Origin of the sequence: Chryseobacterium oleae, from assembly GCF_900115055.1 — a bacterium.
GTDB classification, from domain to species: Bacteria; Bacteroidota; Bacteroidia; order Flavobacteriales; family Weeksellaceae; genus Chryseobacterium; species Chryseobacterium oleae.
Genome location: NZ_FOVD01000005.1, coordinates 288,358 through 346,028, shown reverse-complemented (window position 1 = coordinate 346,028; position 57,671 = coordinate 288,358). Strand labels below are relative to the sequence as shown.

The 57,671-nt window shown below is 38.7% G+C and carries 48 protein-coding genes (2 of these 48 only partly in view); 21 read left to right on the top strand and 27 right to left on the bottom strand.

Going from position 1 to position 57,671, the window contains the following annotated elements; genetic code table 11:
• Window positions 1-366, bottom strand: partial view of an SDR family oxidoreductase gene (locus BM143_RS17180; protein WP_090025804.1) — the 5' portion only. Its footprint begins 423 nt before the window's first position; 366 of the gene's 789 nt are visible here — the first part of the coding sequence; it begins with the start codon at window positions 364-366; its stop codon lies off the left edge, out of view.
• A gap of 361 nt (window positions 367-727) precedes the next feature.
• On the opposite strand from BM143_RS17180, the gene BM143_RS17175 reads away from it, so the two are divergent.
• Window positions 728-2,560, top strand: a complete 1,833-nt coding sequence (locus BM143_RS17175) for an alkaline phosphatase (RefSeq protein WP_228430872.1) — start codon at window positions 728-730, stop codon at window positions 2,558-2,560.
• Between the two features lie 102 nt (window positions 2,561-2,662).
• Here the strand turns inward: BM143_RS17175 and BM143_RS17170 are convergent, their stop codons facing one another.
• The 5 genes from BM143_RS17170 to BM143_RS17150 all read right to left on the bottom strand — a co-directional run bounded on the left by BM143_RS17170 (window position 2,663) and on the right by BM143_RS17150 (window position 6,950).
• A complete protein-coding gene (locus BM143_RS17170) occupies window positions 2,663-3,337 on the bottom strand; it encodes a hypothetical protein (protein ID WP_090025802.1) in 675 nt (224 codons plus the stop codon).
• Between the two features lie 15 nt (window positions 3,338-3,352).
• Window positions 3,353-3,838 (bottom strand): hypothetical protein, encoded by a 486-nt coding sequence (locus BM143_RS17165; protein ID WP_090025800.1) that lies wholly within the window; start codon window positions 3,836-3,838, stop codon window positions 3,353-3,355.
• A gap of 60 nt (window positions 3,839-3,898) precedes the next feature.
• Window positions 3,899-5,122, bottom strand: coding sequence for a 3-phosphoshikimate 1-carboxyvinyltransferase (locus BM143_RS17160; protein WP_090025798.1), 1,224 nt, complete (start codon window positions 5,120-5,122; stop codon window positions 3,899-3,901).
• Between the two features lie 92 nt (window positions 5,123-5,214).
• On the bottom strand, window positions 5,215-5,541 hold the full coding sequence (locus tag BM143_RS17155; protein WP_034731670.1) for a nucleotide pyrophosphohydrolase: 327 nt from the start codon (window positions 5,539-5,541) through the stop codon (window positions 5,215-5,217).
• Complete coding sequence (locus BM143_RS17150) at window positions 5,541-6,950, bottom strand: hypothetical protein (protein WP_090025796.1); 1,410 nt, start codon at window positions 6,948-6,950, stop codon at window positions 5,541-5,543. Before BM143_RS17150 ends, BM143_RS17155 begins: the two co-directional genes overlap by 1 nt.
• A gap of 180 nt (window positions 6,951-7,130) precedes the next feature.
• On the opposite strand from BM143_RS17150, the gene BM143_RS17145 reads away from it, so the two are divergent.
• The 9 genes from BM143_RS17145 (at window position 7,131) to BM143_RS17105 (ending at window position 17,121) form a co-directional block, all read left to right on the top strand.
• Window positions 7,131-7,382: a type B 50S ribosomal protein L31 gene (locus tag BM143_RS17145; protein WP_034731665.1), complete on the top strand. Its 252-nt coding sequence runs from the start codon at window positions 7,131-7,133 to the stop codon at window positions 7,380-7,382.
• A 332-nt stretch (window positions 7,383-7,714) separates the two neighbouring features.
• Window positions 7,715-8,875, top strand: coding sequence for a GlmU family protein (locus tag BM143_RS17140; protein WP_090025793.1), 1,161 nt, complete (start codon window positions 7,715-7,717; stop codon window positions 8,873-8,875).
• Window positions 8,876-9,496: 621 nt separating this feature from the next.
• Window positions 9,497-10,006 carry an RNA polymerase sigma factor gene (locus tag BM143_RS17135; protein WP_034731659.1) on the top strand — a complete coding sequence of 170 codons (510 nt, stop codon included), beginning with the start codon at window positions 9,497-9,499 and terminating at the stop codon, window positions 10,004-10,006.
• Entirely contained in the window at window positions 9,981-10,655 is a 675-nt protein-coding gene (locus tag BM143_RS17130) for a hypothetical protein (RefSeq protein ID WP_185116553.1), read from the top strand. The genes BM143_RS17135 and BM143_RS17130 overlap by 26 nt, the downstream gene beginning before the upstream one ends.
• A 66-nt stretch (window positions 10,656-10,721) precedes the next feature.
• Window positions 10,722-12,008: a DUF4252 domain-containing protein gene (locus tag BM143_RS17125; protein ID WP_090025791.1), complete on the top strand. Its 1,287-nt coding sequence runs from the start codon at window positions 10,722-10,724 to the stop codon at window positions 12,006-12,008.
• A gap of 12 nt (window positions 12,009-12,020) precedes the next feature.
• Window positions 12,021-12,521, top strand: a complete 501-nt coding sequence (locus BM143_RS17120; protein WP_090025789.1) for a DUF4252 domain-containing protein — start codon at window positions 12,021-12,023, stop codon at window positions 12,519-12,521.
• 14 nt (window positions 12,522-12,535) lie between these two features.
• The gene (locus BM143_RS17115) at window positions 12,536-13,240 is read left to right on the top strand and encodes a hypothetical protein (RefSeq protein ID WP_090025787.1); all 705 of its coding nucleotides are present in this window, start codon (window positions 12,536-12,538) and stop codon (window positions 13,238-13,240) included.
• A 187-nt stretch (window positions 13,241-13,427) separates the two neighbouring features.
• A complete protein-coding gene (gene guaB, locus BM143_RS17110) occupies window positions 13,428-14,888 on the top strand; it encodes an IMP dehydrogenase (RefSeq protein ID WP_034731645.1) in 1,461 nt (486 codons plus the stop codon).
• A 349-nt stretch (window positions 14,889-15,237) separates the two neighbouring features.
• Entirely contained in the window at window positions 15,238-17,121 is a 1,884-nt protein-coding gene (locus BM143_RS17105) for a GEVED domain-containing protein (RefSeq protein WP_090025785.1), read from the top strand.
• Between the two features lie 63 nt (window positions 17,122-17,184).
• On the opposite strand, the gene BM143_RS17100 is transcribed toward BM143_RS17105, so the two are convergent.
• The 5 genes from BM143_RS17100 to BM143_RS17080 all read right to left on the bottom strand — a co-directional run bounded on the left by BM143_RS17100 (window position 17,185) and on the right by BM143_RS17080 (window position 21,842).
• Window positions 17,185-17,382, bottom strand: a complete 198-nt coding sequence (locus tag BM143_RS17100) for a KTSC domain-containing protein (protein ID WP_090025783.1) — start codon at window positions 17,380-17,382, stop codon at window positions 17,185-17,187.
• A 99-nt stretch (window positions 17,383-17,481) separates the two neighbouring features.
• Entirely contained in the window at window positions 17,482-18,165 is a 684-nt protein-coding gene (locus BM143_RS17095) for a T9SS type A sorting domain-containing protein (protein WP_090025781.1), read from the bottom strand.
• Between the two features lie 6 nt (window positions 18,166-18,171).
• Entirely contained in the window at window positions 18,172-18,762 is a 591-nt protein-coding gene (locus tag BM143_RS17090; RefSeq protein ID WP_090025779.1) for a phage tail protein, read from the bottom strand.
• A gap of 132 nt (window positions 18,763-18,894) precedes the next feature.
• Window positions 18,895-20,757: an AAA family ATPase gene (locus BM143_RS17085; RefSeq protein ID WP_090025777.1), complete on the bottom strand. Its 1,863-nt coding sequence runs from the start codon at window positions 20,755-20,757 to the stop codon at window positions 18,895-18,897.
• A gap of 14 nt (window positions 20,758-20,771) precedes the next feature.
• Complete coding sequence (locus BM143_RS17080; RefSeq protein ID WP_090025775.1) at window positions 20,772-21,842, bottom strand: DUF4407 domain-containing protein; 1,071 nt, start codon at window positions 21,840-21,842, stop codon at window positions 20,772-20,774.
• A 224-nt stretch (window positions 21,843-22,066) separates the two neighbouring features.
• Here BM143_RS17080 and BM143_RS17075 point away from each other — a divergent pair, with 224 nt between their 5' ends.
• Complete coding sequence (locus BM143_RS17075; RefSeq protein ID WP_090025773.1) at window positions 22,067-23,962, top strand: zinc-dependent metalloprotease; 1,896 nt, start codon at window positions 22,067-22,069, stop codon at window positions 23,960-23,962.
• 52 nt (window positions 23,963-24,014) lie between these two features.
• Here the strand turns inward: BM143_RS17075 and ruvC are convergent, their stop codons facing one another.
• Window positions 24,015-24,569: a crossover junction endodeoxyribonuclease RuvC gene (gene ruvC, locus BM143_RS17070; RefSeq protein ID WP_047453055.1), complete on the bottom strand. Its 555-nt coding sequence runs from the start codon at window positions 24,567-24,569 to the stop codon at window positions 24,015-24,017.
• 692 nt (window positions 24,570-25,261) lie between these two features.
• Between ruvC and BM143_RS17065 the strand changes: the two genes are divergently transcribed.
• Window positions 25,262-25,753: a hypothetical protein gene (locus BM143_RS17065; protein ID WP_139222064.1), complete on the top strand. Its 492-nt coding sequence runs from the start codon at window positions 25,262-25,264 to the stop codon at window positions 25,751-25,753.
• A 2-nt stretch (window positions 25,754-25,755) separates the two neighbouring features.
• Window positions 25,756-27,120: a T9SS type A sorting domain-containing protein gene (locus tag BM143_RS17060; RefSeq protein WP_090025769.1), complete on the top strand. Its 1,365-nt coding sequence runs from the start codon at window positions 25,756-25,758 to the stop codon at window positions 27,118-27,120.
• 121 nt (window positions 27,121-27,241) lie between these two features.
• Here BM143_RS17060 and BM143_RS17055 read toward each other — a convergent pair whose 3' ends face one another.
• Complete coding sequence (locus tag BM143_RS17055; protein WP_090025767.1) at window positions 27,242-27,781, bottom strand: 2'-5' RNA ligase family protein; 540 nt, start codon at window positions 27,779-27,781, stop codon at window positions 27,242-27,244.
• Between the two features lie 47 nt (window positions 27,782-27,828).
• Here BM143_RS17055 and BM143_RS17050 point away from each other — a divergent pair, with 47 nt between their 5' ends.
• From BM143_RS17050 to BM143_RS17040, 3 genes are read left to right on the top strand one after another with little or no spacing between them, the layout of a single operon-like run.
• Window positions 27,829-28,185, top strand: coding sequence for a PadR family transcriptional regulator (locus BM143_RS17050; protein WP_185116552.1), 357 nt, complete (start codon window positions 27,829-27,831; stop codon window positions 28,183-28,185).
• On the top strand, window positions 28,182-28,904 hold the full coding sequence (locus tag BM143_RS17045) for a hypothetical protein (protein WP_090025765.1): 723 nt from the start codon (window positions 28,182-28,184) through the stop codon (window positions 28,902-28,904). The genes BM143_RS17050 and BM143_RS17045 overlap by 4 nt, the downstream gene beginning before the upstream one ends.
• A 34-nt stretch (window positions 28,905-28,938) precedes the next feature.
• Window positions 28,939-29,553, top strand: coding sequence for a hypothetical protein (locus BM143_RS17040; protein ID WP_090025763.1), 615 nt, complete (start codon window positions 28,939-28,941; stop codon window positions 29,551-29,553).
• Here BM143_RS17040 and BM143_RS17035 read toward each other — a convergent pair.
• The 4 genes from BM143_RS17035 to BM143_RS17020 all read right to left on the bottom strand — a co-directional run bounded on the left by BM143_RS17035 (window position 29,537) and on the right by BM143_RS17020 (window position 35,923).
• Window positions 29,537-30,646 carry a serine hydrolase domain-containing protein gene (locus BM143_RS17035; protein WP_090025761.1) on the bottom strand — a complete coding sequence of 370 codons (1,110 nt, stop codon included), beginning with the start codon at window positions 30,644-30,646 and terminating at the stop codon, window positions 29,537-29,539. The genes BM143_RS17040 and BM143_RS17035 overlap by 17 nt on opposite strands.
• Window positions 30,647-30,942: 296 nt before the next feature.
• The gene (locus tag BM143_RS17030) at window positions 30,943-31,653 is read right to left on the bottom strand and encodes a Dph6-related ATP pyrophosphatase (protein ID WP_090025759.1); all 711 of its coding nucleotides are present in this window, start codon (window positions 31,651-31,653) and stop codon (window positions 30,943-30,945) included.
• Window positions 31,654-31,706: 53 nt separating this feature from the next.
• Window positions 31,707-32,486, bottom strand: a complete 780-nt coding sequence (locus tag BM143_RS17025) for a hypothetical protein (protein WP_090025757.1) — start codon at window positions 32,484-32,486, stop codon at window positions 31,707-31,709.
• A gap of 89 nt (window positions 32,487-32,575) precedes the next feature.
• Entirely contained in the window at window positions 32,576-35,923 is a 3,348-nt protein-coding gene (locus BM143_RS17020) for a methylmalonyl-CoA mutase family protein (protein ID WP_072921228.1), read from the bottom strand.
• Between the two features lie 184 nt (window positions 35,924-36,107).
• Here BM143_RS17020 and BM143_RS17015 point away from each other — a divergent pair, with 184 nt between their 5' ends.
• Window positions 36,108-36,440: a hypothetical protein gene (locus BM143_RS17015; RefSeq protein WP_034723174.1), complete on the top strand. Its 333-nt coding sequence runs from the start codon at window positions 36,108-36,110 to the stop codon at window positions 36,438-36,440.
• On the opposite strand, the gene BM143_RS17010 is transcribed toward BM143_RS17015, so the two are convergent.
• Window positions 36,437-37,549 (bottom strand): DUF3667 domain-containing protein, encoded by a 1,113-nt coding sequence (locus BM143_RS17010; RefSeq protein ID WP_090025755.1) that lies wholly within the window; start codon window positions 37,547-37,549, stop codon window positions 36,437-36,439. The genes BM143_RS17015 and BM143_RS17010 overlap by 4 nt on opposite strands.
• Window positions 37,550-37,905: 356 nt before the next feature.
• Between BM143_RS17010 and rplM the strand changes: the two genes are divergently transcribed.
• The 3 genes from rplM (at window position 37,906) to rpsB (ending at window position 39,723) form a co-directional block, all read left to right on the top strand.
• Window positions 37,906-38,361: a 50S ribosomal protein L13 gene (gene rplM / locus BM143_RS17005; RefSeq protein ID WP_034706094.1), complete on the top strand. Its 456-nt coding sequence runs from the start codon at window positions 37,906-37,908 to the stop codon at window positions 38,359-38,361.
• Window positions 38,362-38,367: 6 nt separating this feature from the next.
• Complete coding sequence (gene rpsI / locus BM143_RS17000; RefSeq protein WP_034706090.1) at window positions 38,368-38,754, top strand: 30S ribosomal protein S9; 387 nt, start codon at window positions 38,368-38,370, stop codon at window positions 38,752-38,754.
• A gap of 207 nt (window positions 38,755-38,961) precedes the next feature.
• Window positions 38,962-39,723 (top strand): 30S ribosomal protein S2, encoded by a 762-nt coding sequence (gene rpsB / locus BM143_RS16995; RefSeq protein ID WP_034723189.1) that lies wholly within the window; start codon window positions 38,962-38,964, stop codon window positions 39,721-39,723.
• A 319-nt stretch (window positions 39,724-40,042) separates the two neighbouring features.
• Here the strand turns inward: rpsB and BM143_RS16990 are convergent, their stop codons facing one another.
• Entirely contained in the window at window positions 40,043-40,480 is a 438-nt protein-coding gene (locus BM143_RS16990; protein WP_090025753.1) for a DUF6759 domain-containing protein, read from the bottom strand.
• 245 nt (window positions 40,481-40,725) lie between these two features.
• Here BM143_RS16990 and BM143_RS16985 point away from each other — a divergent pair, with 245 nt between their 5' ends.
• Entirely contained in the window at window positions 40,726-41,628 is a 903-nt protein-coding gene (locus tag BM143_RS16985; RefSeq protein ID WP_090025751.1) for a hypothetical protein, read from the top strand.
• A gap of 244 nt (window positions 41,629-41,872) precedes the next feature.
• On the opposite strand, the gene trmB is transcribed toward BM143_RS16985, so the two are convergent.
• The 8 genes from trmB to tsf all read right to left on the bottom strand — a co-directional run.
• Window positions 41,873-42,550 (bottom strand): tRNA (guanosine(46)-N7)-methyltransferase TrmB, encoded by a 678-nt coding sequence (gene trmB / locus BM143_RS16980; RefSeq protein ID WP_090025749.1) that lies wholly within the window; start codon window positions 42,548-42,550, stop codon window positions 41,873-41,875.
• Between the two features lie 98 nt (window positions 42,551-42,648).
• Window positions 42,649-43,422 carry a DUF6759 domain-containing protein gene (locus BM143_RS16975; protein WP_090025747.1) on the bottom strand — a complete coding sequence of 258 codons (774 nt, stop codon included), beginning with the start codon at window positions 43,420-43,422 and terminating at the stop codon, window positions 42,649-42,651.
• A gap of 202 nt (window positions 43,423-43,624) precedes the next feature.
• Complete coding sequence (locus BM143_RS16970; protein ID WP_090025745.1) at window positions 43,625-44,413, bottom strand: hypothetical protein; 789 nt, start codon at window positions 44,411-44,413, stop codon at window positions 43,625-43,627.
• 308 nt (window positions 44,414-44,721) lie between these two features.
• Entirely contained in the window at window positions 44,722-48,120 is a 3,399-nt protein-coding gene (locus BM143_RS16965) for a T9SS type B sorting domain-containing protein (RefSeq protein WP_167375306.1), read from the bottom strand.
• A 113-nt stretch (window positions 48,121-48,233) separates the two neighbouring features.
• Window positions 48,234-51,074 (bottom strand): T9SS type B sorting domain-containing protein, encoded by a 2,841-nt coding sequence (locus tag BM143_RS16960; RefSeq protein WP_090025741.1) that lies wholly within the window; start codon window positions 51,072-51,074, stop codon window positions 48,234-48,236.
• 139 nt (window positions 51,075-51,213) lie between these two features.
• The gene (locus tag BM143_RS16955; protein WP_090025739.1) at window positions 51,214-54,039 is read right to left on the bottom strand and encodes a T9SS type B sorting domain-containing protein; all 2,826 of its coding nucleotides are present in this window, start codon (window positions 54,037-54,039) and stop codon (window positions 51,214-51,216) included.
• Window positions 54,040-54,118: 79 nt separating this feature from the next.
• On the bottom strand, window positions 54,119-57,469 hold the full coding sequence (locus BM143_RS16950; RefSeq protein ID WP_228430870.1) for a T9SS type B sorting domain-containing protein: 3,351 nt from the start codon (window positions 57,467-57,469) through the stop codon (window positions 54,119-54,121).
• A 193-nt stretch (window positions 57,470-57,662) separates the two neighbouring features.
• Window positions 57,663-57,671: the end of a translation elongation factor Ts gene (gene tsf, locus BM143_RS16945; RefSeq protein ID WP_090025737.1), read on the bottom strand. 819 nt of this gene lie beyond the right edge of the window; only the last 9 of its 828 coding nucleotides appear in the window; its start codon lies off the right edge, out of view — the gene reads right to left on this strand; it ends in the stop codon at window positions 57,663-57,665.

The following is a 57,671-nucleotide window of genomic DNA, read 5'->3' as shown; positions in this document are numbered from 1 at the left end:
ATTGATGATTTTTCCAAATTTGTTTTCACGCATTTTCGGAAGAACGGCACTCATCATCTGGACAGAACCTACAAGATTCAGGTTGAAAAGCTTTAAAATATCTTCCTTGGTAGAATCTTCCACAGCGCCCACCATTCCCATTCCGGCATTGTTGATCAGAACATCAATCCTCGATTCCGTTTTTAAAACTTCTGCGATGGCATTCTGAACGGCAACGTTGTCGGTAACATCCGTCGGGATAGACCTGAAATACTGGCTTTCTGTATGTTTTCGGCTTAAACCGTATACTTTATGGCCTTTCTTTCCAAAATATTCTGCCAGTACAAAACCTATTCCTGATGAGGTTCCAGTGATGATGATCGTCATTGAATTGTTTATAATTTTTTAGACTTTTTACTTTTTGTTCCGGCTGCCGGTAAACCATTTTATCAGGTGTCACAACGTAAACCGTATTTCCAGCAAATGTAAAAAAAGAAAAGTGAACTCTCTTATTTATTTACAGCTTAAAATCAGTCCGTGTGAATATTATAGAATATGAATTATAAAATGGGCATGATAAAGGAGTAATTATTTAAACTAAATTTTTAGTTTTATGATGATCGGTCTTAAAATCAGATGATTATATTTTACATTTATTAAATGCAGATTACGATACTGTTTTTTAATAAAAAGATAAGAAAACCTTAATGAAGCGGGCTGAGGAGCTTTCCTAATTTTGCCCGAACATATGATTACATTATCAAAAAAAATAGCAGCGTTACTGGCTTTTGGTCTGTTTACCCAAAACCAGGCTCAGAATTATCTGAAGTATACCGTAGAAAATGCCCATTCACATAATGATTATCAGCAGGAGATTCCCTTTTGGCAGGCTTATTATGCCAATTTTGGGTCTGTTGAGGCGGATGTTTTCCTCGTAAAAGGGAAGTTGTGGGTAGCACATACCGAAAAAGAATTGTTACCAGAGCGAACATTGGAAAGTCTGTACCTTGATCCGATATCGAAACAGATCAAGCTGAATAAAGGGAGTATTTATTCTGACGCTAATAAAAAGCTGCAGCTGCTCATCGATATCAAACAGGATTATAAAACGTCTCTGAATGCCCTGGTGAGTGTTTTGAAGAAATATCCTGAAATTACAGGCTGTGCGGGAGTTAAAATTATGATCACTGGCGGAAGACCTCAGCCGGGTGATTTTAAAAACTATCCAAATTATCTCTCTTTTGACGGGAATCTTGATACAAACTATACCGCAGATCAGTTGAAAAGAGTCGGATTGTTCAGTGCAGACTTTCAGGAACTGGTTCAATGGAACGGAAAAGGGATTCCAAGAGATGAAGAAACAGAAAAGATCAGACAGTCCGTATCAAAAGCCCATGCTCAGCAAAAGCCTGTCCGATTCTACGGAGCCCCTGATTTTAAGAATGCATGGGTGAATCTGATGGATCTTGATGTGGATTATATCAATACAGACCATATTCCTGATCTGAAAAAGTTCATCAATACCATTCCTAAGAATTTTTATAAGAATACAAAGGAGTATGAGGTCTACCAACCAACGTACAAAACAGATAAAACCGATAAGAAGGTTAAAAACATTATTCTTCTGATTCCGGACGGAACTTCTCTTCCTCAATACTATGCTGCATTTACAGCTAATAAAGGAAAGCTGAATGTTTTTAATATGAAATCCACCGGATTATCCAAAACCAATTCTTCGAATGCCTACATTACAGATTCTGCGCCGGGATCAACCGCATTTGCTACGGGCGTTAAAACCAAAAATACATTTGTAGGGGTAGATGATCATGGAAAAGCTCTGGCTCAGATTCCGGATATTATTGCTGCTAAAGGAATGGTTTCGGGATTGATTTCCACAGGAGATGTTACGGATGCGACCCCTGCTGATTTCTATGCCCATTCAGACAACAGGAACAGCTCGGAGCCAATTCTGAAAGATTTTGTCAGCTCTAAAACGAAAATTTTAATCGGAGGACCTACAAACGGTTTGAGTCGGGAGAATGTGCAAAAGATCAAAGATGCCAAGATTGATTTCTACCAGGATCTGAAATCAGTCAAAACAATAAATAACCGAACATTGATCATTGATCCTTTGGCTTCACAAAGAATAAGTAATGGAAGAGGAAACTGGCTCGCTGATGCTTTTGATCTTACGTTAAATAATTTAAAGGAAAACAAAAAAGGCTTCTTTATGATGATAGAAGCTTCCCAGACAGATGGCGGTGGGCACAGCAACAATCTGGAACAGCTGGTGACTGAATTACTGGATTTTGATCATGTGGTAGGAAAAGCCATGAAATTTGCGGATGAGAATAAAGAAACATTGGTTATCGTCGTAGGAGACCATGAAACCGGAGGTCTGACGCTTTTGGACGGAAGTCTTAAAGAAGGCTGGGTTTTCGGGAATTTCAGTACGAATGATCATACGTCAATTCCATCCAGTGTATTTGCTTACGGTCCGCATTCTCAGGAATTCACTGGGCTGTTTGAAAATACAGAGATCTTTCATAAAATACTGGAAGCCTACGGAATCCGTAAGTAAAAAGATATTCACAAATTGTGGATAACTCTGTGGATAAGTAGGTGGATAACGTAAAAAAGAAATGAGCAGGATTTTTGTCCTGCTCATTTATGTTATTGATAATCAATAGTAAATTTCTCTTTTTAAACCTGGGATTTTAAATTTGTTTTCCCCAATCGTGAAATTGTTCATTTTGATCAGAGTCTTAAAAGGATGGATCAGTTCTTTGTGAATATCTTTGGGGATAATTCTTTCATCCTCATCGCAGGAACCGTGTTCTTCATCAATAATCACTTTTCCTGTTGAGAAATTGATTTCGTTCAGATTATTAAAATCACAGGTGTCTTCAAATCTGTCGGATGAACCGATGAGGTAAAAATCACCGTTCTGAAATCTGAAGGTATGTTTATACGTCTGGGTATGTCTCGAATTCGTATTGAATATTTGGGTAATAGAAAGACTGTTATTCTTAATGGATATTTCAGGAGCAGCATTGCTCTCCGGATAAAATCCCATTCCACTGGAAAAAAGAACTGAGTTGTTTTCTTTCCATATTTTCAGCTGGCCGTCTATATCTTTTAAGATGAAAAATGATCTCAGGAAATCATCGCGGTCATCCAGATTAGTTTTTTTATCTGTATTGAAAATAATGACGGTTTCATCTTTTCCGTCTTTATCCAGGTCTCCTTTCGCTTCTGCAATTTTTTGATAACCGTTCGGAACTGAAAAGTCTTTCAGATTCTGGGCATGAAATCCTACGACTAACAAAAAAGTGGCGAGAGAGAAAAGCTGTTTCATTTTAAAAGGATTAAATTATGAACCAAAATCTTCTTTCTTTACCTCTGTGTCTTCCAGATTACACAAGCATCCTTTGATGGTTTTATAGACTCCTGTAACATCAGTTTCTTTTCCCTTGCTGTCTGTAACGGTAATTCCTGTGGAAAATGATTCATCTTCCGCGGAATACGTTCTGAACAGTTGATATTTATAGTTATTATTGATAAAGGTCAGATAGTTGAGGTCCATGCCTGCATTTTGTTTTCCTCCACCTCTGTGGTAAGAACTGTAGGTGAACTGCTTCCAGCTTTCTTTGGTCCTTGTAGCTGGAAATTCCATCTCTACACGATCTTTACTCCCGAATCTATACTGAATATAACCGTTCTTTTTATCTTTCACCAAAGCCATTTTTTTTCCGTTTTTGGTGTCAAATGAGAAAACAGCTTCCTCATTAGGCAAAAGATATTGTGCAGAAAACACCATCGGAATCATGACTGCAAAAAGCAGGAAAAAATTTCTCATAAAATCTGTATATTTTCAAATTACCACATTATCACATCATCAAATCGCCGCATCGTCAAATCAACGAAGCAGCACATCATCCAGATCCTTCCAGAACATAGGGTAAGACTTCTCTACCACATCTTCCTCTTCAATATTGAGTTCTCTGATCAGGCAGAAAGGAGCAAAACTCATTGCCATTCTATGATCCTGGTACGTTTTGATGGAAATATTTTCTTCCGGTTCTCCAAAACTTAAAGATTTGATGGTAAGATCTGTGATCTCTGTTTCGGTTCCCAGTTTTTTCAGTTCATTATATAAAGCCTGAAGTCTGTCGGTCTCTTTCACCCTCAAAGTTCCCAGTCCGGAAATTTCGAATGGGATTTTTAAGGCTGCTGCCGTTACGCAAAGTGTCTGGGCGATATCCGGGCAGTTGTTCATATCCAGAACAATTTTTTCCGGGAATGAGAAGTCCGGCTCCGGTATCAGCGTCAGTTGATGTTCGTCTTCTGTAAATATCGTTTTAATCCCGAAAAAGTCTTCGTAGATCTTAGCAATGGCAGAATCTCCCTGGGTAGATTCTTTGTAAAAACTTTTCAGATGGATGGTTTCTCCTCCCAGTGCACAGATCGAGTAGAAGTACGAAGCCGAGCTCCAGTCACTTTCCACTTCATAATTCACGGTTGATGATTCACTGTTCTCGTTAAAAGGCTCTACTTTAATGGTATTTCCTTCAAAGCTGTTTTTAATTCCGAATTTGGTCAGAATGTCCAGCGTCATTTCGATATATGATCTTGAAGTGACTTCTCCAACCAGATTAATTTCCAGTCCGTTTTCCAGTTTCCCGGCAATCAGAAGGAGAGAAGTGATGAACTGGCTGGAAATATTAGCCGGAACATTCACCTGCTTTTGAGTGATTTTTTTTCCTGTGATTTTTAAAGGCGGATAACCTTCATTTTCCAAATACTCGATTTCTGCGCCTAAGTCTTTCAGGGCACTTACCAGGTTTTTAATCGGTCTTTCCTTCATCCTTTTGGATCCGGTAAGAATGGTTGTTTTTCCTTCAAAGATCGAATAATAGGATGCAAGAAAACGCATGGCGGTTCCTGCATGATGGATATCCACGGTTTCCGTATTCTCAGACAAGGCTTTTTTCAGTAGCTGCGTATCCTGAGAATTGGATAAATTCCCGATCTGTATGTTTTTAAATAAACTTTCCAAAATCAACAAACGATTCGAAATACTTTTCGAACCGCTGATCTGAACTGTTTTATCTGCTGATAATTTTGATTTTTCTAACTTCATTGTTTCTTCAAATTAGAGACATCAGATGACAGACATCAGATATCAGATTGTTTAAAGTCTGATATCTGGTGTCTGATATCTGAAATCTATTTCTATTTTAACTTCTCATTATTCTGATGACGCTCTTTATCGCGGTCAGTTTTGATCTTCATTTTTTTATCGAAAGCTTCCTGAAGATTCACTCCGGTCTGGTTGGCTAAACATAATGTTACAAACAGTACATCTGCCAGTTCTTCGCCGAGGTCTTTGCTTTTATCGCTTTCTTTTTCACTCTGTTCGCCATATCGTCTGGCTATGATTCTGGCTACTTCGCCTACCTCTTCAGTGAGCATCGCCATATTGGTCAGTTCATTGAAATAGCGGACACCAATGGTTTTGATCCATTCGTCTACCTGCTGCTGCAGTTGTGTTATTTCCATTATTGATAAGCGCCAAGCGTAGGGTTAGTTGTTCTGGATACATTTACAATGTCAAGAGGTACGGTTCCCGCTACTGTTAGGTTTCCTTTTCCTCTTGCCGGAGATGTTGTTTTTACTCTTAAATTCATCTTCGCTGCAAAATAGTTAAGGAATTCCGGTTCCTGGTTCTTGATGCTTTGGATGACATTAGGACTGGTGTCAAAATTAAATCCTGCTTCTGATGTTCCTGAATATTTAAGCAATGAGTTCTGGATCAGGAATTCAAACTGCTGACCCGGAGTCTGTTCAAAGTTCACGGAATTATCTCTATCTGAGTACACAATACTGTTCTTAATGTCAAGACGCTGAAGAGCTCCCTGTTCTGTAGTTCCTGCGGCATTTTTCCATTCATTGGCTGCTGTAATTCCGTTTCTGTTCAATGGTCCCATTGTTTTGGAATAATTAGCGATAGTAGCGTGTGTATAGCTGTGATTTCCTCCTCTGAAGATCCCGATGCATGACTCACCACAATTATTCATGACTAAGTTTTTAGCAGTAACCGTTGAGCCCACTGCATAAATACCGTATTCAAAGAAAGTATGGATGAATGAGTTGCTGATATTGGCGGTATTCTGTTTCATGTCCAATCCTCTGGTTCCTCCGAAAAGTCTCGCGAAATTCATATTAAGATTAGAATTGGCTTCCATACGGATGGAGTTCCAGTTTTTAGGAAGGGTATCGTGATCCAGGTCATTTCGGTCTCCACGTAGAATAACTTCATCATTCAATGCTCCGTTAATATTTAAGGTTGCACCTGTGGAAACTTTCATCCCGCTGTTGGTGTGGAAATATACTTTAGTTCCGGGCTGGATATCCAGTGTTATATTAGGATTGATGGTAAGGTCACCATAAATAATCTTAGCTTTATTTTTACTCCAGACTGTATGGGTAGCAATCTGGTTAGGATTGGTAGGGGTCTGGATGAAGAATTCCGCATCCTGTACCACTGAGAATAAAGTAACATGCTGCTGTCCTGCGCCGCTGCTGAATAGGATTTTGTCTTCAGCGATAGCTTCAGGTCCGGTGGCTTGTGGTGCAATTTCAACGAAAATATACATACTGTCTTTCTTTCTCAAAGGAACATCTTTAAAATCATAGCCTGGTTTTCCGTCTACATTGATCCTATATAATGATGCACTTCCTTTTTCCAGATTGATCCTTGGGATAAGAACGTCTTTGTCTTCATTATTATATACCTTTACCAAATACGTTTCGGAACGTACCTGATGATAAACGGTGTCACAAAATACCGTATCCTTTGAAAAACGTAACTGCTGTGAAGGGGTATCAAAAGTAATATCGTCTTTATTACATGATACCGCTACAAGAAGCATCCAGAAAGAAAAAGCCAGTAATAGTTTGAATTTCATCGAAATTAAAGTTTAATAGATTCCAAATTTAACGAAAATACTTTGAATTTCTTATCAATAAAAAAAATTGAATGGAGTATTTGGATATTTAAAAAAATGTTGTATTTTTGCAGCCTAAAATTAGCAGAGAAATACCATTACTATTTCGAAAGCAAACTTTAATTTTTTAAAAATTGTATTATGAAAAAAGGAATCCACCCAGAAAATTATAGACTTGTTGTTTTCAAAGATATGAGTAACGACGACGTGTTTCTTTGTAAGTCTACTGCAGAAACAAAAGATAGTATCGAATTCGAAGGACAAGAGTACCCATTGATCAAAATGGAAATCTCTTCAACTTCTCACCCTTTCTACACTGGTAAAGTGAAGCTAGTTGACACTGCAGGTAGAGTTGATAAGTTTATGAACAAATACAAAAAATTCGCTAAGTAATTTTTTGTTATCAAACATACTTAAGTCTTCCAATTTTTTTGGGAGACTTTTTTTTTGATATAGATGTTAGAGATTAGAAGTTAGATGTTAGTTGGGTGTATTTTGTACTTTATCTCTATAAATCTAAATTATATTCGTTCCAATCAGAAAGACAAGGATCTCTGCGGAGGCTTTGATAAACTAACCTCTAACTTCTAATCTCTAATTTCTATTTCAAGCTATTTTCGTATTTTTGTTCTGAACAGAAATCAGATGTGTAAATAATTTGTGAAGCAAAATACTTCCATCTCGAGCATCTAATTTCTAACTTCTAATCTCTAACTTCTAAAATAATGCAATTAGTATTTTCAGATGCCCAGTATTGGGAAGATTTTCTTCCGCTTACCTTTACCCGTCCTGTTGCCGCTATGCGATGCGGAATCCTGACTTTTTCTGAGCGATGGCAAAAGATCCTGGGAAATACCGAAGTTTCCTATTTTACTGAAAATTATCTTCAGAATAAATTTAAAGCCCCGGAAGACAAAGAAAGTCTTTTCTTAGTCACTAATTTCCTGCCGACTGAAACAGTCATTCAACAGATTAAAGATCTTAAACAGGGTGAAGCTCTGGTTTATGAAGATGAACTGGTGGCTGCGAAGATTAATATGCAAGGTTTTTCTCTGAATCAGATTGAAAAGATGACGGATATCAAAGAGAAGCTAACTTTCTTTAAAAAGCCGTCAGACCTGTTTACTTACAATCACCTTGCAATCGATTTTGATTTCAATCTGATTACTGAAGGAAGAACTTCTCAGGAACTGTCATCTACCAATGGATTCTTAGGGGATAAAAAAGACCTGTTCATTGAAGAAGGAGCGCAGATAGAATTTTCTACAATTAATACGAAAACAGGAAAAATCTATATTGGAAAAAACGCTGAGGTGATGGAAGGCTGCAATCTTCGCGGACCTATATCATTGGGAGAGGATTCCAAGTTTAATTTAGGCTCCAAAATTTACGGAGCTACAACGGTAGGGCCACATTGTAAAGTAGGCGGTGAGGTGAATAACATCATTATCTTCGGCTATTCAAGTAAAGGGCATGAAGGTTTTGTAGGAAATTCTGTCATTGGGGAATGGTGTAATTTCGGAGCAGATACGAACTCTTCCAACCTTAAAAATAATTACAGCCAGGTCAAGCTATGGAATTACAGAACAAAAGCTTTTGAGGATACAGGACTTCAGTTCGCTGGTCTGATTATGGGGGACCATTCGAAAACGGCGATCAATACGCAATTAAATACAGGAACGGTAATCGGAGTTGCTTCCAATATATTTAAACCGGGCTTTCCGCCTAACCTTGTGGAGAATTTTTCATGGGGCGGATGTAAGGATGATGAAAGATTTAAATTGGATAAAGCTTATGAAGTCGCGGAAAGAGCTATGGCCAGAAGAAAAGTGCCATTAACGGATGATGATAAAGCTATTTTAAAGCATATTTTTGATACCTATTAATATTAAAAGCCTCCATTCCGGAGGCTTTTTTTTTGCCACAAGTCACACAAGAACACAGGTGATTGAGAATATTTCTACCGCTTTGTCCATGTAAAAATCTTAGATTTTTGGAAAACCTATGTGGTCTTCTATCCGCTTTTTGTTTTTAACTAATAAAACTTTTGAGCCTTTTGTGGTTAATATTTATTGACCACGGATTACACAGATTTTCACGGATGATTGCGTGTGTTTTTATTCTTTTAGATAGGTGAAATATTTTTGAAAATGGTAGTAGAGATGCGTGTAATCTGCGGGAGATTATATTTTTAACCACCGATTACACCGATTTTCAAGGATGATTACATTTCTAAAGTTTTGGTAAGCAAAAATGGGGTGTAAGTTTTCTATTTCTTTGTGGAATTTCAAATTTATTATACCGAAAAATAGCAGAAAACTTAAGATTTTCAATTTATCTTTCAGAAAAGAAAAAAAATAGGTATTTTTATAAACATCATGAAAACTCTTTTACAGAAGGGTTTTATGAGCATGAAGCAGAAACAGAATGCGAAAAAGATCAATTATTTTACAATGTAGTGTAATAGAATTAAGATTTTAATTGTCTTACTAATAGAAACAAAACTCATGACCCAAGAAACTTTCAAGAATACGGTGTTTATTCTCAAAGACGAGATGTATCGTTTTGCGAAAAGATTTGTTATGAGCAGTGATGAAGCAGAGGACGTGGTGCAGGACCTGATGATGAAGTTCTGGCAGAAGAGGGAGGAACTGGGGCAATTTGGAAATTTGAAATCCTATGCTTTAAAGTCCGTCCGGAACGAATGCCTGAACCGGTTGAAACACCACGATGTGAAGTTGGGATTTGCAGATTTGCAGCTTCACCGCTCAGAACTATACAGCATGGATATCAATAATCTGAAGGAGTATATCATAGGTTTTATCAACCAGCTCCCCGAAAAACAGAAAATGGTGATCCATCTGAAAGATGTAGAAGAATATGAAGTCTCGGAAATTTCCGAAATGCTGGAAATGGAAGAAAACGCAGTAAGAGTCAATCTGATGCGGGCGAGACAAAAAGTAAAAGAACAAATATCACAACTGATGAGCTATGAACAAAGATCAATCTCAGAATAAATACGACGAAATCTTCCGGGATATAAAGGAAGAAAAAATGGACTGGAGCTTTGAAGACTTTCTTCAGAAAACAGAAGAAGCTGCTCCCGGTAAAGAAACAAGCGATGCTCCCATCATCCCACTTCAGAAGAATAAACCTTCTTTCCCGAAATGGTTCTGGATGGCAGCCGGAATAGTGCTTGTTTTCAGCGTAGGTTTTTTCTTTAATGATTACCGCACAGGGGTTATTGAAAAGGAACAGTTTGTAAAAAATGAAGTTTTAAAGCAGAAATCAAAATTTATAGAAGAGAATAACGACCATCAGGAGCAGGTAGCGGTGAACCACACCGATTCTATTTCCGGGGCGAAGAAAGATTCTATATTTCAGGAGAATTCAGTAGCGGAAAAAGATGTACTGGATGAGATTCTGCCAAAAAGAGGAAGGCTTAAAAAAGAAACAAGGCCGAGATTTGTAAACAACGCCTCTTTTAAAAACAACAAGGCTTTAAATGACTCTACAGGCTATAAAGATTCATACGTGATTGTCAACGGTAAAAGAATCGATAATGTAGAAGAAGCCATCAATGTAACTAAATATTCATTCCAGATATTTGCAAATAACGTAAGTGAAAAATTAGTACAGCCTACCGTCGTAGACGACGATTATTAACAAAAAATAGATTATGCACCTGATCAGGCAAAAATAATCAGCTTTAAAAGAAATAAAAATTGACTCATGAAAAAAATATTCATAATATTCGCGCTTGCCTTTTCCCACTTCTTTACGGTGTATGGACAGGGTGACAAGTTCGACAGGCTTTTTGAGAAATATCAGGAAGTGGAAGGTGTAACCTCTATTAAAATTGCTAAACCAATGTTCGGCATGCTCAGCAGTCTTAATATTGATGATTCGCAGCTGGATCAGATCAAGCCGCTGTTGTCTAAAATTAACGGATTAAAGATTCTTATCACCGAAAATCCCGAGAAAGCCAATACCAAAGAAGGTATTCAGGTGCAGACTCATCTGTCTCAGTTGAATAAAGATGTAGCCTCTTATTTAAAAACGCTTAACTACAGCGAAATCATGTCTGTGAACAGCTCCGGATCGAAGATTAAATTTCTTTCTGCAGAAGCAAAAGACGGAATCCTGGATGACCTGCTGTTAAGTATTGACGGAGGGAAAGGAGAAAATATCCTGGTGATGCTGGATGGGAAACTTTCAATGGATGATGTAAACAAGATCATCAATTCCAGCGAGACCAAAACCAAAACAAGTTCTGTAACCACTACCAGAAGCAGTCTTACCGCCGAAAGTAATTCCTCCTATATTAACGGGGAAGCAAGAAATGTCGGTGAATTCTCAGGAATTCAGGTAAGTACAGGCGTTAATGTGGTTTTCAAGCAGGAAAGCCCAACCAGTGTAAAAGTCATTGCTGATGCAGATAAACTTCAGTATGTGATCACTAAAGTGGAAAACGGAGTTTTGAAAGTATATATAGACAATAAGGGAACGAAGAATTTAAGATTTAGAAACCTGAGCGTTAATATTTCTTCCCCGAGAATGGATAATATCAAAGCTTCTTCAGGTGCTAACTTCAATGTGGTGAATTCTATCAGAGAAAACAATCTGACGATTGATGCATCATCCGGAGCGAATGTAAAGGGAGATTTTAAAATTTCAACCTCAGTGGATATCGGGATTTCGTCAGGTTCAAATATCAGAGCGGGAGTTACAGCCGGAACCATTATGGTGAAAGCTTCCAGCGGATCCAATGCAGCGATTGAAGGAAAAGCGAATTCTGGGATCATAGACATCAGCAGCGGAGCACTCGTTAAAGCAGATGAACTGAAACTGGACAGCCTTGAGGCAGAAGCTACATCCGGAGGAAACCTTTCAGTGAATGTTTCCACCAGACTGAAAGTAAGTGCCTCTTCAGGAGGATTGGTAAAATACAAGGGAAGGCCTGAAATAGATGCCAAGATCAGCAAAACATCCGGTGGTACTCTGAAACCTATCGACTAAAAAATAACGGCCATGAAAACTTTAATAAACGTCTTTGTAGGAATCTTCGCAGTGCTTATGTTACACTCATGCATAGCGTCTCGCAGACCCAATATCGATTTCTTTAAACAGTCGGGGTACGATTATAAAGGAGCACAATTTGCAAGCTTCAATGTACCTTTGTTTCTCGCAAAACCCTTTATCAAAAAGGCATTAAGGGAAGACGGCGAAAATGAAGAAGTGATTGCCCTGATCAAAAAAGTATCGAAGATCAGAGTCATGACGGTAGATAACGGCAGCAAGGCCATGCTGAACGACTACTCCAAATATTTAAATGACAATGATTTTGAAGACTGGGCGACCATTAAACACGACGGAGAAAACGTGAATGTTAGGGTAAAACAGAACGGAGAAACCATTAAAAATATGATGATCACCGTAAACTCAGATAAAGAACTTGTTTTTGTGGATGTGAGAGGGAGCTTTACTGCAGACGATATTTCAAAAGTGATCAATGCCGCTACAGATAAATAAAAATCCCTGCTGCTATGGAAAAACTGATAAGAGAGGTACGTATCCTTAAAATATATGCAGTCTCATTAACGATAGTCTGTATCCTGTTTTTTATTCTTGCCTTTAAAGATAAAACATCACGTCAGCGTTTTGAAGAAATAGATGTGGAACGCATCAACATCATTGAAAAAGATGGTACCCTGAAGATGACGATAAGTAATAAAAAACGTCAGCATCCCGGAATGTTCAATAACAAAGAGCTAAAGCCCAGAGAAAGAGAAGCCGGATTGATTTTCTTTAATGAATTGGGCGATGAATGCGGAGGTTTGGTGTATAGCGCAGATGAAAAAGAATCGGGAATGGTATATTCTTTTGACCAGCGGAATACAGATCAGATCATGCAGCTTCAGTATCTGGAAGATGCAGGTGATAAAAAATCCAGAACCTATGGATTGAAACTTTGGGACAGACCGGATAATTTTCCAATGGAAGAGATTATGAAATTTGAGGACTCTTTAAAACGTCTCAATGATCCGGTAGCCTCCAAAAAAGCATACGCCAAATTAAGACAGGAAGGGAAATTAACCAGCGAGCGCTTCTTTGCGGGGAAAACAGCAGCCGGAGATGTAGGTCTTTTTATCAGAGATACCAACGGAAAGGTGCGTCTTCGGGTCTATATTGATAAAAATAATCAAACCCATATTGATAAATTAGATGAAAACGGAAACGTGATTCAATAACAAAATCATTCTTCCTTAAAAGATATAACAAGTAGTTTCATACTATACTAATTATTTTGTACAGAAAGACCGTTCCTGATAAGAGCGGTTTTTTGATTTAAGTTATTGATTATTAATTTTTATTTAAACTATTGAAAAGGATTTTCATATCTCGTCAAAATAACCTAATTTTGCAAAGAAAGTAAAGATGTCTATTCATAACAAAATTGTAGAGACAGCCATCACTTTCGATGACGTTCTTCTAGTCCCTTCTTATTCAGAAGTTTTACCTAACCAGGTATCCTTAAAATCAAGACTTACCGACAAAATCACGCTGAATGTTCCGATAGTTTCTGCTGCGATGGACACAGTTACTGAAGGAGATCTGGCCATTGCTCTGGCAAGAGTGGGAGGTTTAGGTTTCATTCACAAAAACATGACGATCGCTGAGCAGGCTGCACAGGTAAACCGTGTAAAGCGTTCAGAAAACGGAATGATCTCTGATCCTGTTACCCTTTCAAAAGATCATACTTTGGCGCAGGCTAAAGAAACTATGGCTAAGTATAAAATCTCAGGTCTTCCTGTGGTAGATGCAGATAATGTGCTTATCGGGATTATTACCAACAGAGATGTAAAATATCAGGAAAACCTTGATATGAAGGTAGAAGAGATCATGACCAAAGAAAATCTGATCACTTCTGATAAAAATACCAACCTTGAAAAAGCAAAAGAAATTCTTCTGAAGAGCAGAGTTGAAAAGCTTCCGATCGTAGATAAAGACAATAAACTTGTAGGATTAATTACCATCAAGGATATCGACAATCAGTTGGAATACCCGAACTCGAATAAAGATCACAAAGGTCGTCTTATCGTAGGTGCAGGTGTTGGAGTTGGAGAAGATACGATGGACAGAATTGCAGCATTGGTGAACGCTGGTGTTGATATTGTGGCTATTGATTCAGCTCACGGACATTCTAAAGGAGTTTTGGATAAAATCTCCGAAATCAGAAGAACGTACCCGGATTTAGATATCGTAGGAGGAAACATTGTAACGGCTGAAGCAGCGAAAGACCTTATTGAGGCTGGTGCCAATGTTCTTAAAGTAGGGGTGGGACCTGGTTCTATCTGTACAACAAGAGTAGTGGCAGGAGTTGGGGTTCCTCAGTTATCCGCTATTTATAATGTATACGAATACGCTGCATCTAAAAACGTAGCAGTAATTGCTGATGGAGGAATCAAACTTTCAGGAGATATTGTAAAAGCGATTGCGAGTGGAGCAGGAGCAGTAATGCTGGGTTCACTTTTAGCAGGAACAGATGAGGCTCCGGGAGAGGAAATTATCTTCCAGGGAAGAAAATTCAAATCTTATCAGGGAATGGGAAGTCTTTCGGCCATGAAGAGAGGTGGAAAAGAAAGATATTTCCAGAGTGAGGCTAAAAAATTCGTTCCGGAAGGAATTGAAGGTAGAGTACCGCATAAAGGAAAGTTAGAAGATGTGATCTTCCAGCTTACCGGAGGTCTAAGAGCCGGGATGGGATATTGTGGAGCTAAAGATATTGAAGCTTTACAAAAAGATACCAAAATGGTGATGATCACCGGAAGCGGATTGAAAGAATCTCACCCGCACGATGTAATCATTACTCAGGAAGCTCCGAATTATTCTTTTTAGAATTTTAAAAATCAATATAAAAATAGGCTGTACAAATCTGTGCAGCCTATTTTTATATTCAGATCATTGTTTATTTCAGGAAAGTGTCTTTTTTTAATCTTTCAAAGTTGTTTTAAGGCTTAATTGTTTGTTTGTGTTTTAAAAACGGAATATTGTTCTTTATATTTTTAATACTAATTTATTTTTTTTATATAAATGGGGTGGGTTCTAAATCAAAGTAGTAACATTTTTTAATTTTAATATTAAATATTTGTAACAAAAATGATTTTTACCTACTAATGTGGAATGTTTATGAATGCTTTGGTTATTATAAAGCATTAATGAAATTTATAATTTAAATAGTAGAAGTATGAAGAAAATTTTCCTTTGTGGAATCGTGTTGTCTGCACTTTCATTATCAGCACAACAAAAAAAAGATTGGTGTGACTTTGATACGGAGCAAAGAGGGCATGAAAAAGAGAATCAAGAAATTGATGACATGATTCGCAGTATTCGTAATCGTATTCTGAATTCAAACCAGAACAGTACCGCTAAAAACGGAAGTGGAAGTGCTTTCAAAACAGTGAATGGAATTTATGAGATTCCTGTGGTAGTACACGTGATAGCACCTACAGGGGCTGCTATTGGATCTGACTATAACAAGAGTGATGAGCAGATTCAGGCATGGCTGGATCGTTGTAATGCAATGTATGCAGGTACTCATCAGTGGGCTCAGGGGGTTCCTGCGGACTTTGGAGTTGCTGCTACAATGCCTATAAAATTAGTCCTGGCCAAAAGAGACCCAAGTTGTAATGCTACAACAGGAATTATCAGATACAACGGAGGCACGCTTACAGGGTATGATGATTTTGGAGTAAAGCGTAGTGGAACAGATGGAGTGACTACTGCACAGGTAAAAACCATTGCTCCACATTGGCCTGAAGCTTCTTACTTTAACATTTATATCATGAATAAAGTAGATGGTGGCGGACAATATGGAATTATGGGCTGGGCCGGATTGCCTCAAAATATTGATTCTGCCTATGAATCTTTTATGAAATCTTTTGTAGTTACTTTACAGGATGATATTACTTTAGCGCATGAATTTGGACACAGCATGGGGCTTCTTCATACGTTTGGGAACGCCAATGCACAACCTCCGGCAGGAACTACAGCAACTTCTTTCTGCCCTGCACAAACGACTAATGATTGTACAAAAGATGATGATGGGGTATGTGATACGGAAAGATCAAGAAGTTTATTAAGTGATTTTCCTGCACCTACCAATAATAGCATGAACTATTGTACAGGTGCAAATTATCAGGGAGTTCAGTATAATATGATGAACTATACAAACCCTAGAGCCTTCAAGTTTACCAATGGACAGCATGATAAAGCTGCGACTTCTTTCTTTTTATTGAGAGGTTCTTTAAGCACTTCACTTGGAGCAACAGCTCCTGGAGCATCGGCAACAGCTATCGGGGCGCCTATTGCGGCATGTACTCCAAGCGGTTTGGCCAATGCAGCTTCAAACAACTATTTTGTAGGACCTACTTTGGTTAAATTAGGAAATATTAATAATGCCAGTACAGGAGTTTGGCAAAATGCACCTAGTTACTATGTAGATTATACGGGTGCAAGCTGTCTGAGAGCAACTTCTACACAGCTTTTGGTAAGCCAGTCTCACAACCTTCAGGTGAATGTTTCGGGTAGTGATAATGAAGTGAGAGCCTGGATTGATTTTAACAACAACGGAACTTTTGAAGCCAGTGAATTGGTAGCATCAGGAGATAATGTTGCCGCAGATCCCAGCACTCTAATCGGAACTGTAAATGCCACTTTTACGGCTCCAGCCTCTACAGTGCTTAATACGCCATTAAGAATGAGAGTAATGGTAGATGATGAGAATACAAATATGACAGCTTGTGGACAATTACAATATGGGCAGGCAGAAGATTATACCGTTAAATTTGTTACTGTTTTAGGAACCAGTGAAGTGAAGGCTGAAAACAATGATCTTGTGATTTATCCTAACCCGGTTGCTACAGGTGACAATGTATTTATCAAAGCTAAAAACGGTAAAGATTTAAAAGTTTCGATTTCTGATATGTCAGGAAGACTTATTGCAAGCCCTTCTGTACAAGAACAAGGAAGCGGAATTTATAAAATTAACCAGCAACTTGAAAAAGGAGTATATATGGTTCAGATTTCCAACGGAAAAGAAAGTAAAACTTCTAAACTGATCATTAAATAATCTTCAGATTATATAAAAAATTGAATGCCTCCGGAAATGGGGGCATTTTTTATTACAGGTTTTTCAGCTCACCTTGATGTACTTAAACCTCCGCTTGATCACGGAATTCAAAAAGCGTCCTTTTGACCTGGCTTCCCTGAATTTTTCAGAAATAGATAAAGGAACTTTCAGATAGTCGTATACAGCGCCGGACTGATAGATAATTCTCAATACTTCAGTCTCCGGAAAATAGATATAGGAGTTCACAATACTTGATGGCATATCATATTGGCAGCAAAAATTATTCCTCACAAAAATAGCCCTCAGAAGAATCCAAAGGCTATATCAATAATCAATTAATGCTATAAAAACATTATATCTCTACTTTTTCACGAATTTAAATTCATGAGATTCGAAATTTTTAGTGGTAATTCTTAAAACATAAACTCCCGCAGAAAGAGAGGAAACATCAATCTTCTGATCGAATGCATCTGTTTTTACCAATCTTCCGTCTACGTTATAAATCTGAATGGTCTGCCCATTATCAATTCCTGAGATACGGATGACATCAGAAACAGGATTCGGGAAGATTTGAATTTTGGTTTTCGTCACATCCGTTGTTGCCAATGAAGTGCTGTGTACATCGCCTGTCAGTGTAGAATTGATTCCTGTAAGATTTCCTCCGCACTGTCCGCCCGTTGCCGTTGCATTTTCTATCCAGGCTCCGAAAGTATTACTCGGAGGTCTTGGACTGGAGATGTTTCCGGTAGAATTGTAATACATCAGCGTGGGAGTAGTAAAAGTTCCGTTTCCTTCATCCGCAAGAAACTCCCATCTTGTAAGGGCGTTGTTCCATTTGATTTTAAACTCACACGTTCCAAGTCCGCTGCAAGGCTGCCCATCTACCGGTGTCGTGATGTAAATATTTTTATTATTGGCATCAACTCCGGTTTTCGAGAAAATAAAATTCTGGTTGTCAAATAGGTTATGACACCCATTGAAAGTGATGGTCTGTGCGGCCACCGAACTTCCAAGAGCTATAGCTAATAAGTATAGAGCTTTCATAACTTATTAATTAAAAGATGGGAAAATACCTTGTAAAGCGATGATACATCTCATCGTTACAAAAGGCTGTCTGTTTTCATGAGGCTGAGTACCTCCCGTAGGGTTTACCATCGTCGCTTTCATGGTAGTATTTGCATTCGCGTCAGAATATTCTTTGTCTAAAAGTTTGGTATCTGCTGGAAGATTTCCTGCAGGGGTATTCTGATTTCCTTCAGCAGTTACTGCATTGATGGTATGACTGTGGGCAGGCATTTGCTGTTGCGTTAAAGTAACACTTTCACTTCCTCCCGTTTCTCCGATCAGATAGTTTTGGCTGATGGTAGGTCCCTGTCCCTGAGAAACAAGCACTCTTCCTCTCATATCAGGTAAAGCGAAATTCGTGGTTCCGTTTCCACCATACGTGGTTCCAATCAAGGCAAAAAGAGCCGTGTTTTGTGCGATTGGTAAAAGCTGTCCGTTACAGTCTGCCCATCCGTTAGGTGCTCTGTTGTATGGAACAAAAGCAATTTGTCCAAGGAAAGGTTCTGATTGTGCTTTTAAAGCGGACGTAAATGCGCTGCTGATTAGCAGTAAGCATACTAGAGTCAAGTTTTTCATGATGATTAGTTTTGTTGATGTAAAATTATAAAATATTTCCTATAAAATAATTATGAAAAGAAAAAACCTTTCAGAATTAACTGAAAGGTAAGATTATATTAATGTAAACTTATGTTATATTAGATTTTTCCTCTATTGGCCCAGCATTTTATGATACTCTGCAATATGGAGATAGCCTTCCTCTTTTATGCTTACTTCAAGGTGATGCTTTCTGGCGGTTTCATAGATTTCTTTAGGCAGCATACTTCCTTTTTTGCTCAGCTCAATACTCATATCTTTCAAAAGGTCTAAGTGAAGAATAAGATCTTCTCTTGTCTTTTTGGCCAGATCCTGCATCAGTTTCTCTATTTTTTTATCGGTAATATGATGTTGCATGCGGTGAGGATATTCTTCAAAGCTGTAGACAGCCTGATACTCTTCGTCAAATCCATATTTTCTGATGTAGTCGGAAACAAGAATGGTTGCCTGCTCCCTGTCATGGCTCCGTCCTATGCTTGCATTATTTTCGCCAAATATAATTTCTTCGGCAATTCCTCCTGCAAGATAAATTTTGACTCTGTCCAGAAGGCTTTCCTTGGTATCATGGATCTGATGGGGAAAAGTAAATCCGGCGGCATAACTGCTGGCCACCTTGCTCTTCAGCTGCAACGGGGCAAAACCGGTGTACAGCATATAACAGACAGCATGTCCGCATTCGTGAACGCTGATGTTGGCCACGGCATCCTGTTGATTAGACTGGCGGATGCTGTCGATTCTTCCGGTGTAAGGGATATCAATGATTCTTCCGCCTACTTTTCCGGAAATCTTTTTCTCTTTGACATGATAATCGATTTCGATGGTTTTGTCATCGTGAGTGATCGCTTCAAAAAGAAATTTGCTGAGGTTCGTATCCAGAATATCCACTACACTGCTGAATACAGGACGTACACCCTGAACTGGGAAAACTCCGTTTCTGTAAATCAGATCATTGATGTTTTTAGTGATCTTTAAACTGATTCCGAACTTTGATTTTGTCTTTGTTTTAAGATTATTGATTTCCCTTTGAACCAACTGCTCAAAGTCTTCTGTCTTTAATGAAAAATAGATTAAATGAATGTTCCCGAACCTGGCGACCTGCTCCGGACGGAATTTCCTCGATAATGCATTTTTTATATCAACAACGGTAATTTTCTTTGTAAAGGCATGGTAGATATTGGCATCAATGTCTGCTTCGCTCGTCTCGCGGGACATCTGAAAAGCTTCATCCAGATTTCCGCTGATGATGATCAGCATTTTGCTGTAGTCTACCGGCTCATAGATCTTTTTCTCTTTCTGTTTTTTAAGGATCAGCTTGATCATATCTTCCTCCTTCATATCAATGATGCTCATCACATCATCTTCCATGCTGAGGTATTTCTTAAGTTCTTTGGCGTCCCAGAGATTCAGATACGGATTTTCATCCATTTCCGTTTCGCCGTTCTTTTTGCGTCGGTCATTCTCTTTTTTACGCAGAAGATAGGAGAAGAGATAATGTTCAAGATCATCACGTTCCCTTTTGCTTAGCTTGCCGTCACTTAAAAGTTCCCAGAAATCAGTGAACTTGGTCTGTGGGACCGGAGTGCCGTCAGGATCTATAGTATTAAAGCGTTGTATCTCATCAAAGAGAACAATGCTTGGTTTTTCATCATTGAGGCGGTTGCTTTGTAAAATATCGGAAACACTTTTGCTCCATGTGGTTTCATCGCTGTTGCTTAGTTCTATCTCTACAAAACGGTTCTGAAATTCCAGAAAACGAACGGTCTTTCGCACCAGATCGGTCTTTCCTACGCCTGTCATTCCCCACAGGTTTATTACCACAGGGCGTGTCAGGATTTCCGGCATCAGGTACCAGATCTGGATGTATTCCATTAAATCATCAATAATCTTATCAATTCCGATGAATTCTTTTTTCAGAAATGCTTTGCAGTCGTCCAGCTTCTTCTTTTTCTTCTGGATCTCTTCTTTATCAATAATCATGCGTGAAAAATACGCTATTTTTTTAAATTATCCTTAAAATCGTCAATTCTGAAATCAGTCAGGGCATTTCCTTTCTCTATTTTTTCCTTGGAGTAAAGCCTGAAATCGTTTTCCGTCTTTTCCAGAAGATGATCATAAGGTCCTACATGAGAAATTAATTTAACCAAAACCGGAGAAATCTCAAGACAAATAAAAAGCCCCATAATAAAGGCGGCTGCCAGTCCTATGATCGCAGAATTTTTCCCAAGTTCATCCAATGCCTGCAGTCTCGCTGCAAACCCGTTGAATTTATCTTCAAAGGTTTCCGAAGATTTTCTTTCCGTTTCAAGATTGGTGTAGACTTTGGAAATTTCTTTATCCAGATATTCCACTCTCGGGGCATTTTGTTTCTGGAAATTTTCAAGATCCAGACGGCGCTGTTCCTTCAGTTCCTGCTTACGTTTTGCATTAGGACCATAACCTTCCTTTCCACTGGTCAGACCGGATTGTTTCCCCAGAATTTCTTTTTCAAGTTCTACGGCTGCTGAGTCATAAGCCTTCTGATACTGAATGGTTTTTTCAGCAATCTGATTTTTTTCTGTTTCAAACGGGCCGCTCTGTTTCAGGATTCTGCCGCTCATTTCGCCCTCAAGCTGTTTCTTGTTTCTTTGGATGATGGTATTCAGCTGTTTGTTCACTTCCTTTTCAAAAATTTTAAGTTCAAGAGGTTTGGAAATAATAATTCCCAGGAAAGTAGCCAAAATCAGACGCGGAACCGCCATCAGGATCTGATTCCACCATGTTCCCGTTTTTTTGATGGAAGAAACGATATATCTGTCCAGATTAAAGATCATTAATCCCCACAGGATCCCGAATCCTACCGAAGTCCATACATTATCAAATACTGTATACATGGCATAGCCGGCAGATAGAGTTGCAAATACCGCGGTGAATAACACAATCCCGCCAATTCCGGAAAATTTATTCCATTCACTGGGGGTCTTTCTTAAAATATGTATGTTTCCTCCGGAGCATACCATCAGAAACTTCTGGAACCAGTTTATTTTATGATTCGCTTGATTTATAGTTTGTTGGTTTGTTTTCATTAGTGAAAATTTATACAAATGTAATACTAAAAATCATACCAATGTAAAAGATAGTATTATGTTTTGCCAAGTAATTGATGGTTTTAATTTAATTGATTGGATATCAATTTTTTAGATTTGTTATGATAAAATTACTCCAGATTCAATGATTTGTGTTAATGAATTTATTATTTTATTAATAAATATTTATATTTGCATCGAATTAATCAAAAAATTAGTGAAAAATGAAGAAAATAAGTATTCTTTCAGTGTTTTTGTTGTTTTTTAATGCTTTTTCTCAAAATGTTGAACATTTTTGTGGTTTTGATGAAGAAATGAGAAAAATGGACATAAGATTTCCAGAATTAAAGAAAAATAGAGAAGAAGTGGAAGCCAGATTAAGTAAAATGGACAAGCATTCTTTTCTTAACAAAGTAGGCGGAACAACTTCCTGGAATGGTCTGTATACTGGGCAAACCTTTGAAATCCCGGTTGTAGTACACGTTATTGAATCAAGTGCATCAGCTAATTCAAATTTAGCTTTATCAGATCAGGATGTGATCAACTGGATCGACAGAGCCAATAAAATGTATGCCACCACTTACGGAAACGGTTTCTATGCAGAAGGAGCAGGGGCAACAGGAGGAAATGTCATTCCTTTTAAACTGGTACTGGCTAAAAGATCACCAACCTGTGCACCAACCAATGGAATTGTAAGATATAACGGAAGTACTATTCCTCTATATGATACCAGAGGTGTAAAGTCTGCAGCTTCCGGCAATGGAGCCAGCGATAGCCAGATCAAAACTATGGCGCCACACTGGCCTGAGACTTCTTATTTCAATATTTATGTAGTGATAGGCTTTGATGGTCAGCAGCAGCAAGCTGGTGGATTAATGGGATATGCAAGATTCCCGGAATCTTATGACTATTTCTATGAGAGTTTTATGAAGGTGGCTACCCTTAAAAATCTGCACGATACAACACTTACTCATGAACTGGGCCATGCATTTGGTCTTTATCATACGTTTCAGGGAGTTAATTATACAAGCCAGACAACATGCCCTGCCAATAATAACTGTGCAACGGACGGAGACAGAGTTTGTGATACATCACCTTCAAGAAGTATGTATGGCGTAGCCGTTCCGAATAATACCACTATAGATCCGTGTACCAATCAGAACCATGACGGAACACAATATAACGTAATGAATTACACGAATTCTAACCGTAAATTCACAGAAGGACAGAGAGACAGAGCCATCATGCTGATGATGGAATACAGAAAAAACCTGATCACTTCAACAGCAGGACAGGATCCGGCAGCAGTGATCCCATCTCCTGTAGCAGTAGTGGCGGCACAGTGTAACCCTTCAGGAATTGTAAATCCTGCGAATAATAACTTCGGAATCGGGGCTTCAAGAGTACAGTTCGGAACCATAAGCAGCACAACGAATGGATATGATTCTGATGAGCCTGCTCCGAAATACTATGAGGATTATTCTGCAGCAACGTGTATCAGACCGGCTTATTACACGGATATTCCTTCCAATACAAGTACGGAACTGAAAGTAACATATGATAACGGCTTTAGCCAGGCAGATAAGTTTAAAACTAAAGTCTGGATTGATTATAACAACAACGGAGTATTCGAAGAATCTGAAATAATAGTCAACGATCTGTCTGTTTCTATGGCTTCAGGAGCAAGAAAAGTTGTTACTGTAGGTGTTACGCCTCCTGCTACAGCTTTAACGAATACGTATTTAAGAATGAGAGTTTCTGTAGACGCGGCTACCTTTAATGGAGCAGTACTTGCTGACGGAACTTCATGCTCACAGCTTCAGTATGGGCAGGTAGAAGATTATGCAGTAAGGATAACCGGAGTTTTAGGAACTTCAGATGTAAAAAACAATGCAGCAGAAGCAAAAATTGTTTATCTGAAATCTGAGAATAAACTGAAACTGTCCGGTGATGGAATTTTTGGAGATTATCAAATCTTTGATCTAAGCGGTAAGCTTATCCAAAAAGGAAATACTAAGACTAATGAGATCCAGATCGAAAGAGTTCTTCCAAAAGGAGCATTTATTATTAACTACTCCGATAAGAACAAAAACGGATCGAAGAAGTTTTTAAACAATTAATTCTGAATTATTCAAATAGTAAAGCCCCGATTAAGGGGCTTTTTTTATATCATTATTTCAATCTGTCCGGATTTTGTTTAAGGAAGCTTTCCCAGCCGCTGAATGATTTGGTATCGGCTATAGTCCCGGAGTTGAAATGGTGACATACAGCAACCGCAAGACCATCCGATGCATCCAGATATTTGGTGGGAAACTCTTTCAGATTTAAGAGATTCTGAAGCATTCCGGCTACCTGTTCCTTGCTGGCGTTTCCGTTTCCGGTGATGGCCATTTTAATTTTTTTCGGAGAGTATTCAGTGATAGGAATGTTTCTGTGAAGACTGGCTGCCATCGCAACTCCCTGAGCGCGGCCCAGTTTAAGCATACTCTGAACATTTTTCCCAAAAAACGGAGCTTCCAGAGCTACTTCATCAGGATGGTATTCATCAATCAGGGCTAATGTTTTGTCGAAAATATACTTCAGCTTCGTTTCGTGATTCGGGTATTTTTTCAGGATCAATTCGTGAATAGAAACCATCTCCATTTTGCCTTTTTTTACGGAAATAATACCGAAACCCATAATGGCTGTTCCGGGATCAATGCCTAAAATTATCTTCTCTGAAATCATGGGTCAAAGATAGGATATTCTAAACTTTTTTATCAGAGAAAAAGAGGATTTAAAACAACGGGTGTTTGGGTAGATAAAATTAACCTGAGTTCGGGACAAGACATTTATTTTTAGATTTCAGACATTAGATATGGCACTGAATATTTGGGACTTTTTTCCAGGATTTTTAGCTGCTATTACGTTTCGGGATGCGGGTTTCATAGTTCAAACCTGAAACGGCCTTTACGTGTATAGACTAGATCAATTTCAAAATCTGTTGATAGGTAAAAAGATTTTTTTGACGCAAAGAAATTGATTATTGTATTCATAAAGGGGAGCAAAGGAGGAATCAATTTCATTGATTCTATGAAGCGGATGTTGTATGCAGATCGCTTCATCAGTGACGCAGTCACAGTCTTTGGCTTCCTCAAAACTAAAGGCTAACAAGATAAAGCTTTGCGTCAAAAAAAGCTTCCCAATGCTGTGGGCTGATGATTACTGCTTTGAACCACGAAACCCATAGTACCAAACGTAATAGCTGCTAAGATTCCCAAAAAAAGTCTCACATCTCCAATTTTATATCTGAAATCTGATATCTAAAAAAATCTTAACTCCAACTTTCATTAGTTTAAAATATAAATTTCTGCTCTAATTTTAAATAAAAAATATTCAATGTATCGGGAAATATGTATAACTTTAAAATAAAATGTGCCATGAAAAATTTATTTAATTTTTTTATTGTTCCCGTACTTCTGTTGTGCAGTTTTCAGAAAAACAGTACGTTAAGTGATCCAGGGAATAAAGCCTCCGGTGCTGAAATCCGGAAAGAAGGTAAGATTGTTTATCTGTTTTTTAGAACCGATAAAGAAGTATCCGGAAAAGAAAGAATTGTTCTTCAGGAAAAGAAAGTCGCTGAAGGGAAGCTGAAATTCACTCCCTCTTTTGACAGGAATGAAGTGGAAGCAGGAGATTTTATTGTGATTCTGTCTGATGCAGGTGGAAAGGAAATCACGAAACAGCTGGTGAAAAATCCACTGCATCCTGAAATGGAAGTCTATGAAAAAGAAGGCGTCAGCAGAAAGAAAATTCCTCTTGACAATGCTGAATTCAGTGTAAGGTATTCCTATTCTGAACAGATTCAAACCGTAAGAATTGAAAAAGTAACGGAATCCGGAAACCAGCTTTTATTCACTCAAAAACTTTAGCCATGAAAAAAATTCTATTATCCCTTTTCATCGGCAGCTGCTGTGCTGCACAGACCTTTCAGACAGTTCCCCTTCTTCAGAACGGAACGAATGATAAACGAATCATTATTGCGGTATTGGGTGACGGTTTTACCACGGCCCAGCAGAATTCCTTCGTCTCATCGGCGCAGTCTACCGTTAATTATCTTTTTACAAAAAGCCCTTACACAGAATATAAAAATTATTTTAATGCGTATGCCGTGAAGGTGGTTTCTACTGCTTCCGGTGTAAAACATCCGGGAACGGCCACTGATGTCACCGAGCCTGTCATTCCGGTGTCCAATCCGAATAATTATCTCGGCTCCTCGTTTGACTTCGGGGTTCACCGATGTATGTACAGCAATACGACCAATAAAGTAGGTCAGGTTCTGGCTGCCAATGTTCCGGATTACGATATTACGTATGTTTTGGGTAACTCCACAGAGTACGGAGGATGTGGCGGTGCGTATGCATTCGCGTCTCTCAACGGATCTTCCAATGAAATTGTTGTTCATGAATTAGGGCATTCATTCGGAAAGCTGGCCGATGAATACTGGTTTTCCGGCTCCGGAGAATCTCCCAACAAAACCCAGACCTCCAATCCTGCCACTGTAAAATGGAAAAACTGGGTGGGACTTAACGGAGTAGGTGTATATTCGTATTCAGAAAGCCCTTCATGGTATCGTCCGCATCAAAGTTGTGAGATGAGGTATCTGAATCAGCAGTTTTGCTCAGTATGTAAAGAAGCCATTATTGAAAAAATTCATTCATTGGTATCTCCGGTAGATTCTTATACCCCTGCGAATACATCAGCGGTGAATGCCAATTCCAATGTGACCTTTACCGTGAATGAAATTCTTCCGATTCCTAATACATTGGTTAATTCATGGAAGTTGAACGGAGCAGTACTCGCATCAACATCCAATTCACTCACCATTTCTCCATCTCAATTGAATGTTGGGAATAATACCCTGATCTTTTCGGTGAATGATAATAATCCATTGCTTAAAGTGAATAACCACAGTACCCTTCACTTTACCAATGTCACCTGGACGCTGAATAAATCTGCTGCCAAAAAAATGACAGAAGTAAAAGCCGAAGAAAGAAGATACAGCATATATCCCAATCCTTCAGACGGTGAATTTTTTATCAAAGGAAAACAGGAGTTTGCAGGAAATACCAGAATTGAACTCTATGATACTTCCGGAAAGCTGATCCGTATAAAATCAGATCTAAAAGACCGTTCAACATTGTCGGTGAATATTAAAAACCTTCCTGCCGGAACCTATCTTGTGAATGTTTATGAAAATGAAGGAATGATTATTTCGCAGAAAATTGTGAAAGAGTAGGGGAAATGAATGATTGGAAGATGGAAGTTACTGTTAGACCATTAATTTCTTGCAGCCATCAAATTAATCTTCGACACTCAAGCTTTCTTACTCAATAAATGCCGGTTGTAAAAGCCGGCATTTACTGTTGATTATTGACCCCTGTGAGTTTCTTTTCCGCAATCGGAACCCAATTCTGATCATGGCGGAGAAGTAGTATTTTATCAACTATAAATTTAGTTTTGTATTCTTTTTCTTTGTAAACTTCCCATGCTTTCAGATAGTTGTCATAGCTGAGGTTTCTGTACCCAACAGTCATATGAGAATGGAAAGAGTATTTGATAAAATTAAAATGCTGTTTTATGTTTTGCTGAAGGATGTTTAAATTGTCATTCGGTTCGGGCTGTACAAAGAGAACAGGGTTTTTAGGATTTGGAAAACTTCCAAAACCGTTTAGTATAATTTCAAAAGGAGGTAAATCGGTATCTATCTTTTGAAAAGCTGTGTGAATATCACTCTCCAGCTCCAATTCTCTGGTGAAAGGTGGAAATAAAGTGATGTGGGCATCATTTTTCAGTGCCTTTGAATTATCATAGTTCAAAGCGAGATCTTCTTTAAAAATCTTCACCTCGTCAATAACTTCCTGTGGAGGATAGATCGCGATGAAATACATTTTTTCCATACAGCAAATTACATTTTTTTGAGAAAAATTTTATACATAAGAAAATTATGCATAGATTTGAAAGGTATAAAAAAGATCAGTTGAAAAAAAACAGTCTTTACAAAGGAACACTCCAGAACATTATTTTGAAGCTGCTTTCAAAAGAAGTGAAAATGTATGGGTATCAAATCACGCAACGGGCAAAAGAGCTTACAGAAGGTGAGCTTGAAATGACCGAGGGTGCGCTGTATCCGTTATTGCATAAACTGGAGAATGATGGGATGATCACTTCAGAAATTCAGAAAATCAACGGCAGAGACCGGAAATATTATCTTCTGACCGAAAAAGGAAAAAAACATCAGGCTGTTCAGGAGAACGAAATGAAAAGTTATTTGTTAAACCTAAATACCATTTTTAACATATGATGACCGAGGTACAGGAAAATGAGGTGACGGACTATCTTATCTTTCAAAGGCTTCCATTGGATATTTTATTGGAAGTAAAGGACCATATAATTTCGCAGATTTCAGATATCCAGCGTAAAGACCATTTAAATTTTGATGAAGCTTTCTTAAAGACCAAAAGATTGTGGGAAGATGAGTTTAAAATGACGAGTTATTCTATTTTTTACTCAGAGCTGATTCCTGTGATTGTCAAGAAAATTATTAAAGGAAACAATAATAAAATTCTTAAGAAATCATTATTATTGGCCTTAATTTCTTTTGTGATCAATCTTTTGCTGATTTACAGTTCCACCAGCAAGGAGCAGTATGCTTTGTTCTTTAGAATACAGAATTCACTGTTTTTTCTGGCTCCAATTGTAGTCTGGGCATTCCATTACAAAATCCGAAAATTTATCAGAACAGATTTTAAATATAAAGGAAAATTGTTTTATACCATGTATCAGCAAAATACGGGGTTGTTAATGATATGCCTCATGTCTATGGCACAGGTGATTACCAAAGACGGAAATTCGCTCTACCAGTTTTTTAAAACCCAGAATCATGAAGAATTGATCAGCGTTGTGATTTCGATCGCTTTTATTTTTACGCTGCAGACATTTATGATTTTTGGACTATTCAATTTCTTTGAACATAAAAAGTCTCTTAAAAAACTTCAGAATTTTCTACAGCCTGGGTTCTGATAAACTGATAAATACCATTTAACATTTATTAAACATGATAAATACGGAACAGGAAATCGAGATCATACAGTATCTTATTTCAAAAAAACTGAATCAGAAACTATTGTTGGAAATCAAAGATCATTTTATACTTCAGATATCCAACCTGATGGAGGAGCATAATGAAGGTTTCCAGGAAGCTTTTCTCCAGACCAAAATGAACTGGAAAAGCGAACTTGAAATGGTAAAAGCTGATTTTTTATCGGCAAGAAAAATAACAAGAATTGAGAAAGACATTCTTCAGACCCGTTTCAAAAAAATGAGTGTTTATGCCTTGGTTTTTTCACTGGTTTTTTCGGGCTTACTCTATATAAAACCCAATCTGTTTAATGATGTACAGATCCTGTTTTTGTTGACCACATTAGGGCTTTCTGTTTATAATTTTATGCGGAAAACGATGAATCTCAATGGCTATTTTCAGATGAGCTTTCATCCTCTTCTTTTGAAAAACTTTTTTGCAGGAGCTGCATTGATCGCAATTTCATGTTTCTTTTTTAAAGATGTTCATACGGCCCTTTCTGTGATGATTAAACCTTTCTTTCTGTTTGCTGCAGCGATTCAGACCCAGCTTCTATACTGGAACGCAAAGAAAATTAATGTTTTGATCTAAGCTGTAACAGCGTATTCTCAAGGTTATCCGTAATTTTTTTAACTTCAACATGAGGCCTGAAAGTAGAACTCTTACCCTTTTCTTCATCAGCAATATTTGATAAAATCAGGACGGATGTTTTGGTTTGAGGATAATAGATGTTCAGTGAAGGAGAGCCTTTTATATAACCGCTGTGAAAATAACTTTCCGGCTTGCCAATATTCATCATAATCCCGTATCCATAACCCATTTTCCCAAGAATGGCGTGGTGTCTTTCTGCACTTTTGGAAGTGAACTGCTTTAAAGTTTCCGGTTTGAGGATTTTTCCTCCATACAGAGCATTATTCCACAGGTGAAGATCATCTATGGTAGAAAGAATACCGCCGGCAGGAGTGCCAATGTCTTTACTGCCCAGTCGCTTGGGCATATTGGGAACTTCCTGAGCATTTTTTTCATTACCGAGATAAGCACTGGCGAAATTGTTCCCTTCAAAAGTATTTCCGGTAGAAGAATTTTTCATTCCTGCTTTTCTGAACAGTTCCTGTGCATTTTCATCATAAGATTTACCGGAAACAGTTTCTACGATTTTACCCAAGGCATTAAAACCATCATTGGAATAAAAGAAATCTGAACCGCTTTTAAACATCAGTTTTCCTCCGAAAGTATTAAGCCCAGACGTATGATTCAAAAGCTGATGAATGGTGATATTTTCATATTCTTTAGCCTGAAATTCCTTAAGATATTTTGATGCCTTATCGGTAACATTCAGTTTTCCCTGTTCCATCTGAAGAAGAACCATGGCTGCGGTGAACTGCTTGCTTACAGAACCGATGGCAAAAATAGTACTGCTGTCGATCTTTGTTTTCGTTTTAAAATTGGAATAACCGTTTTCCTTCCGGTACAGCTGCAGTGAATCTTTGAAAACAGCGATGCTTCCGTTGAAATTATATTTTTTAAATACAGAATCAATCTGCTGTTCCAAAAGGGTTTTCTGGAACGCTGTTATCGTAGAATCAATGATGGCGTTTTTGTCAACCGGTTTTATTTTGGGAATTTCGGTTGTACATGAACATAAAAAGTAAAAAAGGAACAGGAATGTAATTTTTTTGATCACGGGTGTGTTTTTAGGATTAAAATTGAACGTATTGATACTAAGAATAATACCTATTTAAAGGTAATATAATTCTTAAAAGTTTCAAAACAGATGCAAAATTTATGCTAAAACAAAGGATCGTGTTTATAAGTATTTTTATTTTGAGTAGATGAACAACGACTATCGTGAAAGAGTATTTGTTTGAACGAGTTATAAGTTATGAGTTATGAGTTTTAACGCAAGTTCTATACTAATTTAACCATGTCAAGGTTCAGAACCTTGACATGGTTAACAGGATTGGCATACGACAGCAGCCTTTATTTCAGGATCAGATCACAGAACCAGAAAACATAGGCTCCGTCTTCATCTTCAGGATTGGTTTTCGGTTTTGGATAGGTCTTCTTTATCGTTTCCCCGATTTCAAACTGAACAGGTTCTCTGAAGATCGGTCCGTCAAAAGTAAACGTATGGAATTCCCCATTTTCTCCACAGGGATCAACATTTTTTGGAAGGTCACGGATAAAATCCCGGTCAATGATTCTTCCTGCAAAACTTTTATCAAGATAGGTTTCATTCACACAGGTGACGATGGTTTTAAAACCAAGATCCAGAAACTCCTGGATAAGATCTGTAGTGTTTTGTTTCCAAAGCGGGAAAACACCTTCCATACCTATTGATTTCAGCTGGTCTTCACGGTATTTCCGGAGGTCTTCCAGGAAAATATCTCCAAAGACAGACTGACTGATTCCCATCGCCTGAATTTCAGACATCGTCTTGTTCATGAGCTCCCGGTATTCTTCCATAGATGGTTCTTTGGGAAGTTCCATCTTAATCAATGGCAATTCCAGACTTTCAGCCTGCTTTTCCAATAGCGAAACATGAACGCCATGCATGGAAATTCGCTGAAATTCTTTGTTAATGCTGGTCAGTAGGGTAATGACTTCAGAACGGCTTTCCTGTAGGGTTTTATAAAGGGCAAGCGCAGAATCTTTTCCGCTGCTCCAGTTGAATACGGCTTTGGGTTTCATTGAATAAATTAGATGAAAGTGTAAAGTTCCGGAATTTTAAGGGATTCCATCGTTTAATTAGAGTAAAGTAAATATAAGTTATCTATATAGCTTCTTTTTGCCAGCTTTTGAACAGTTACTTCATCATAAAATGCCAGATATATATATTCAGGATGTTCTATTTTTATTTTTTCAAATTTTCTTTTCCCTATTTTTTTTCCATCCAAAAAATAGTAATCCGGAGGTCTTTCTTCTGTTATCAAAATACCTCCAATAGTAAAATATTTTTCTTCGATTTCAAAATTTTGCTTTCCTAAGAGTTCATTGGTTTTCAAAATTGAAGACTTGAAATCTGTAAATTCTTTGTTATTTAAATCAATAATGGTATAATCGATGCGGACAATATTATGTTCGGTTAAAACTTTTTCTGAAAAAATCAAAGTGAAATTTCCGTTTTCATCGGCTTTTGCACGGTAGAGTTTTTCTAATGTAACCAAAGAAATTTCTCCTGAAACCAACTTTCTATTTTGCAGGGAAACCAATTTTCCGTTTATAGTAATATTTTTCTGATATACATTTTCTACCGGAGAATCTTTTCCTGTCTGTGCATTGGTATATATCGCTGAAGTCAATGTTAAAGCTAAAAACACACTTGAAAATGCAGGCTTTAAAAATGACGTTTTTCCACAGACAGAAGCGTTACTTTTTAAGATTTTATCAATCTCTGTTTCTGGAAGGTTGTCGAAATCCCAGACTTTTTTCTCGCATAAATCGCAAAATTTACCATCTTCTACATTTTGCATTTCCTCCCAAAGCTGCTTACATGGTTTTTTAATTTGAAATCCTTTCTTCATTTAAATTTCTTTATTATTTAAAAATACAAAAAAACCTCAAAGAAAATTCCTTGAGGTTTAATTTTATCAATGGTCTGCCCGACACGGGCTTACATATTTCTTCTGTACTTACCACCCACTTCAAACAAAGCATTAGTGATCTGTCCAAGAGAACAGTATTTCACGGCATCCATCATTACTGCAAATAAGTTCTGCTGATTGATGGCTGCATATTGTAGCTTTCTAAGAGCTTCCTGAGATTTATCCTCATTCGATTTCTGGAAATTATGAAGCGTTTCGATCTGAACCTGCTTTTCCTCTTCAGTAGAACGGATAACTTCTCCCGGACGAACCGTTGGTGAACCATCTTTTCCAAGGAAAGTATTCACTCCGATGATCGGATATTCTCCCGTATGTTTCAGCCATTCGTAATGCATAGATTCTTCCTGGATCTTAGAACGCTGGTACATGGTTTCCATAGCGCCAAGAACACCTCCTCTTTCCGTAATTCTGTCAAATTCCGTATACACTGCTTCCTCTACAAGATCCGTTAGTTCTTCAATAATGAATGAACCCTGTAATGGATTTTCGTTTTTAGCTAAACCTAATTCTTTATTGATAATCAGCTGAATCGCCATTGCTCTTCTTACGGACTGCTCAGTTGGCGTTGTAATCGCCTCGTCATACGCGTTGGTGTGAAGAGAGTTACAGTTATCATAAATAGCATAAAGCGCCTGTAGCGTTGTTCTGATATCGTTGAAATCAATTTCCTGTGCGTGAAGAGAACGTCCTGAAGTCTGGATATGGTATTTTAGCATCTGGCTTCTTTCGTCTGCTCCGTATTTTATTTTCATGGCTTTAGCCCAGATTCTTCTGGCTACACGTCCGATCACTGAATATTCAGGGTCGATACCGTTGGAGAAGAAGAAAGATAAGTTCGGGGCGAAATCATTGATGTCCATTCCACGGCTTAAGTAATATTCCACATAAGTGAAACCGTTAGCCAGTGTAAATGCCAGCTGGGAAACAGGATTCGCACCAGCTTCAGCAATGTGATATCCTGAAATGGATACGGAATAGAAGTTTCTTACTTTTTCAGTAATGAAGAACTCCTGAACGTCACCCATTAATCTTAACGCAAATTCAGTAGAGAAAATACAGGTATTCTGAGCCTGATCTTCTTTTAAAATATCTGCCTGAACCGTACCACGAACTGTTGCAATGGTTTTAGCTTTAATTTCAGCATAAGCATCAGCCGGGATTACTTCATCTCCTGTAATTCCCAATAGTTTTAAACCTAAACCGTTATTAGAAGGAGGAAGTTCACCGTTATATTTTGGTCTTTCTAAGCCTCTGTCATCAAATTTTGCTTTTAAAACAGCTTCAACTTTAGCTTCAAGCTTATGTTCAGCGATATATTTTTCAACATTCTGATCTATGGCAGCATTCATAAAGAAAGCCAGCAACATCGGAGCCGGACCGTTGATGGTCATGGAAACCGAAGTCATCGCATTAACCAGATCAAATCCTGAATACAGTTTTTTAGCATCATCAAGCGTTGCGATAGAAACTCCCGCATTTCCGATCTTACCGTAAATATCTGGTGGTAAAGCCGGATCCTGACCATATAATGTTACAGAGTCAAACGCTGTTGAAAGACGTTTTGCATCCATTTCTGCAGAAACATAATGGAATCTTCTGTTGGTTCTTTCCGGACCTCCTTCTCCCGCAAACATCCTTGTCGGATCTTCACCGGTTCTTTTAAACGGATAAATTCCGGCTGTGTAGGGGAATCCGCCGGGTAAATTTTCCTGGCCTTTCCACTTGATCAGGTCGCCCCAGTCTGTATATTTTGGTAATGAAATTTTTGGAATTCTTAAGTGGGATAAAGATTCGGTAGAAGTTTCCACCTTGATTTCTTTTCCACGTACAAAATAAGAATAAAACTCTTCATGGAAGGCTTTTTTCGTATCGTCCCAGGTTCTCAGGAAGTCGATGTTTTCCTGCTGAAGGTCTTTTTCTGCTTTTTGATATTCGGCGTCTAATGTTTCATTGGATAAGAAACTTTTTACGCCCTCGATATGATACATTTTTCTGGCAAGCTCAGCCTGCTTTTCAACATTGGCATCATAAATTCTGTTGTTTTCAACAATTTCAGACAGATAACGTACTCTTTTCGGAGGAATGATCGTTACTTCGTCCGTAATTTCCTGCTCTACAAATCCCTGTAAGTTTAATCCTGAGAACTTGTCATTTACTTTTTCAACAAGTCTGTTGTAAAGTTCAGTGGTTCCGTGATCGTTAAACTGAGAAGCTTTTGTTGCATAAACCGGCATATCGTCCAACGGACTTTCCCACAATAAATGGTTTCTCTGGAACTGCTTTCTTACGGCCTGAAGCGCATCAAGCGCACCACGTTTATCAGATTTATTCAATGCTACAAGATCTGCATAATCCAGCATGTCGATCTTTTCAAGCTGCGTAGAAGCACCATATTCAGGTGTCATTACATACATGGAAACATCTGCGAAATCTGAAACTTCCGAACCGGACTGCCCGATACCGGATGTTTCAAGAATAATAACATCAGGAGCGGCCAACTTCAATACATTCAATGCAGAATGAATGAAAGGTGAAACGGAAACGTTATTTTCTCTTGTCGCCATAGAACGCATATAAACTCTCGGATCATTGATCGCATTCATACGGATTCTGTCTCCTAAAAGAGCACCTCCCGTTTTCTTTTTGGAAGGGTCAATAGAAATGATGGCAATTTTTTTATCAGGATTGGAACGGATAAAACGTCTTACCAATTCGTCGGTAAGAGAAGATTTTCCGGCTCCACCTGTACCTGTGATCCCGATAATCGGAATATTTAAATCTTTTGATTTTTCGTCGATAGCTTTTACCAATTCAGGTTTTTCGTCTGAAAAGTTTTCTACTGCTGAAATAATTTTAGCAATGCTTGTGGAATTTTCAAAATCAATTAAATCCAAATCAGCTGCTGTGATATCTTTTCCAGTAGCAAAATCCGATCTTTTAACAAGATCATCAATCATTCCCTGTAAGCCAAGTTCACGGCCATCATCCGGAGAATAAATTCTGTCGATTCCGTAAGACATGATATCTTCAATTTCTTCAGGCAGAATCACACCGCCACCGCCACCAAAGATCTTGATCTGGGGTGAGTTTTTTTCTCTTAAAAGGTCGTAGATATATTTAAAATATTCGTTGTGACCTCCCTGGTATGAGGTTAAGGCAATAGCATTGGCATCTTCCTGGATCGCTGTGTTCACAACTTCCTCTGCCGATTTGTCGTGGCCAAGGTGGATCACTTCACATCCTGTTCCCTGGATCACGCGTCGCATGATATTAATCGCAGCATCGTGTCCGTCAAATAATGACGCCGCGGTTACGATTCTCACTTTGTTGGTTGGAGTATATTTTTGGGTTTCCATATAAAAACTAGAAAATTTCTGAATTTTCAAATATAATAATAAAATAAGAACCGTTTGGTTTTATTTAATGATTTGATTTTAAGAGGATTGATTGTAGATAATAGATTGGTTTTTTACCTGCTTATCAATCATTCGTTTAAAAATGATCAGTAAAATCTCTATTTTTGCATATTATCTATAGAGTATGAAAAAGGCTTTGATGTATTTTGCGTTGGGAACGGCAGTCAGTTTCCTGATCAATTATTTCTTTATTAGTTCAGAGAATGTAGGGTTGGATCTTTATTATGCCATTGCTTTTGGATTGGCATGGGGACTGGCTTACTATCTTGATACCCCGAATTTTTCCTTGCCCGGAAAGCTGGGATTATCATTTGCTGCAATGGGAGTGCTTGTTCTGATAGGCACATTGATTTTTAACGTTCAACTTGCGGTTCCGTCTATTCTGAAGTTTTCTACAGTTTTTGTAGCCTATTATTTAATTGCAAGCTTCAGGGCAAACAAATCACTTCGCCGCTAGTGCATAAGCAAAAAGCTGATGATTCCCAGTCCCATCAATAGAAGGGTAAACAATATAGTGTTGATGGCAAACAGGACCGCGCCTACTATAATGGTAAGAGCCGGATGCGTTCTGTAGGTTCTGTAGTGGGCTATAAAAAAATAGCATCCTGCATAGATTGTAGCAGCGGTAATAAAAAGCCCGTTCATTGCTATAGCAAAACCACTTCCTTCAAAATAGCTCAATAGTTTCTGAGCGACAAAAAGCAACAGGGTAAGAAGCAGTAGAAAGGAAAAGTAGTGGAGCGTAAAAACTCCGTGGTCAAAATACCACCATTTTCTTTTGCTGTGAAAGATCCATAGCAGAAAAGCAAACAAAGGGAGATACAGGAAAAGAGCTTTAGGTAAATTGTGAATCGAACTCTTGATAAACAGATTCGTGATCTCTCTTGGAGAAAGACCTTTCTCCTCCATTTCAAAAATCTTGGCGATAAACGGTCGGAAGGTTTCATATTTATGTCCGTTCTTTTCTTCCCGTCGGTCAAAATCCTCCATAGACTGTAGTCCTATAGATTTTGTAATACTTTTACTCTGAAGTATGTTTTCTACATCGATGTCATTTTTTTTATCATTGGCAGAAGCATTAGCGGTATCCAAGGCTTTTTTTAAGGCTCCACCCGTAAGAGAATCTGCCTTCGCAATTTCCGGAGATTCTTTAAGAAGTTTTTGAACAGATTCATCTCCAATCACTTTTTCCTGAAGTTCTTTTTTTGTGATTTTCTCTTTTCCCGCACCCTGTTTTCCGAAATCCATATTAGCCACCTGGAATGAAATAAACAGGAATGTGACGAAACTTATGAAAATATAAAGTTTTACAGGAGGAACAAATTGTGCTCTTTTCCCTTCCAGATAGATTTTAGTAAGCCGTCCCGGTTTGAAAAGCAAATTTTTCATCGTTCCCCAAAACTGTCCGTCGTAGTGCGTGAAGTCTTCAAAAAAGTGGGTGAACAGATAATAAAAGGGATGGCGGCTTTCGATATTCTCCTGTCCGCAGTGAGGGCAGAATCTTTCTTCGACCTGATGCCCGCAGTTCAGGCATGTTTTATCTTCTCTGATTTTTCCGTGGCTCATGGGATTATTAGGAATAAGGTTTGATCGCAAATATAAATAATTCGCGATATAAAATAATCACATTAGTAATTTTTTGATGGAATGTTTAAAGTAAAGTTAATAAAGAAAGAGCCGAGGGACAAAACTCTTTACTTTATCAGGTGCGTTTTTAGAATCTTCGAAATATTTTTTTTCAACGGTCATTCATTTTACAAGTTCTGTGCCAAAGAGAAAACAGTTGTTAAAATCTATTAAAGCACGGTGAAAATCCGGAGGTGATATAGATTAAATAAAATATGTTTTCGGGTTACGAAAATTATTTGTACCTTTGCACACCCTTTTAGGGGAAAATTATGTTTAATCTTTAACTAAAACGTGTGAATACATTAAGTTACAAAACTGTTTCAGCGAACAAAGCTACTGCTAATAAAGAATGGGTTGTGGTAGACGCTGAAGGACAGCCGTTAGGAAGACTAGCTTCTACGGTTGCAAAGATTTTGAGAGGTAAGCACAAAACGAACTTTACACCTCACGTAGATTGTGGTGATAACGTTATCGTTTTGAATGCTGGGAAAATTACGCTTTCCGGAAATAAGTGGGCTGATAAGACTTACATCTGGCATACAGGTTACCCTGGTGGACAGAAGTCTATGACTGCGGCTGAACTTCAGAAGAAAGATTCTTTAAAAGTATTAGAGAAGTCTGTAAAAGGTATGTTACCTAAAAACAGATTAGGATCTGCTTTATTGAAGAACCTTTATCTATATGAAGGAACTGAGCACAAACATGAAGCTCAACAGCCTAAAACAATTAATGTTAACGAATTTAAATAATTAATTATGTCTATAGTTCACAAAATCGGAAGAAGAAAAACTTCTGTAGCTAGAGTTTATGTAAAGCCAGGTTCTGGTGTGATTACAGTAAACGGTAAAGATGCTGCAACTTATTTCTCTACAGACGTGATGGTTTATAAATTAAACCAACCGTTCATCCTTTCTGAGACTGTTGGTCAGTATGACGTTACCGTAAATGTTTTCGGTGGTGGTAATACAGGTCAGGCAGAGGCTATCAGATTAGGTATTTCAAGAGCTTTATGCGAGATCAACGCTGAGTTCAGATTAGCATTGAAGCCTGCTGGTTTACTTACAAGAGACGCAAGAATGGTGGAAAGAAAGAAGCCAGGTCAGAAAAAAGCAAGAAAGAGATTCCAATTCTCAAAACGTTAAGATTTCTTGTGGGCGAATGGCTTATGGCTGTTGGCTACAGAAATGTATTAAATTTTTTTTAAACTTAATCTCGGCGCAAAGCCAATTGCCACAAGCAAACAGCAAACCGCCAATTGCCCGTTACGTTTAGCATCCAAACACTTCTCCCATCTAAAGAAGTTGTTGATTGTTTAAGAAACGGAAAGTAAACTAACAAAAACAGAAAACATGGCAAAAGCAAATGTAAAAGACCTTTTAGAGGCTGGCGTACACTTCGGTCACATGACCAGAAAGTGGAATCCAAATATGGCTCCATACATTTTTATGGAGAAAAACGGTATTCACATTGTAGACTTACATAAAACAGCAGTTAAATTAGATGAAGCTTGTAGTGCTTTAGAAAAATTAACTTCTGCAGGTAAAAAAGTTCTTTTCGTAGCTACTAAGAAGCAAGCGAAAGAAGTAGTTGCAAAGCATGCTGCTGAACTTAATATGCCTTATATTACAGAAAGATGGCCTGGAGGTATGTTAACGAACTTCGTTACAATCAGAAAGGCGGTAAAGAAAATGAACCATATCGACAAAATGAAAAAAGACGGTACGTTCGAAACTTTATCTAAAAAAGAAAGATTACAAGTAGACAGACAAAGAGCTAACTTAGAGAAAAACTTAGGTTCTATCTCTGACATGGTTCGTCTTCCTTCTGCAATCTTCGTTGTAGATATCATGAGAGAACACATCGCTGTAACTGAAGCTAAGAAATTAGGTATTCCAGTTTTCGGTATTGTTGATACAAACTCTGACCCAAGAAAAGTGGACTTCGTTATCCCAGGAAACGATGATGCTTCTAAGTCTATTGATATGATCTTAAACATTGTTTCTGATTCTATCAAAGAAGGTCAGTCTCAAAGAAAAGCTGATAAAGAAAAATCTAAAGAAGAAGGAGAAAAGGTATCTGCTGAAACAGATGCTGATTTCGATGCTGAATAATTAAAGATTTTCTTTAATATAGGAAAAACGCTGGATCTTGGTCCAGCGTTTTTTTGTTATGTCATATACTTTCCAACAGGTATAGTAGTGAACAAATTATAAATATCGGATAATTCTAAAAGTTTTTGATTAAACAAAGATTAATTAATCTCGCATAGAACGGATCAGCAAAAATAAAAATCTGCATTATTTGATTAATCTGCGTGAAATCTTAGATCATTATATGTCCATACCCTTCATAGGAATCAATGAAATTGATTCTGATACATTGTAATAATTGATCTTTGCGTCAAAGACCGCTCTATAAAAAGGATTTTTGTTAGTTGGTAAGCTTAATAGCGTATGATGTTGAAATGAATTTCGTAGACTGATAAGAAGAATTACAAAGCATTCCTGAAAGTCTGTAATTCTGGTTTTTAGGAACCATGGTATAACCCACTTTACCCGAAGCTATCGGGATCTTTTTAAAGAAACCGTTTCCGCTCACGGTAAGAACCATATTACACCGTGACTGATTCTCTACAGAAATCGACGTTTTGGGATTAGAAGGAGAATCTGCGTTCAACAGATCATTTAAGACATCTGCCGTTTCAGGTTTGTAAGTTTTAATAAGCTCAGCATACTCCCTTTCCGTAGTGGCTGTGCTGCTTCCTGAACCCGTAGGATATGTAGTTCTTGTAGGATAGCTGCCGTAATTTACATTACAGCTGTTGAGGATGGTGAATGCTATGCCATAAAACAACAATGCTTTTTTCATTGTCATATTTATCTTAATTAAGATTTTAATTTACTAAATATAGTGAAATTAATAATGATGAATAGGAAAGGGACAAGATGTTTTTTTTATTAGTTTATAATTTGATGTAAATGTATTTTTTTTTATTAATATATTTAATTATTCGATATTATATTTTGTTTTTTTTGTCAAAAAAGTGAATTTTATCTTTTAAAGTAGCTTTTGTTTTTTCGCGATATTATATTTGTGGTACAAATACAAATAGAATGAAAAACAAAATTATTTTTGCATCTGCAATGTTGTTTGCGGTTATTGCACAATCTCAAGTTGGTGTTAATACCACCCTCCCCTCTAGTACGTTAACTGTAAATGGATCATTTGAGGCACCTTACACTTCTATAACGGGAAATTATACACTGACCAATCAAGATTATCAGGTATCTTTTACCGGAACATCAAATACTGTACTTACATTTCCTTCTAAAACTACGACAAATAGCTCAGCAAATGATTTCAGAGGAAGGGTATATTTCATAAAAAATAATAGTGCTTCTAACACATTAACCCTGACCACTGCTTCTGGAGATTTTTTTAGGTTTGGAGGATCTAAGGCTAATGCTAATACTTACTCATTAAGAGCAGGAGCTTATGCTTTGATTACGGCTAACGAAACCACTGGATGGGATATTGGTGCTATAGCGAATGCTGGGAATAATAGCTGGATGCTCAATTCCACTGATTTAAATGGCGTTATTAATACTGCCCAACAAATACCGGCAGGAAACAATTATACAACCATTAATAATTCTAGCGTTACCGTTACGGTACCTACAGGGGCAAGTCAATCAAGAGTAGTTTTAAGCTTTATAGGTTGGGGCGACACTTATACTGGTGCCGCTGGTATGGGATCTCTTCGTTTTCGGATTCAGCAGACAGGTGTTTCATCTGCTACTTACAACAGTGCTATGATGTGTTCTTGGGCAGCCACTCACTCAAATGGAGATGGTGTTAGGTTTAATTTTCCTTTAAATTATTCTTTAAATAATCTTGCACCAGGGACCTATACTTTTGCTTTGGAAGTGGTACGGGAGGGTGCAGCAGGTGCTGTGGGTAACCCTTTTCAAATATGGGGAGTACAGAGTAAAGCAGATGTCTATATCAAAGAATAAAAGGAGTAATTCATAATTGTGATACAAACGGTCTTTATTAATAAAGACTGTTTGTGTTACATATAGAAGATACTATTGTTTTAAAGATTAGTAATTTGCTTGGTTTTAAATCCTCCGGAACCCGGGCTTAACTCGTAACAGAGTTACTTGGTTTTAAAGGTTATTCATGAAGCAAAAAACAGTAAAGATGTAATGATCTTTACTGTTTTATAATCCTGTATCGTTTCTTCAGATAGGAGAATTTTTAATGTATTCTAAACTTTATATACGTTATCGTCTTTCCTTTTGCTGAGAAAAGCTCTTCATAATAGGTTTTTATATCTCTTAAATGTTCTGTACCCGGATCATATTCAGGAGCCCCATAGATATCGTGGTGTGCGCTGATGATTTCATGCCCTGCACCCTGTAGATACCCTAAAGTATAACCATGCAGAAACTCTGAATCTGTTTTTAGATGAACAATTCCACCCGGTTTCAGGAATCTCTTGTACCGTTCTAAAAAGTCAGGATGGGTCAGCCTGTGCTTGGTACGTCTGTATTTGATCTGAGGATCTGGGAATGTAATCCAGATTTCGTCCACTTCATTTTCAGCAAAAAAATGATCTACCAGCTCGATCTGTGTTCTCAGGAAAGCCACATTATTCATGCCGTTTTCTACAGCTTCTTTAGCGCCGAACCAGAATCTTGCCCCTTTGATATCGATCCCGATGAAGTTTTTTTTAGGAAATGTTTTCGCAAGTCCTACAGAATATTCTCCTTTTCCGCAGCCCAGTTCCAGTACAATTGGATTGTCGTTCTTGAAGAATTCCTTTCTCCATGTTCCTTTAAGGGGAGAACCTTTCAGCGCATCTTCTCTGGTTGGCTGAATTACGTTCGGTAAAATCTTGTTTTCTGCGAATCTTGCTAGTTTATTTTTGCCCATCGAGTCATTTATAAAATCCCGCAAAAATAGCAAATTTTACATAGATTATCGTGCCTTTTACCTATAAAAGACATGTACTGAGTATATTTATGAAGGGTTTATGGAGCAGCTGAAGTTCCCAGTGCTACCATGATTGCTTTCTGGATTGTTTTCTGTGAAGCGTACTGCGCGCCGCAGACAAGGCTGGTGAAGAGATACTGGCCCTTATCTATGACAATCGAGCTCTCATCATGGGCCGGAACAGCGAGCCTGTATTTGGTGGTTCCTACGCCTTCCATTCTGACAATGATATTGCAGTCGGATTTGTTCTGGATAAGAACGATACTTTCTTTACTGTTGGGGTCGTTATCGAATAACGAGTTTAATATTTTTACGGTTTTGTTCTGGTGCTCTACAGGATTCACGGCCATCAGCATATTGAATTCTTCGGCTTCGGCATTGGGAATGGCTGTATTGGCAGCGGCATTAACGACAAATGTGTTCTGGGCAATACTTGGGGTATAAACCACGTTGGATTTTTTAGCAGCAAGTTCTGCTTTATATTTTGCAATCTGTTTCTGTTTGATAATCGCATTCATTTCATCGAAACTGATCTTCGTAGACGGTCTTCTTTTCAGCAGGGCAAGCATTTCCTGCATATCTTTTACTTTCTGATCTGCGGGATGGGCGTCTTTAATGTAGGCGGTCATCAATTCCATGACGCGGGGTTTCAGAACAGACCTTCGCGGATCATCAGGATGGGCATCTCTGAGGAAAGCATTGATCTCATAGATGTTCTTACTTTTTATAATATTGCTGTAGTCTTTTCCCTTTTTCTGGGCAGACACACTAAAACAAAGAACGGAAACAAAAAGTAAAAGTAATTTTTTCATTGACTAATATTAAGTAAAAGTTTGGTGTTCTCTCTTAATTTGTGTTTGGTCAATTAGTTTCTCAATAATAACGGTGTTCTGTTGTTTTTATTTTAAACACTTAATTGTGATATGAAATTAAGCATAATTTTAAACAAAAAAGAAATGTATACTATAAATTTTACATAGTATACATTTCTTTAGTAGTATTTATTTCGAAAAATTACTTGATTACTTCCTGAAGATTCGAGGTTTTCAGCCTTTTCTGATAGATCGGAAGATATTTTTCAATCGGGACTTTTATCGCTTCAAAATTGCCGGCCAGTACATATGCCTCTATATTTTCTGAGGTATACACAAACTGAAGGAAGTTATCGATAAGGTTTTCCGGAATCTTAAATTTGGCAAAATAATCTTTCCCAAGATAATTTTTGATCTGAGACACAGAATTATTCATCCTTTCATAGGCCATATAACGTTGCTTTTTCTTTCTGTCTCCCGAAAGGATGTCGTAGATGCTTTCCAGACTGAAAGTAAGCCCTCCGTCCCGTAATCCGGCCACAGGAAGCTCAGGAGAAGTTCCGTCACCTTTTGGCTCAGGCAGGCCGATCACTTTTTTAAGGGCCAGTCCTTTATCTACTTTCCGGATAGAATTGACGTCATATCTTAGATTTCCGGTAGGCTTAAAGCGGTTTAATACAATTTCCTGGATCTCGTAATACGCAATTTTTAATTCTATTAAATTTTTCTGCTGTATCATCTGGGAAGTCAGTTTCACGTCCTTTCTTTCAGTAACAATGGAGGTAAAGCGAATCACATCCCCCGGAACTGCAGGTATGTTATAGGTGCCGTTATAATCGGTAAGTACGGTTTTCTGAGTATTCAGATTGGTGACATACACCTGGTTAAGATATAAGATCGAATTATCTCTTAAGAATACCTCTCCGGAGTAGATCTGTGCACTGACTTTTGCTAGAAAAACCAGCATCAAAAGGGTAATTAGCTTCTTCATATAATTAGGGCAAAATTACGTAGAAATACAGCAATTTATACCTATTAAGATAGTGATCTCAGGTTAAAGTTATATTAAACTTTAATACTAAACTGTTAATGAATGTTATAAACTTATATAAATTAGAACGATAGGGTAAAATTTCAACCAATATCACGAAAATGATTTATCTTAAATTCAGAATAAAAAATCCCCTTTTTACCAATGCAGCAAGGAAATCTGGAGATGGAAACCAGTAATTATTAAGCCCTGAAAAAGCAATAATCCTCCTTCTTCCAGCTTCCATCTTTAGTCTCAGCCTCAAACTCCTATTTATGCTTCACCAGCAGCCAGCTCGAATATTTTACCGTAGTAGCAGTTCCAAACTCGCTCCAGCTGATAAAATACCAGTAAGTGGCGGTAGGAACAGGCCTTCCGCCCATTCTTCCGTCCCAAGTGTATCTGTTGTCCGGACTTCCTCTGAAAATCTCCGCTCCGTAACGGTCGAATATTCTGAATTCCAGATTGGTGTTGCTCATTAAGGCAGAATAATCGATCTGTTCATTATGTCCGTCACCGTTTGGAGTGATGGTATTGATCAGGTTGATGATGGCAAATGGTCTTGTCACTTCTTCACATAATTTGGAATCTCTTACAAAGACTTTATGGGCACCTCTTGGTACATTGTTGAAAATATTTGAACTCTGCCAGCTTACTCCGTCAAGAGAGTATTCATAAGGAGGTGTTCCACCGCTTGCGCCTACCGTTACTGTAGTTCCGTTGATTTCAATAGAAGTGATCATTGGGGTGGGTGATTCAGTTACGGTAACAGTTTGTCTGTACACACAACCATTGAAGGTAAGCTCTACCCAGTAAGTTCCCACAGTGACATTGGAAATGGATGGCGAAGTGGCTCCCGTGCTCCACAGGTATTTTTCAAACCCAGGACCGGCATCTAATGTTGTTGTAGCCTTAGGGCAAATTACTTTGTCCTTTAAAATATCAGACCCCTTAGGTGTCTTAATTGTAATTCTGATGGAACCCACCTCAGGACAGACTCCGTTTTTCTCGAATCTGATGTAATACGTTTGAGTCCCTGTGATATTTACAGTTGCTGCTATTGGGCTGGTATTATTCTGTGCATTGGCTAAAGTGGTAAAGAAGGTATAAGTAACGTTCGGATCTATGGTAAACGACGGGATAAACTGAGCGAGATTAACCGCTTTTGTTCCGTCCAGATCATCATCACAGACATTGGTAGCCACAGATGTTGTTATTAAAGGAATTCTCGCTCCAATACTGAATTGTAAAGGTTTTACCACTACAGCACAGCCATCCGGAGATTCCACTCTGATATAAATGGTTGTAGTGGCCGTATAACTCCAGCTGTTAGGAAGCGTATTGGCGTTTCCGGCATTGGCATCAGCGAGTGCAGCGTAGTATTTTACAATGGTGAAATAGCCCGGGTTATTCAGGACAATGCCTGTGATATTCGGGAGTATGACGGTAACCGTTCCGTCCATATTGTCATCACAGAAAATGCCGTTGTAATTATTCAGAACGATGGCCAGATTGTATAGGGTAAGAGTGATTTGGGCAATACTTTTGCAGCCCATACTGTTTTTTACGACAGCATAGACGATAGTGCCGTCTGCAGCTGTATAAGAATTGGGTGCGGTGATAAGAGCTGCTAAGTTTTCTGTCTGGGCATCTACAAGTGTAGGGTAGTAGGTGATATCTACCGGTGAATTGTTGGTAACATTTGCAGAGGTAAGATTAAAGGTTCCCTGCCCATTAATATTACACGCTTTTAAGGTCACATTCATCACCTGAAGAGATAAAATATTGATCGTAACTGTTACTGTTTCACAATCCGTAAAAACAGGATCATTTCCACAAAATGTATAGGTAAAAGTATCCGTTCCTGTAGTTCCGGGTGTAGTCACATTGTACGTAATGACGCCGGTTACAGAATTTATAACCGCTGTGCCCAAAGTTGGAGGAGTCACAATAGCCACTGTAGAAGGTACCGGTGTTTGTGTAGAGGTTGTAAATACTGGTGTGATGGTCTGCGTAGTACAGACATTATAGGTTGATGTACTTAATTTTGTACAGTTAAGTACCTTGAATTGTTCGGTGACCAGCGGTGCACAGCTTCCCATGGTTACTGAACAGGTATAAAATCCGGATTGTGTAGGGGTAATGGATGCCGCGTTAGCCCCTGGAATAATAGATCCGTTCACATACCACTGATACGTGTCATAAATGATCGGGTCTACCGTAAGAACGATGCCCGGAACGCAGGTTCCTCCCGACCTTAAAATAACAGGCTGAGTAGGAAAGCCCGCAAAAAAGCCTCCATATCCTACAGCATCGCTTCCTGCATTGATTCCTGCAGTAATCGCCTTATCTGAAACTACTGTGATGGTTCCCGTTACATTGGGAATACCATACGTTACCCAGTTGGTGGTCCCCGTCATATTAAACGGACCTGTTGACGCCAGGGGAGTTGCTCCGTTGACCTGAACATTGGCCCCACGTTGGGTAATAAGATTCAGCTTTGTAGGAATATTTAGGATTCCGGAAGGGTTGGCATTGGAGTGAACAAAATTCTCATTAATAAAACCCAATTCATTAATCTGTTTCGGAAGATAGCAGTTCAGGGCGGGAATAAAATTAAATCCCCCGGTGGCTACCTCACTTCCGGAAGCAGAATCTCCTGCGAGAACCTGATAGACGTAAGCATTTTTAGAGGTTCTTAAATAAAGATTATAATGACCTCCTCCCTGATTCATATATTTTGAATCGGGAATAACGAAATACTGACCCGCATTGATCGTCGTAAGAGGAGGAACTTCATCGTTGACAAAAATCTGGGTATTATCTTCCGTGGCAATGACGATGGCTCCTTCCATATTGGTGCCGATGCTACCGTTTCCTTTGACAAGAGCAAACTCAGTTCCCAGTCTTTCTACAGGAACGGCCTGATTCATTAGAATATCAGAACTGGTAGGATTGTTTCCCGCATACTGACCGTTGAAATTTCCATTGGTCACATTGACCGGTTTATTAGCAGTGATTTTAGCTCCGATAAAGGGATCTGTATTCCCGGGAGCTGAACCAATACCGTCTATAATATAAGACTGACCTTTATTGAGGGTAAAGGTCATGGTAGGATTCGTGGCTCCTGTAGTTCCGTTTGAAAATTCTGCGGTAGGTTTATATCCGCTTATGGTCACTGTTGTATTGTCTTCCGTAGCGAGAACGCTGGCCATAAAGTTTAAAATAGGATTATTAACCGTAATGGGAGCGTTGGCAGCGTAAAAGTTTTTTCCGGTGGAAGGTATCCCTTTCGAAGTAATGATCTCTGCGTGATTAAATACCGAGAATCTCAGATTGGCATAAAAAGGAAACTCGGCCTTTAGATATAATCCTTTTGAAGTAGGGGTGAACAGATCCGTCTGGCTGGTGGTAATGATATAATTTCTGAGTACATCAAATTTCTGGGGATTGTTTTTGCTGATATTTACTGTGCCTATAAGCACATTGTTGTTATAAATATTTACCGGAAAAGAAGTGGTTCTATTGGTAGATAAGTATAATTTCTGATACGGATTCGGACTTCCGCTCCTGTCCATCATGGGAGCAAACCAATGTTCTCTGTCCAATTGGGCAAAGCTAAAGGTGAAAATACAAAATATAAATAAAAAAGATAAAGTTTTCTTCATTCAGTGCGGGAGTTTAACACAAATTTAATAATAAAATGTATTCATCGCCTGAAAAAGTAATAAAAAAACCGCGATGTTAAAATCGCGGTTTTAAAACTCATATTTTTCAGTAATTATTCTCTGCCTTTTACAAGAATCCAGCCTGTATATTTTACAGGAGTTTGCTTACCTGCAGGCTCATTCCAGTGAATTTCAAACCAGTAGTTTCCGGTAGAAACTCTCTTGCCTCCAATGGTTCCGTCCCATTTATAGCCGTTGGTTTTATCACCCTGGAATATTTTGCTTCCATATCGGTCGAAAATACTAAACTCAAGGTTCTTTTTAGCCGACAGCAATGAATAATCCAGAACGTCATTCACGCCGTCACCGTTTGGTGTAATAGCATTGATCAGGTTTGGAATTGTGATTTCCACTTTGATAGGGTCACAGTTGTAGCTGTCCTTCACATATACTGTAGATATACCTCTGGTCACATCTGTGAATATATTGGAATCCTGCCACTGAATATTGTCGATCGAATACTGATATGGCGGATTTCCACCTATCGCATATACGGTAACAGTAGTATTGGAAATTTCAATATTGGAAACCACCGGCTGTTCTGAAGCATACACTTTTACAGTCTGAAGGGTTACACAGTCTCCTGTTTTCAGTTTTACCCAGTACGTTCCCACACCTGCATTTTGTATAGCCTGTGTAGTAGCACCTGTGCTCCATGCATACCCTGAGAAACCGGGGCCGGCATCCAGTGTTGTTTTGTCTTCAACACAAATGATCTTATCAACAAGGACTGTAGATTTCACAGGAGGAAGAACGGTCAATGTCACCTGTGCTACTCTGTAGCAGCCATTTGCATTGATTACTTTTACATAGGCAACGCCGGTAGGAGCAATGTAGTTGGTAGGATTCAGGATCTCGTTGGTGCTGTTGTCAGCATCCGTTGGAGATGGGTAGTATTTTTTAGTAACTCCCGGCTGTACGGTGACAGGGGCATTTGTAAGGTTAAATAATCCGGTTGCAGGATTATCCTCCAGAAAACACGCTCTTAAAGCAGCATTGTTAACGGTAGGACTTTCTGAAACAGTTAAATTTAGCGTTACCTGCTCACAATCTGTAAAGTTCGGGTTGTTTCCACAGAATTTATACACAAAAGAATCAGGGCCTACATAATTAAAAGCAGGCGCATAGCTGATCACACCTGTAGCAGGATCAATCACTGCATTACCGTTTGTAGGAGGAGTGATGATGGTCACAGAGCCCGGGACTACAGCCTGGGTAGAATTTGTAAATGTCGGAACGATTAGCTTTACCCCGTCACACACGGTTTGGTTTGATGTAGTTTGTGTAAGGCAGGTGTAAACTTTGTATACAGGAGTAATGATCGGAGGACACGAACCTACTGTAATTCTCACGGTATATTCGCCTGATTGTGTAGGTGTAAAAGAATTCGTTGTGGCCCCAGGAATAGGAGTTCCATCTCTGAACCACTGATAAGAATCAAAACTGTCATCCAGTTCCAGTACAATTCCCGGAATACAATCACCTGTCTGCTTGGCAATAACAGGAATGGAGGAGAATCCGGCAAAATATCCGCCGTAACCTACCACACCGCTTCCTCCGGAAATACCGGCAGTTACAGCTTTTGTAGAAGTGATGGTAACGTTTCCTGTTACATTCGGAACAGAATAGGATACCCAGGATGTAGTTCCTGATACCGGATAAGGTCCCTGAGCAGCAGGAGGAGTAGCTCCGTTTACCGTAACTCCGGCTCCTGTTTCGGTAAGGATATTTAATTTTACATTGTTGGTCGTAGGAGGAAGGATATTAATATTCCCTATTTCGTCAATTCTTCTTGGAAGATAACAGTTCAAAGGCGGAATATAATTAAAACCGATGGTAGCATTACTTGTAGCTACACCGGCCAATAGCTGATATACATAAACATTTTTGGTTGTTTTGATGTACATATTGTAATGGTTGTTCCCCTGATTGATATAATTGGTGTTATTCAGTTTGTTGACTCTGTAGCTTTCACCTTCATTCAGAGTGACTACCGGAGCTGCTCCATTATTGATATAGACCTGCGTACCGCCTTCGGTAGCTACAATCAGGGCGTCTTCCATTCTTTGGCTGATGTCTCCGTTTCCTTTTACTAGAACGAATTCATTTCCCAATCGGTCGGTGGGTACAGATTGATCCATTACAATATCAGATCCGTCGAAAAAACCACCAGGAGGAATAATGGCAAACTGACCGTTGAAATTTCCGTTGGTTACGGAAATAGGTTTATCAGCTTCTATCTTGGCTCCAATGAAGCCTTCTTTGTTTCCTGCCATATCACCGGTTCCCTCAATGATATAAGACTGTCCTTTATTAAGGGTAAATGTAAGGGTAGGATTGGTTACAGCTGTCCACCCGTTGGTGAAAATTACATTGGGAGAATAGTTTGAAACAGTCACCACCGTATTATCTTCCGTAGCCATAATACCAGCGGTAAAGTTCAGAGAAACAAGAGGATTTTCTAATGGTGAAACTACAGCATAAAACTTTTTACCGATTCCGGCTTTGCCTTTAGAAGTAAGGATTTCACCATGACTGGTCACAGAAAACCTGAAGGTAGCGAAATAAGGTTTGGTTCCTTTGGTATAAAGCCCCTTGTTCACTGGCGTAAACATTTCCGAGGTGTTGCTGGTAATGATGGACCCCAAAGGAATCGTAAATGTTTGAGGAGCACCTTTAGCAATGGTTACTGTCCCAAGCAGGGTATTATTGCTGTAGATCTCCACAGGAAAAGGAGTCGTAGAATCTGTTGAGAAATATAACGCCTGCTGTGGAGAAGAAATCTGGGTGCTTCTAGCTGCCATAGGAGCAAACCAATGCTCCGTATCTCTTTGCCCGAAAAGCGGATTGATTGCTGTAAGCAGCAAAAGAAAAGTGAGTAAAAATATTTTCATTTATCTGAGAATTAGGATTGTCGCAAAAATAGGAGAATATTTAATGTGGAATTGCAAAATATGTAAAAAATGTTGATTTTAGGTTAAAAAAAAACCGCGATCGAAGATCGCGGTTATATATTTTATTAAGAAGGATAGCTTATTCAAGGTTTTTAACTAAAATCCATCCTGTGTATTTGATTGGAGTTTTGTCCTTATTGGATTCATTCCAGTTGATATGATACCAGTAAGTTCCTGTTAAAAGCTTTTTGTCATAATGCTTTCCATCCCATTTGTAATCATTGAATTTATTTCCGGTGAAGATCATGTTTCCGTATCTGTCATAAATTACAAAAGAAAGGTTTTCTTTATAAGCTAGCTCGCTGTAGTCGATATAGTCATTTTTATTATCGCCGTTAGGAGTGATGGCATTGATCAGATTAGGAATTGTTACTTCTACTGTTGTAGGATCACAATTGTAAGTGTCTTTTACATAGAATGTGTGCTGACCTCTTGTAAGGCCTGTAAACACATTGGAATCCTGCCAGTTTGTAGGTGTATCTACAGCATATTTGTAAGGTGCTTTTCCTCCGTTTACAACAACGGTAGCTGTAGTATTTGAAATTTCAATCTTAGTGATTACCGGATCTTCTGCTTTTCTTACTCTTACAACTTGCTTCAGTGAACATCCGTTTTTACCCAGGATTACAGAATATTCTCCGATACCTACATTTTGGATGGAAGCTGTAGTAGCTCCTGTGCTCCATAGGTAAGAATCATATCCAGGTCCTGCATTCAGATTTGTTTTGCTGTCTACACAGATAAACTGGTCAACAAGAATTGGAGATTTTTTAATTGGAAGAGCGATCAGTTCAATTTTTGCATTGGCTGTACATCCTTCGCTTGTCGTTACTTTTACATATACGAATCCTCCGGCAGACGGATAATTGTCTGGTGTAGTGATTTCATTAGTTCCAGCAGTAAGGTCAGCCATTGTAGGATAGTATTTTTTTACTACCAGATTGTAGTCTGTAACGCTGGCTTTCGTAAGATCGAAATAAGCATAAGGATCTACATCATACTGACATGCCTTGATTGAAGCATCTCTCACCGTGAAAGGTACTACCGTAAGATTTAATGTAATCTGCTCACAGTCGATAAACTCAGCAGCATTACCACAGAATTTATAAACAATCTGATCCGGGCCATAATAGTTGGCATTAGGCGTATAGGTGATCGTTCCGTTTGAATTAACCACTGCTACTCCGTGTGCTGCCGGTGTAATGAGAACAAGTGTACTTGGCACTACTGCCTGCGTTGAAGATGTGAATGCAGCTGTAATTACTTTTGTAGAACATGCATTGAGTGTCTGAGTTGTAAGTTTCAGACAGCTGAACACTTTATAAACTGGTGTCGTAACCGGCGGACATGTACCCATGGTTACTTTTACCGTATAGTTTCCTGATGTTGCAGGTGAGAATGTATTGGCAGTTGCTCCCGGAATTGCTGTCCCGTTTAAGAGCCATTGGTAGGTTTCATACCCGTCATCTACTTCCAGAATGATTCCCGGTGCACATTCACCTGTTTTTTTAGCAATAACAGGAATCGAGGAGAAACCGGCGAAATATCCTCCGTATCCTGCGGTACTGTAGCCACCGTTGATTCCGGCAGTTACTGCTTTATTGGATGTAATAGTAACGTTTCCTGAAATACCCGGTACAGCATAAGTTACCCACTGGGTGTTTCCGGTTAGAGGATAAGGCCCCTGGTCAGGAGTAGGTGCAGCGCCGTTTACCATAACAGTAGCTCCGGCCTCCGTAAGAATATTAAGTTTCAAATTAATGGTTGAGGTAGTAATACCCGGCATCTCATTAATTTTACCAATTTCATCAATCTTTCGGGGAAGGAAACAGTTTAATGGCGGAATATAGTTGAATCCACAGGTTGCATTATCAGCATTGATGGCCACAAACTGGTACAGATAGACATTTTTATTGGTCGAAATGTACATGTTGGCATGAGTTCCTGCTCCTGGCTGTGTGATGTAGTTCACTTCATCAATTCTGTACCATCCACCTGCACTCAGAGTAGCAGCGGGAGTGGTGGAACCGTTTAAATAAACTTCAGTATTGTTCTCTGTAGCGATGATAATTCCCCCTTCCATATTGGCTGCGGGCTTGGTAGACTTGGTTTTTACGATGGCAAAAGTATTCCCCAGTCTTTCTGTAGGAACAGACTGATCGAGTACAGCATCCGACCCACCGGGTGAATCTACTCCAAAGTTACCGTTGCTGCTTCCGTTGGTAAGAGTCACAGGTTTATTTGCCACCACCTTGGCTCCGATAAATCCGGATAGGTTCGCATCTGTAGTTCCGGGACCTGCTAAAATAAATGATTCTCCCTTGTTTAAGGTAAAACTATGTGTATTTCCTGTAGGCGTTCCTCCATAAAATACCAATCCGTTGGTAGTCCATGATACGGTTACATTGGTGTTATCTTCTGTAGCCAAGATTCCAGCTGTAAAGTTGTAATTACTTGTATAAGTGCTTGAAGCAGGTGTATTGGGGCTGGTAGCGACATAAAATTCTTTACCGATACCTGCTTTTCCTTTACTGGTGATGATTTCACCATGGGAAAACTGTGCAAGTCTCAAACTGCAGTAAAAAGGTTTATCTCCTTTCAGGTATAGTCCCTTGGTGATCACTTTAAATGCGTCTGTTGTAGCTGATGCAAAGACAAAACTGGCCGTTGGAGTATAGGTAACAGGATTACCTTTACTTACTGTAACGGTAGTAAGCAGTGCATTATTGTTGTATATCTTTACATCAAACGGAGTTACAGAATCTGTAGAAATATACAGTGTATTCGTGTAAGCTGTTGATACGGTATTGTAGTAGGGTGCAATCCAGTGCTCTGTGTCTCTTTGGGCAAAGAGCGAATGAATTGTAAAAAACAACAACACGAAACTGAGTAGATATCTTTTCATGTGGGTAAGGAATTAGGATTTCTACAAATTTAAAATAATATTTGAAATAGTATTAAATAAATATAACAAAAGTTAAAAATTAATCACGATTTTTAATTAAAAGCCATCCGGAATACGAAACTGGCAATTTAGTATCAGGCTCTGTCCAGGTGATCACATACCAATAAGTTCCAGTAGGAAGATTCCTTCCGTTTACCTTTCCATCCCATATGTAATTCTTGTCAGATGATTTGTAAACAGCCATTCCATAACGGTCGGCAACTTCTATGATTACATTCTGCTTGATCCTTAAATCTGAATAATTAAGAACATCATTAAGCCCGTCCCCGTTCGGTGTTATGGCATTTACAAGATTCAATACCAGAAATTCTTTAGTTACAGGAAGACATCCGTCTGAACCTAAAACATATACTTTGTGAATTCCTCTGGAAAGACCCGTGAAAACATTGGAAGTCTGATAATTCAATCCATCAAGTGAATATTGATAAGGAGGAGTTCCACCCGTTACATACACTGTAGCGTTGGAAGATGATACCTCTATTTTTGTAATGGTAGGGCCTTGAGCCGTTGTTACGCTTACCGTCTGGCGGTATACGCATCCGTTGAAGCCTAAATCTACATAATAATTTCCTACACCTACCGTGATGCTCTGTGTTGTAGCCCCATTGCTCCATAGATAGGAAGAGAATCCAGGGCCTGCATCCAATATTACTTTTTCAATTGAACAGACTACCTGATTGTGAAGGGTGGTTGATTTTTTAGGCGTTTTTAAAGTCAGTTTCAGAACTCCCGTATTAGGACATTCTGTGCTGCTTTGAAATCTTACATAATACGTGTGAACAGAAGTGATATTCTGTGTCGGAGAAATAGCATTGATTCCCGCCTGAGCATCAGCCAGAGAAGAGTGGAATGAAAGAATTACCGTTGGGTCTATAGTAAATAAACTCTTATAATCGTTAAGATTGGCTGATTCAGATCCGCCAAGGTCATTATCACAGACATCTGCAGCAACTGAATTCGTGATCAGGGTAATTTTAGCTCCGATCTTAAAGTTGATCTGTCCAAATGCGGCAGCACAGTCACCGGTGTTGGGTGAAACCCTTACATAGACCGTTGTGTTGGCTGTGTAAGTCCAGTTAGCCGGAAGATTATTGTTGTTTCCGGCTGTGGCATCTGCCTGAACAAGATAGTATTTTACAGTAAAGTTGGCAGAATTGGTCACGATCTGTGGAGTTACCGTAGCAAAATTGACGCTAATGATTCCGTCAAAATCATTATCACAGAAACTCGCATTAAAATTGCTGGTATTCACATTCGGTGAAGGATTCAATGTTAATGTGATCTGTGCAGGTTTAGAACATCCGAATGAAGACGTCACATTCGCATAGATTGTTCCTGCAGGCCCTGAATAGGTAGCAGGGTTGGCAATTTGTCCCGTTAAATTAGCATTCGTATAATAAGTGGCCGTTGTTCCGGTATCCGGACTTAAAACTGCGGTAGTCAGATCAAATGTTCCGTTTCCATTGTTACTGGCGCAGGAAGACAGAGCTGCATTCTGTGTCTGAAGAACATCGATATTCACCACCACTTTGAAATATTCAAAATCTGCAGGGTTTCCGTTTCCATCAATATAATAAATGAAAGAATCTGTAGCATCCGCCGTAAGACCTGCATTGGGTGTATAAGTGATTTGCCCTGTTGTAGTATTTACTGTAGCTGTACCATTAGTTGGTTGGGCAATAATGCTCGTATGTGAAGGAACGATAGCCTGCGTAGAAGCAGTGAAAACCGGCGTGATCACTTTTGTATTACATGATCCGATATTATAAGTGGTTGTAGATATCGGTGGACATAATGTATATTCGTATTCGGAGGTCAGTCTTGATTCGCAGTTGTTTTTGGTGATAAAACAGGTATAAGTTCCCGCTCCGTACAATTCAGGATTGATAAAATAAGAAGTCGCTCCGGGAATTAAAACACCATTGAAATACCATTGGTAGGCATCATAGCTGTTGTCCACTTCAAGGCGGATTCCAGCATAGCAATCGCCTGTTTTTGTAATCGCAGGAACTGAAGAGAATCCTGCGAAATATCCTCCATAACCTACAGCACCGCTTCCTGCCGCAATTCCTGCCGTGACGGGTTTTGTCGAATTGATGGTGACATTTCCGGAAACATTCATCACAGAATAAGTAACCCATCCCGGATTTCCGGTTACCGGATAAGGACCTGTAGCCGCGGCAACAGGATTACCGTTCAGCGTTACAGCAGCACCAGCCTGTGTGATGATATTAAGCTTAGTATCGTAATAAGTACCTCCAATTCTATTAATAAAGCCAACTTCGTTGATCTCTTTAGGTAAGAAACAGCTTAAAGGCGGGATGAAATTCATACCTCCGGTCTGATAAACTGTACTTCCGGAAGCCCCGGCCAGAAGCTGGTATACGTAAACGTTTTTGCTCGCGGAAATATTCATATTGTAATGTCCGTTACCCTGATTGAGATAGCTGGTGCCTTCAATCATATAATATCCTCCGGCATTAAGATTGACACCCGGCACAGGATTTCCGTTGACAATAAGGGTGGTATTGTTTTCTGTAGCAATGATCATGGCTTTTTCCATCCCTACACTTGCAGGGCCGTTTCCTTTTACCATTACAAAATCTTTCCCCAATCTGTCCACTGGAACCGCCTGGTCCATCAGAATATCTACATTGCTGTTATTCTGCGTAGTATAAAGACCGTTGAAGTTTCCGTTTGTCACAGATACGGGTTTATCGGCAACAAGCTTTGCACCCAATAATCCTTTTCTGTTGCTGGCACCTCCCATGTCGCTTATAACATCTATGATATAAGATTTTCCTTTGTTAATGGTAAATGTTCTGGTTGGCATTACGCTTCCGTTAGAGAAAACAACATCAGAATTATAACCTGATAAAGTCACGGTAGTATTGTCTTCCGTAGCGGTCACTCCCAAAGTGGAGTTTACATAATCTTTTGGGGAGGTAGTTGGTGCTGTTCCTATGAAAAAAGTTTTCCCGATTCCTGCCAATCCTTTTGAAGTAATGATTTCAGCCTGACTGGGAACAGAAAACCTGAAGTTGGCAAAGAACTTTTTATTACCTTTTACATGCAGTCCCATGGAATTTTGCGTAAAGAGGCTGCCGGGCGTGGAAGCAATCATATAATTGCTGGGAACGGTCAACTGTACGGGGTTTCCTTTACTTACCTGTACGGTAGAAAATACAACGTTATTATTAAATACTTGTACGGAAAATGGAACCGTTTCGTTGGTCGACAGGTATAAATAACATTGGGGTGTTCCCTGAAGAGAACTCGCAGACATCGGGGCGAACCAATGCTCGGTATCCAGCTGCGCATTAAGGATTAAACAAAGAAAAGTGCAAATAGCTAGTAGAAATTTTTTCATGCTTTATTATAAGGGGCAGCAAATTTAAACATTAATAATCTATTTCTAGCTTAAAATATTTCACAAATAGGCACTTACGGTTAAGTTATTGAATATTTAAGATTAGCTTCATATTAGGTTAACAGCGGCGCATGATTCCATAAAAAATCCCGGTGAAATATTCACCGGGATCCGTATTTTTCTTTGAAAGAGATTAAGCTAG

Bases quoted from the DNA above. Each gene is read 5' to 3' on its own strand.
- BM143_RS17175 (WP_228430872.1), top strand. From the start codon at position 728: ATGATTACATTATCAAAAAAAATAGCAGCGTTACTGGCTTTTGGTCTG.
- BM143_RS17170 (WP_090025802.1), bottom strand. From the start codon at position 3,337: ATGAAACAGCTTTTCTCTCTCGCCACTTTTTTGTTAGTCGTAGGATTT.
- BM143_RS17165 (WP_090025800.1), bottom strand. From the start codon at position 3,838: ATGAGAAATTTTTTCCTGCTTTTTGCAGTCATGATTCCGATGGTGTTT.
- BM143_RS17160 (WP_090025798.1), bottom strand. From the start codon at position 5,122: ATGAAGTTAGAAAAATCAAAATTATCAGCAGATAAAACAGTTCAGATC.
- BM143_RS17155 (WP_034731670.1), bottom strand. From the start codon at position 5,541: ATGGAAATAACACAACTGCAGCAGCAGGTAGACGAATGGATCAAAACC.
- BM143_RS17150 (WP_090025796.1), bottom strand. From the start codon at position 6,950: ATGAAATTCAAACTATTACTGGCTTTTTCTTTCTGGATGCTTCTTGTA.
- BM143_RS17145 (WP_034731665.1), top strand. From the start codon at position 7,131: ATGAAAAAAGGAATCCACCCAGAAAATTATAGACTTGTTGTTTTCAAA.
- BM143_RS17140 (WP_090025793.1), top strand. From the start codon at position 7,715: ATGCAATTAGTATTTTCAGATGCCCAGTATTGGGAAGATTTTCTTCCG.
- BM143_RS17135 (WP_034731659.1), top strand. From the start codon at position 9,497: ATGACCCAAGAAACTTTCAAGAATACGGTGTTTATTCTCAAAGACGAG.
- BM143_RS17130 (WP_185116553.1), top strand. From the start codon at position 9,981: ATGAACAAAGATCAATCTCAGAATAAATACGACGAAATCTTCCGGGAT.
- BM143_RS17125 (WP_090025791.1), top strand. From the start codon at position 10,722: ATGAAAAAAATATTCATAATATTCGCGCTTGCCTTTTCCCACTTCTTT.
- BM143_RS17120 (WP_090025789.1), top strand. From the start codon at position 12,021: ATGAAAACTTTAATAAACGTCTTTGTAGGAATCTTCGCAGTGCTTATG.
- BM143_RS17115 (WP_090025787.1), top strand. From the start codon at position 12,536: ATGGAAAAACTGATAAGAGAGGTACGTATCCTTAAAATATATGCAGTC.
- guaB (WP_034731645.1), top strand. From the start codon at position 13,428: ATGTCTATTCATAACAAAATTGTAGAGACAGCCATCACTTTCGATGAC.
- BM143_RS17105 (WP_090025785.1), top strand. From the start codon at position 15,238: ATGAAGAAAATTTTCCTTTGTGGAATCGTGTTGTCTGCACTTTCATTA.
- BM143_RS17100 (WP_090025783.1), bottom strand. From the start codon at position 17,382: ATGCCATCAAGTATTGTGAACTCCTATATCTATTTTCCGGAGACTGAA.
- BM143_RS17095 (WP_090025781.1), bottom strand. From the start codon at position 18,165: ATGAAAGCTCTATACTTATTAGCTATAGCTCTTGGAAGTTCGGTGGCC.
- BM143_RS17090 (WP_090025779.1), bottom strand. From the start codon at position 18,762: ATGAAAAACTTGACTCTAGTATGCTTACTGCTAATCAGCAGCGCATTT.
- BM143_RS17085 (WP_090025777.1), bottom strand. From the start codon at position 20,757: ATGATTATTGATAAAGAAGAGATCCAGAAGAAAAAGAAGAAGCTGGAC.
- BM143_RS17080 (WP_090025775.1), bottom strand. From the start codon at position 21,842: ATGAAAACAAACCAACAAACTATAAATCAAGCGAATCATAAAATAAAC.
- BM143_RS17075 (WP_090025773.1), top strand. From the start codon at position 22,067: ATGAAGAAAATAAGTATTCTTTCAGTGTTTTTGTTGTTTTTTAATGCT.
- ruvC (WP_047453055.1), bottom strand. From the start codon at position 24,569: ATGATTTCAGAGAAGATAATTTTAGGCATTGATCCCGGAACAGCCATT.
- BM143_RS17065 (WP_139222064.1), top strand. From the start codon at position 25,262: ATGAAAAATTTATTTAATTTTTTTATTGTTCCCGTACTTCTGTTGTGC.
- BM143_RS17060 (WP_090025769.1), top strand. From the start codon at position 25,756: ATGAAAAAAATTCTATTATCCCTTTTCATCGGCAGCTGCTGTGCTGCA.
- BM143_RS17055 (WP_090025767.1), bottom strand. From the start codon at position 27,781: ATGGAAAAAATGTATTTCATCGCGATCTATCCTCCACAGGAAGTTATT.
- BM143_RS17050 (WP_185116552.1), top strand. From the start codon at position 27,829: ATGCATAGATTTGAAAGGTATAAAAAAGATCAGTTGAAAAAAAACAGT.
- BM143_RS17045 (WP_090025765.1), top strand. From the start codon at position 28,182: ATGATGACCGAGGTACAGGAAAATGAGGTGACGGACTATCTTATCTTT.
- BM143_RS17040 (WP_090025763.1), top strand. From the start codon at position 28,939: ATGATAAATACGGAACAGGAAATCGAGATCATACAGTATCTTATTTCA.
- BM143_RS17030 (WP_090025759.1), bottom strand. From the start codon at position 31,653: ATGAAACCCAAAGCCGTATTCAACTGGAGCAGCGGAAAAGATTCTGCG.
- BM143_RS17025 (WP_090025757.1), bottom strand. From the start codon at position 32,486: ATGAAGAAAGGATTTCAAATTAAAAAACCATGTAAGCAGCTTTGGGAG.
- BM143_RS17020 (WP_072921228.1), bottom strand. From the start codon at position 35,923: ATGGAAACCCAAAAATATACTCCAACCAACAAAGTGAGAATCGTAACC.
- BM143_RS17015 (WP_034723174.1), top strand. From the start codon at position 36,108: ATGAAAAAGGCTTTGATGTATTTTGCGTTGGGAACGGCAGTCAGTTTC.
- BM143_RS17010 (WP_090025755.1), bottom strand. From the start codon at position 37,549: ATGAGCCACGGAAAAATCAGAGAAGATAAAACATGCCTGAACTGCGGG.
- rpsI (WP_034706090.1), top strand. From the start codon at position 38,368: ATGTCTATAGTTCACAAAATCGGAAGAAGAAAAACTTCTGTAGCTAGA.
- rpsB (WP_034723189.1), top strand. From the start codon at position 38,962: ATGGCAAAAGCAAATGTAAAAGACCTTTTAGAGGCTGGCGTACACTTC.
- BM143_RS16990 (WP_090025753.1), bottom strand. From the start codon at position 40,480: ATGAAAAAAGCATTGTTGTTTTATGGCATAGCATTCACCATCCTCAAC.
- BM143_RS16985 (WP_090025751.1), top strand. From the start codon at position 40,726: ATGAAAAACAAAATTATTTTTGCATCTGCAATGTTGTTTGCGGTTATT.
- trmB (WP_090025749.1), bottom strand. From the start codon at position 42,550: ATGGGCAAAAATAAACTAGCAAGATTCGCAGAAAACAAGATTTTACCG.
- BM143_RS16975 (WP_090025747.1), bottom strand. From the start codon at position 43,422: ATGAAAAAATTACTTTTACTTTTTGTTTCCGTTCTTTGTTTTAGTGTG.
- BM143_RS16970 (WP_090025745.1), bottom strand. From the start codon at position 44,413: ATGAAGAAGCTAATTACCCTTTTGATGCTGGTTTTTCTAGCAAAAGTC.
- BM143_RS16965 (WP_167375306.1), bottom strand. From the start codon at position 48,120: ATGAAGAAAACTTTATCTTTTTTATTTATATTTTGTATTTTCACCTTT.
- BM143_RS16960 (WP_090025741.1), bottom strand. From the start codon at position 51,074: ATGAAAATATTTTTACTCACTTTTCTTTTGCTGCTTACAGCAATCAAT.
- BM143_RS16955 (WP_090025739.1), bottom strand. From the start codon at position 54,039: ATGAAAAGATATCTACTCAGTTTCGTGTTGTTGTTTTTTACAATTCAT.
- BM143_RS16950 (WP_228430870.1), bottom strand. From the start codon at position 57,469: ATGAAAAAATTTCTACTAGCTATTTGCACTTTTCTTTGTTTAATCCTT.